General features: G+C 71.9%; 54 protein-coding genes (1 of these 54 running past the window's edge). 26 read left to right on the plus strand and 28 right to left on the minus strand.

Annotated features, from left to right (window positions below; genetic code table 11):
- Window positions 1-382 carry the end of an acetyl/propionyl/methylcrotonyl-CoA carboxylase subunit alpha gene (locus tag IE244_RS07060; RefSeq protein WP_191871751.1) on the plus strand. It extends 1,391 nt beyond the left edge of the window, so 382 of the gene's 1,773 nt are visible here — the last part of the coding sequence; the start codon falls outside the window, past its left edge; the stop codon is at window positions 380-382.
- Between the two features lie 245 nt (window positions 383-627).
- Here the strand turns inward: IE244_RS07060 and IE244_RS07065 are convergent, their stop codons facing one another.
- On the minus strand, window positions 628-1,557 hold the full coding sequence (locus IE244_RS07065; RefSeq protein ID WP_078963558.1) for a DeoR/GlpR family DNA-binding transcription regulator: 930 nt from the start codon (window positions 1,555-1,557) through the stop codon (window positions 628-630).
- Window positions 1,558-1,723: 166 nt separating this feature from the next.
- Window positions 1,724-3,172: an NAD(P)H-quinone dehydrogenase gene (locus tag IE244_RS07070; protein ID WP_191871752.1), complete on the minus strand. Its 1,449-nt coding sequence runs from the start codon at window positions 3,170-3,172 to the stop codon at window positions 1,724-1,726.
- Between the two features lie 96 nt (window positions 3,173-3,268).
- On the opposite strand from IE244_RS07070, the gene IE244_RS07075 reads away from it, so the two are divergent.
- The 4 genes from IE244_RS07075 to IE244_RS07090 all read left to right on the plus strand — a co-directional run bounded on the left by IE244_RS07075 (window position 3,269) and on the right by IE244_RS07090 (window position 6,732).
- Complete coding sequence (locus IE244_RS07075) at window positions 3,269-3,706, plus strand: gamma-glutamylcyclotransferase (RefSeq protein ID WP_031163999.1); 438 nt, start codon at window positions 3,269-3,271, stop codon at window positions 3,704-3,706.
- Window positions 3,707-3,756: 50 nt separating this feature from the next.
- Entirely contained in the window at window positions 3,757-4,035 is a 279-nt protein-coding gene (locus tag IE244_RS07080) for a type II toxin-antitoxin system RelE family toxin (protein ID WP_191871753.1), read from the plus strand.
- A gap of 120 nt (window positions 4,036-4,155) precedes the next feature.
- Window positions 4,156-4,980: a purine-nucleoside phosphorylase gene (locus IE244_RS07085; protein WP_191871754.1), complete on the plus strand. Its 825-nt coding sequence runs from the start codon at window positions 4,156-4,158 to the stop codon at window positions 4,978-4,980.
- Between the two features lie 120 nt (window positions 4,981-5,100).
- The gene (locus IE244_RS07090; protein ID WP_191871755.1) at window positions 5,101-6,732 is read left to right on the plus strand and encodes a phospho-sugar mutase; all 1,632 of its coding nucleotides are present in this window, start codon (window positions 5,101-5,103) and stop codon (window positions 6,730-6,732) included.
- 112 nt (window positions 6,733-6,844) lie between these two features.
- Here IE244_RS07090 and IE244_RS07095 read toward each other — a convergent pair whose 3' ends face one another.
- The gene (locus IE244_RS07095; RefSeq protein ID WP_191871756.1) at window positions 6,845-7,537 is read right to left on the minus strand and encodes a PH domain-containing protein; all 693 of its coding nucleotides are present in this window, start codon (window positions 7,535-7,537) and stop codon (window positions 6,845-6,847) included.
- A gap of 147 nt (window positions 7,538-7,684) precedes the next feature.
- On the opposite strand from IE244_RS07095, the gene deoC reads away from it, so the two are divergent.
- Genes deoC through IE244_RS07110 form a run of 3 tightly spaced genes read left to right on the plus strand, consistent with a single transcriptional unit; the run spans window position 7,685 to window position 10,963 of the window.
- Window positions 7,685-8,644, plus strand: coding sequence for a deoxyribose-phosphate aldolase (gene deoC / locus IE244_RS07100; RefSeq protein ID WP_191872138.1), 960 nt, complete (start codon window positions 7,685-7,687; stop codon window positions 8,642-8,644).
- A gap of 5 nt (window positions 8,645-8,649) precedes the next feature.
- Entirely contained in the window at window positions 8,650-10,086 is a 1,437-nt protein-coding gene (locus tag IE244_RS07105) for an aldehyde dehydrogenase family protein (protein ID WP_191871757.1), read from the plus strand.
- Window positions 10,079-10,963 (plus strand): aldehyde dehydrogenase family protein, encoded by an 885-nt coding sequence (locus tag IE244_RS07110; RefSeq protein ID WP_191871758.1) that lies wholly within the window; start codon window positions 10,079-10,081, stop codon window positions 10,961-10,963. The genes IE244_RS07105 and IE244_RS07110 overlap by 8 nt, the downstream gene beginning before the upstream one ends.
- Before the next feature lie 126 nt (window positions 10,964-11,089).
- Here the strand turns inward: IE244_RS07110 and IE244_RS07115 are convergent, their stop codons facing one another.
- Window positions 11,090-11,473 (minus strand): hypothetical protein, encoded by a 384-nt coding sequence (locus IE244_RS07115; RefSeq protein ID WP_191871759.1) that lies wholly within the window; start codon window positions 11,471-11,473, stop codon window positions 11,090-11,092.
- Between the two features lie 159 nt (window positions 11,474-11,632).
- Here IE244_RS07115 and IE244_RS07120 point away from each other — a divergent pair, with 159 nt between their 5' ends.
- Window positions 11,633-12,232, plus strand: coding sequence for a uridine kinase family protein (locus IE244_RS07120; protein ID WP_191872140.1), 600 nt, complete (start codon window positions 11,633-11,635; stop codon window positions 12,230-12,232).
- 162 nt (window positions 12,233-12,394) lie between these two features.
- Here IE244_RS07120 and IE244_RS07125 read toward each other — a convergent pair whose 3' ends face one another.
- A complete protein-coding gene (locus IE244_RS07125; RefSeq protein WP_191871760.1) occupies window positions 12,395-13,159 on the minus strand; it encodes a SigE family RNA polymerase sigma factor in 765 nt (254 codons plus the stop codon).
- Between the two features lie 239 nt (window positions 13,160-13,398).
- Between IE244_RS07125 and afsQ1 the strand changes: the two genes are divergently transcribed.
- The 5 genes from afsQ1 to IE244_RS07150 all read left to right on the plus strand — a co-directional run bounded on the left by afsQ1 (window position 13,399) and on the right by IE244_RS07150 (window position 17,228).
- Window positions 13,399-14,076 carry a two-component system response regulator AfsQ1 gene (afsQ1, locus tag IE244_RS07130; RefSeq protein ID WP_181925159.1) on the plus strand — a complete coding sequence of 226 codons (678 nt, stop codon included), beginning with the start codon at window positions 13,399-13,401 and terminating at the stop codon, window positions 14,074-14,076.
- A complete protein-coding gene (locus IE244_RS07135) occupies window positions 14,073-15,665 on the plus strand; it encodes an ATP-binding protein (protein WP_229853989.1) in 1,593 nt (530 codons plus the stop codon). Before afsQ1 ends, IE244_RS07135 begins: the two co-directional genes overlap by 4 nt.
- A complete protein-coding gene (locus IE244_RS07140) occupies window positions 15,662-16,276 on the plus strand; it encodes a hypothetical protein (RefSeq protein WP_191871761.1) in 615 nt (204 codons plus the stop codon). Before IE244_RS07135 ends, IE244_RS07140 begins: the two co-directional genes overlap by 4 nt.
- Before the next feature lie 101 nt (window positions 16,277-16,377).
- Window positions 16,378-16,938, plus strand: coding sequence for a VanZ family protein (locus tag IE244_RS07145; protein ID WP_191871762.1), 561 nt, complete (start codon window positions 16,378-16,380; stop codon window positions 16,936-16,938).
- A gap of 89 nt (window positions 16,939-17,027) precedes the next feature.
- Window positions 17,028-17,228, plus strand: coding sequence for a PspC domain-containing protein (locus tag IE244_RS07150; RefSeq protein WP_031164028.1), 201 nt, complete (start codon window positions 17,028-17,030; stop codon window positions 17,226-17,228).
- 106 nt (window positions 17,229-17,334) lie between these two features.
- Here IE244_RS07150 and IE244_RS07155 read toward each other — a convergent pair whose 3' ends face one another.
- Both IE244_RS07155 and IE244_RS07160 read right to left on the minus strand, forming a co-directional pair.
- The gene (locus IE244_RS07155) at window positions 17,335-17,688 is read right to left on the minus strand and encodes an ATP-binding protein (RefSeq protein WP_191871763.1); all 354 of its coding nucleotides are present in this window, start codon (window positions 17,686-17,688) and stop codon (window positions 17,335-17,337) included.
- A gap of 146 nt (window positions 17,689-17,834) precedes the next feature.
- Window positions 17,835-19,022: an adenosine deaminase gene (locus IE244_RS07160; protein WP_191871764.1), complete on the minus strand. Its 1,188-nt coding sequence runs from the start codon at window positions 19,020-19,022 to the stop codon at window positions 17,835-17,837.
- Window positions 19,023-19,167: 145 nt separating this feature from the next.
- Here IE244_RS07160 and IE244_RS07165 point away from each other — a divergent pair, with 145 nt between their 5' ends.
- Window positions 19,168-19,929 (plus strand): alpha/beta hydrolase family protein, encoded by a 762-nt coding sequence (locus IE244_RS07165; protein ID WP_191871765.1) that lies wholly within the window; start codon window positions 19,168-19,170, stop codon window positions 19,927-19,929.
- 9 nt (window positions 19,930-19,938) lie between these two features.
- On the opposite strand, the gene IE244_RS07170 is transcribed toward IE244_RS07165, so the two are convergent.
- Window positions 19,939-20,901, minus strand: a complete 963-nt coding sequence (locus tag IE244_RS07170) for a LysR family transcriptional regulator (RefSeq protein WP_191871766.1) — start codon at window positions 20,899-20,901, stop codon at window positions 19,939-19,941.
- A gap of 62 nt (window positions 20,902-20,963) precedes the next feature.
- On the opposite strand from IE244_RS07170, the gene IE244_RS07175 reads away from it, so the two are divergent.
- Window positions 20,964-22,259: an MFS transporter gene (locus IE244_RS07175; RefSeq protein ID WP_191871767.1), complete on the plus strand. Its 1,296-nt coding sequence runs from the start codon at window positions 20,964-20,966 to the stop codon at window positions 22,257-22,259.
- A gap of 201 nt (window positions 22,260-22,460) precedes the next feature.
- On the plus strand, window positions 22,461-23,474 hold the full coding sequence (locus IE244_RS07180) for a sigma-70 family RNA polymerase sigma factor (protein ID WP_191871768.1): 1,014 nt from the start codon (window positions 22,461-22,463) through the stop codon (window positions 23,472-23,474).
- Here the strand turns inward: IE244_RS07180 and IE244_RS07185 are convergent.
- Window positions 23,358-23,744 carry an STAS domain-containing protein gene (locus tag IE244_RS07185; RefSeq protein ID WP_191871769.1) on the minus strand — a complete coding sequence of 129 codons (387 nt, stop codon included), beginning with the start codon at window positions 23,742-23,744 and terminating at the stop codon, window positions 23,358-23,360. The two genes, IE244_RS07180 and IE244_RS07185, sit on opposite strands and share 117 nt — an antisense overlap.
- Before the next feature lie 63 nt (window positions 23,745-23,807).
- On the opposite strand from IE244_RS07185, the gene IE244_RS07190 reads away from it, so the two are divergent.
- Complete coding sequence (locus IE244_RS07190; protein WP_191871770.1) at window positions 23,808-24,728, plus strand: AEC family transporter; 921 nt, start codon at window positions 23,808-23,810, stop codon at window positions 24,726-24,728.
- Between the two features lie 131 nt (window positions 24,729-24,859).
- Here the strand turns inward: IE244_RS07190 and IE244_RS07195 are convergent, their stop codons facing one another.
- The 7 genes from IE244_RS07195 to IE244_RS07225 all read right to left on the minus strand — a co-directional run bounded on the left by IE244_RS07195 (window position 24,860) and on the right by IE244_RS07225 (window position 33,442).
- Window positions 24,860-26,137 (minus strand): thymidine phosphorylase, encoded by a 1,278-nt coding sequence (locus IE244_RS07195; protein WP_191872144.1) that lies wholly within the window; start codon window positions 26,135-26,137, stop codon window positions 24,860-24,862.
- Between the two features lie 83 nt (window positions 26,138-26,220).
- The gene (locus tag IE244_RS07200) at window positions 26,221-26,622 is read right to left on the minus strand and encodes a cytidine deaminase (RefSeq protein ID WP_191871771.1); all 402 of its coding nucleotides are present in this window, start codon (window positions 26,620-26,622) and stop codon (window positions 26,221-26,223) included.
- Window positions 26,619-27,905: an ABC transporter permease gene (locus IE244_RS07205; protein ID WP_191871772.1), complete on the minus strand. Its 1,287-nt coding sequence runs from the start codon at window positions 27,903-27,905 to the stop codon at window positions 26,619-26,621. The genes IE244_RS07200 and IE244_RS07205 overlap by 4 nt, the downstream gene beginning before the upstream one ends.
- Window positions 27,905-29,032, minus strand: coding sequence for an ABC transporter permease (locus IE244_RS07210; protein WP_031164051.1), 1,128 nt, complete (start codon window positions 29,030-29,032; stop codon window positions 27,905-27,907). Before IE244_RS07210 ends, IE244_RS07205 begins: the two co-directional genes overlap by 1 nt.
- On the minus strand, window positions 29,029-30,555 hold the full coding sequence (locus IE244_RS07215; protein ID WP_191872146.1) for an ABC transporter ATP-binding protein: 1,527 nt from the start codon (window positions 30,553-30,555) through the stop codon (window positions 29,029-29,031). The genes IE244_RS07210 and IE244_RS07215 overlap by 4 nt, the downstream gene beginning before the upstream one ends.
- A gap of 280 nt (window positions 30,556-30,835) precedes the next feature.
- Window positions 30,836-31,891, minus strand: a complete 1,056-nt coding sequence (locus IE244_RS07220; protein WP_191871773.1) for a BMP family lipoprotein — start codon at window positions 31,889-31,891, stop codon at window positions 30,836-30,838.
- 315 nt (window positions 31,892-32,206) lie between these two features.
- Window positions 32,207-33,442 (minus strand): M20 family metallopeptidase, encoded by a 1,236-nt coding sequence (locus IE244_RS07225; RefSeq protein ID WP_191871774.1) that lies wholly within the window; start codon window positions 33,440-33,442, stop codon window positions 32,207-32,209.
- A gap of 234 nt (window positions 33,443-33,676) precedes the next feature.
- On the opposite strand from IE244_RS07225, the gene IE244_RS07230 reads away from it, so the two are divergent.
- Both IE244_RS07230 and IE244_RS07235 read left to right on the plus strand, forming a co-directional pair.
- Window positions 33,677-34,330, plus strand: coding sequence for a class I SAM-dependent DNA methyltransferase (locus IE244_RS07230; protein ID WP_229853990.1), 654 nt, complete (start codon window positions 33,677-33,679; stop codon window positions 34,328-34,330).
- A 127-nt stretch (window positions 34,331-34,457) separates the two neighbouring features.
- Window positions 34,458-34,910 (plus strand): iron chaperone, encoded by a 453-nt coding sequence (locus IE244_RS07235; RefSeq protein ID WP_191871777.1) that lies wholly within the window; start codon window positions 34,458-34,460, stop codon window positions 34,908-34,910.
- A 56-nt stretch (window positions 34,911-34,966) separates the two neighbouring features.
- Here IE244_RS07235 and IE244_RS07240 read toward each other — a convergent pair whose 3' ends face one another.
- The 4 genes from IE244_RS07240 to IE244_RS07255 are packed head-to-tail and all read right to left on the minus strand — an operon-like array spanning window position 34,967 to window position 39,699.
- A complete protein-coding gene (locus tag IE244_RS07240; RefSeq protein WP_191871778.1) occupies window positions 34,967-36,139 on the minus strand; it encodes a hypothetical protein in 1,173 nt (390 codons plus the stop codon).
- A gap of 35 nt (window positions 36,140-36,174) precedes the next feature.
- Window positions 36,175-37,113 (minus strand): N-acetylneuraminate synthase family protein, encoded by a 939-nt coding sequence (locus tag IE244_RS07245; protein WP_191871779.1) that lies wholly within the window; start codon window positions 37,111-37,113, stop codon window positions 36,175-36,177.
- Window positions 37,114-37,126: 13 nt separating this feature from the next.
- The gene (locus IE244_RS07250) at window positions 37,127-38,356 is read right to left on the minus strand and encodes an N-acylneuraminate cytidylyltransferase (RefSeq protein ID WP_191871780.1); all 1,230 of its coding nucleotides are present in this window, start codon (window positions 38,354-38,356) and stop codon (window positions 37,127-37,129) included.
- 29 nt (window positions 38,357-38,385) lie between these two features.
- Window positions 38,386-39,699: a DUF6716 putative glycosyltransferase gene (locus IE244_RS07255; protein ID WP_191871781.1), complete on the minus strand. Its 1,314-nt coding sequence runs from the start codon at window positions 39,697-39,699 to the stop codon at window positions 38,386-38,388.
- Between the two features lie 198 nt (window positions 39,700-39,897).
- Here IE244_RS07255 and IE244_RS07260 point away from each other — a divergent pair, with 198 nt between their 5' ends.
- The 3 genes from IE244_RS07260 (at window position 39,898) to IE244_RS07270 (ending at window position 43,483) form a co-directional block, all read left to right on the plus strand.
- Window positions 39,898-40,875, plus strand: a complete 978-nt coding sequence (locus tag IE244_RS07260) for a glycosyltransferase family 2 protein (RefSeq protein WP_191872148.1) — start codon at window positions 39,898-39,900, stop codon at window positions 40,873-40,875.
- Entirely contained in the window at window positions 40,872-42,206 is a 1,335-nt protein-coding gene (locus tag IE244_RS07265) for an alpha-2,8-polysialyltransferase family protein (RefSeq protein ID WP_191871783.1), read from the plus strand. The genes IE244_RS07260 and IE244_RS07265 overlap by 4 nt, the downstream gene beginning before the upstream one ends.
- 146 nt (window positions 42,207-42,352) lie before the next feature.
- A complete protein-coding gene (locus tag IE244_RS07270; protein WP_191871784.1) occupies window positions 42,353-43,483 on the plus strand; it encodes an acyltransferase family protein in 1,131 nt (376 codons plus the stop codon).
- On the opposite strand, the gene IE244_RS07275 is transcribed toward IE244_RS07270, so the two are convergent.
- Window positions 43,476-44,126, minus strand: coding sequence for a TetR/AcrR family transcriptional regulator C-terminal domain-containing protein (locus tag IE244_RS07275; protein ID WP_191871785.1), 651 nt, complete (start codon window positions 44,124-44,126; stop codon window positions 43,476-43,478). The two genes, IE244_RS07270 and IE244_RS07275, sit on opposite strands and share 8 nt — an antisense overlap.
- Before the next feature lie 65 nt (window positions 44,127-44,191).
- On the opposite strand from IE244_RS07275, the gene IE244_RS07280 reads away from it, so the two are divergent.
- Window positions 44,192-45,568, plus strand: coding sequence for an FAD-dependent monooxygenase (locus IE244_RS07280; RefSeq protein WP_191872150.1), 1,377 nt, complete (start codon window positions 44,192-44,194; stop codon window positions 45,566-45,568).
- 35 nt (window positions 45,569-45,603) lie between these two features.
- On the opposite strand, the gene leuE is transcribed toward IE244_RS07280, so the two are convergent.
- On the minus strand, window positions 45,604-46,257 hold the full coding sequence (leuE, locus tag IE244_RS07285; protein ID WP_191871787.1) for a leucine efflux protein LeuE: 654 nt from the start codon (window positions 46,255-46,257) through the stop codon (window positions 45,604-45,606).
- A gap of 254 nt (window positions 46,258-46,511) precedes the next feature.
- On the opposite strand from leuE, the gene IE244_RS07290 reads away from it, so the two are divergent.
- Entirely contained in the window at window positions 46,512-49,385 is a 2,874-nt protein-coding gene (locus tag IE244_RS07290) for a COR domain-containing protein (RefSeq protein WP_191871788.1), read from the plus strand.
- A 15-nt stretch (window positions 49,386-49,400) separates the two neighbouring features.
- Here IE244_RS07290 and IE244_RS07295 read toward each other — a convergent pair whose 3' ends face one another.
- Window positions 49,401-50,981 (minus strand): acyl-CoA mutase large subunit family protein, encoded by a 1,581-nt coding sequence (locus tag IE244_RS07295; protein WP_191871789.1) that lies wholly within the window; start codon window positions 50,979-50,981, stop codon window positions 49,401-49,403.
- Between the two features lie 80 nt (window positions 50,982-51,061).
- On the opposite strand from IE244_RS07295, the gene IE244_RS07300 reads away from it, so the two are divergent.
- Window positions 51,062-51,949 (plus strand): L,D-transpeptidase family protein, encoded by an 888-nt coding sequence (locus IE244_RS07300; protein ID WP_191871790.1) that lies wholly within the window; start codon window positions 51,062-51,064, stop codon window positions 51,947-51,949.
- Window positions 51,950-52,154: 205 nt separating this feature from the next.
- Here the strand turns inward: IE244_RS07300 and IE244_RS07305 are convergent, their stop codons facing one another.
- The 5 genes from IE244_RS07305 to IE244_RS07325 form a co-directional block, all read right to left on the minus strand.
- Window positions 52,155-53,234 (minus strand): hypothetical protein, encoded by a 1,080-nt coding sequence (locus IE244_RS07305; RefSeq protein WP_191871791.1) that lies wholly within the window; start codon window positions 53,232-53,234, stop codon window positions 52,155-52,157.
- The gene (locus IE244_RS07310) at window positions 53,234-53,896 is read right to left on the minus strand and encodes an RNA polymerase sigma factor (protein WP_191871792.1); all 663 of its coding nucleotides are present in this window, start codon (window positions 53,894-53,896) and stop codon (window positions 53,234-53,236) included. Before IE244_RS07310 ends, IE244_RS07305 begins: the two co-directional genes overlap by 1 nt.
- A gap of 285 nt (window positions 53,897-54,181) precedes the next feature.
- Window positions 54,182-54,994 (minus strand): hypothetical protein, encoded by an 813-nt coding sequence (locus IE244_RS07315; protein ID WP_191871793.1) that lies wholly within the window; start codon window positions 54,992-54,994, stop codon window positions 54,182-54,184.
- Between the two features lie 82 nt (window positions 54,995-55,076).
- On the minus strand, window positions 55,077-55,739 hold the full coding sequence (locus tag IE244_RS07320; protein WP_191872152.1) for an RNA polymerase sigma factor: 663 nt from the start codon (window positions 55,737-55,739) through the stop codon (window positions 55,077-55,079).
- A 197-nt stretch (window positions 55,740-55,936) separates the two neighbouring features.
- Window positions 55,937-56,323 (minus strand): hypothetical protein, encoded by a 387-nt coding sequence (locus IE244_RS07325; protein ID WP_191871794.1) that lies wholly within the window; start codon window positions 56,321-56,323, stop codon window positions 55,937-55,939.
- Window positions 56,324-56,408: the final 85 nt, after the last annotated feature.

Here is a 56,408-nt window from a genome sequence, read left to right on the forward strand (position 1 = left end):
GGCGGAGGAGGAGACGGGCCGCGAGACGGTCGTCGTCGAGGTCGGCGGCAAGCGCCTTGAGGTCTCGCTGCCCTCGTCCCTCGGCATGTCCCTGGCCCGCACGGGCCTCGCGGCCGGTGCCAAGCCGAAGCGCCGCGCGGCCAAGAAGTCCGGCCCCGTCGCCTCCGGTGACACGCTCGCCTCCCCGATGCAGGGCACGATCGTGAAGGTCGCGGTCGAGGAGGGCCAGGAGGTCAAGGAGGGCGACCTGGTCGTCGTCCTGGAGGCCATGAAGATGGAACAGCCCCTGAACGCCCACAAGGCGGGCACGATCAAGGGCCTGAGCGCCGAGGTCGGCGCGTCCATCACGTCCGGCGCCGCGATCTGCGAGATCAAGGACTGACGGCAGACGGCACAGTGACGCCCGGTGGACCGACCCTTTCGGCCCACCGGGCGTCACTCTTTTTCCAAGGGCCTCAGGACGCCCTTCCGAGCCACCGGGGCCTTTCCGAGGCTCGGGGTGCGACCCGGCTCCCTGAGGGGCGGCCGGCCCGAAGGGGCGCGGGGAACCGCGGGACGAGCCCAGGCACACCCGCACCCACCCGACGACCTCAAGCCCGACGGCGACCAGGCACCCTCAGCGCACCCTCAGCGCCGCCGCAGATCAGCGACGCGCCCCCGCTCAGCTCCCGCCGGCTCCCCGTACCCCGCCCCCGAGCGGAGCGCCATGCCCCTGCGCGGCCCCGGCAGCGGGGCACGCCGCGCCGGGGCCTGCTCACCCCCCGGAGGGGCTCCGTTCGCGCCGGACACGGCGATCTGCACCCCCTGGTCGGCGAGGGCCTGCAACTCGGTGGCGGCGCGGTCGTCGTGCGCGGGCGGCTCGTCGGTGACCAGACGGGTGATGACGTCGGTCGGCACGGTCTGGAACATCGTGTCCGTACCGAGCTTGGTGTGGTCGGCGAGGACCACGACCTCCGCGGCGGCCTGCACCAGCGCCCGGTCGACGGACGCCGAGAGCATGTTGGACGTGGACAGGCCCCGCTCGGCGGTGAGCCCGCTTCCGGAGAGGAAGGCCTTGGACACGCGCAGCCCCTGCAGGGACTGCTCCGCGCCGGAGCCGACGAGGGCGTAGTTGGAGCCGCGCAGGGTGCCGCCGGTCATCACGACCTCCACCCGGTTGGCATGGGCCAACGCCTGGGCGACCAGGAGGGAGTTGGTGACGACCGTCAGGCCGGGCACCCGCGCGAGCCGGCGGGCCAGCTCCTGCGTGGTGGTACCCGCCCCGACCACGATGGCCTCGCCTTCTTCGACGAGGCCGGCGGCGAGGTCGGCGATGGCCGTCTTCTCGGCGGTCGCGAGATGGGACTTCTGCGGGAAGCCCGACTCGCGCGTGAACCCGCCCGGCAGTACCGCACCGCCGTGGCGACGGTCGAGGAGTCCTTCTGCCTCCAGTGCCCGCACGTCCCGCCGTACGGTCACTTCGGAGGTCTGGACGACGCGGGCGAGCTCACGGAGCGACACGGCACCGTTCGCTCGCACCATTTCGAGGATCAGTTGGCGACGTTCAGCAGCGAACACGAAACTGACAGTAACCCCAGCGACCGTCTGGTTTCAGCAGTTTGCGCCGAATAACAGAAGTTGTTCGTACGGCAGGGGCGGAAGTGGTATAGGACCCAGCCGCCCCGACTATGCCGTACGCACTCGCGGCAACTCCCCGTGACCAGCGGGAAGTTGATTTCGGCCGTCAGGCCTCCGCGCCGGCCTTGCGGGTGTGCAGCTGCCGGGCCACCTCGGCGATCGACCCCGAAAGGGAGGGGTACACCGTGAACGCGTTCGCGATCTGTTCGACGGTCAGATTGTTGTCGACGGCGATCGAGATGGGGTGGATGAGTTCCGAGGCGCGGGGCGCGACGACCACACCGCCGACGACGATGCCCGTACCCGGACGGCAGAAGATCTTCACGAAGCCGTCCCGGATGCCCTGCATCTTGGCGCGCGGGTTGCGCAGCAGGGGCAGCTTGACGACCCGGGCGTCGATCTTGCCCGCGTCCACGTCCGCCTGCGTGTAGCCGACCGTCGCGATCTCGGGGTCGGTGAAGACGTTGGAGGAGACGGTCTTCAGGTTGAGCGGGGTCACCGCGTCGCCGAGGAAGTGGTACATGGCGATACGTCCCTGCATGGCGGCGACGGACGCGAGGGCGAAGATCCCGGTCACGTCACCGGCCGCGTAGACGCCCGGAGCGGTCGTGCGCGACACCTTGTCGGTCCAGATGTGCCCCGAGTCGCGCAGCTTGACGCCGGCCTCCTCCAGGCCGAGCCCCGCGCTGTTCGGGATGGCGCCGACGGCCATGAGGCAGTGCGAGCCGCTGATGACCCGGCCGTCGGCCAGCGTCACCTCGACCCGGTCGCCGACGCGCTTGGCGGACTGGGCGCGGGAGCGGGCCATGACGTTCATGCCACGGCGGCGGAAGACGTCCTCCAGGACGGCGGCGGCGTCCGGGTCCTCGCCGGGCAGCACGCGGTCACGGGACGACACGAGGGTGACCTTGGAGCCGAGGGCCTGGTAGGCACCGGCGAACTCGGCACCGGTGACACCCGACCCGACCACGATCAGCTCGTCCGGCAGCTCGGTGAGGTCGTAGACCTGGGTCCAGTTCAGGATGCGCTCGCCGTCGGGCTGGGCGTCGGGCAGCTCGCGGGGGTGACCGCCGGTGGCGATGAGGACGGCGTCGGCGGTGAGGGTCTCCTCGGTGCCGTCGGCGGCGGTGACGACGACCTTGCGGGACCCGTCGAGGGCCTGCATGCCCTCCAGCCGGCCCCGGCCGCGCATGACCCGGGCGCCAGCCCGGGTGACGGAGGCGGTGATGTCGTGGGACTGGGCGAGGGCCAGCCGCTTCACCCGGCGGTTGACCTTGCCCAGGTCCACCCCGACCACCCGGGCGGCCTGCTCCAGCGGCGGCGTGTCGTCGGCGACGATGATGCCCAGCTCTTCGTACGACGAGTCGAAGGTGGTCATCACCTCGGCCGTGGCGATGAGCGTCTTCGACGGCACGCAGTCGGTCAGCACCGACGCTCCGCCCAGACCGTCGCAGTCGACGACGGTCACCTCCGCACCGAGCTGGGCGGCCACCAGGGCCGCCTCGTATCCGCCGGGTCCGCCACCGATGATCACGATCCGAGTCACGTACTCCATTGTCCCGCACCCTTCAAGGTGCTACTGCCCCGGGGCACGCGGAAGCTTCGGCTGGGACAGGAGTGACCCGCGTTTCCCCTGCCGTACCCTCTCCCCATGTCGCTCTATGCCGCCTACGCCGGCAACCTCGACGCGGGCCTGATGTCCTTCCGTGCCCCGCACTCCCCGCTGCGCGCCACGGGCTGGCTGAACGGCTGGCGGCTGACGTTCGGCGGCGAGCAGCTGGGCTGGGAGGGCGCGCTGGCGACGATCGTCGAGGACCCGCTCGCGCAGGTCTTCGTCGGCCTGTACGACATCGCACCGATGGACGAGGAGTCCCTCGACCGGTGGGAGGGCGTGGGCCTCGACGTCTACCGCCGGGTACGGGTGCGGGTGCACACGCTGGACGGCGAGGAGGCGGCCTGGACGTACGTCCTGAACGGCTACGAGGGCGGCCTGCCCTCGGCGCGCTACCTGGGCGAGATCGCGGACGCGGCGGAGTCGGCGGGGGCGCCCCACGATTACGTGATGGAGCTGCGGAAGAGGCCGTGCTGACGGACAGCGGATCCTAGACTCGGAACACCGGCGCACCCACGGGAGATCGCATGGCCCCCGCCACGTATGACGTCTACTACACGGTGCAGGCCGCAGAGGCCCGCGACCGGCTCGACGACCGGCAGCGCAGCGCCTTCGACAAGGGCATCGCCCTGCTGGCCCGCGACCCGTTCCTGTCGGTGTCGCGGCCCATAGGCTCCACGGGCGACGACCGCACCATCCGTCTCACCCAGAACATCCTGGTGGAGTACACGGTCAGCCGGGGCCGGCTGCTGATCTTCATCGTCGAGGTCTTCAACGACAAGGACGTCCTCATCACCGACGAGTGACCGCCGGGTGACGGCCGGACCGCTCTCGGCATCCCTTGTGGAAAACGACAAGACAACGATCCCAATCCCGTGACGTCTCTCATCTACGCGCGTAGGCGAAGAGCGGCTACCCTCGTCCACGTGAACGCATCTCTCCTTCCGGACGACATCCAGGGCGACCCGTACGCCGCCGCCGACGCCGCCGCCGCTCGCCTGCGCGAACTGACCGGCGCCGAGACCCACGACGTCGCCCTCGTGATGGGCTCCGGCTGGGCTCCGGCCGTCGACGCCCTGGGCGCACCCGACGCCGAGTTCCAGGTCACCGAGCTGCCCGGCTTCCCGCCGCCGGCCGTCGAGGGGCACGGCGGCAAGATCCGCTCGTACTCCTTCGGTGACAAGCGCGCTCTGGTCTTCCTGGGCCGCACGCACTACTACGAGGGCCGTGGCGTCGCCGCCGTCGCCCACGGCGTCCGTACGGCCGTGGCCGCCGGCTGCAAGACGATCGTCCTGACCAACGGTTGCGGCGGTCTGCGCGAGGGCATGCGCCCCGGCCAGCCGGTGCTGATCAGCGACCACATCAACCTGACGGCGACCTCGCCGATCGTCGGCGCCAACTTCGTCGACCTGACCGACCTGTACTCCCCGCGCCTGCGCGCCCTGTGCAAGGAGATCGACCCCTCCCTGGAGGAGGGCGTCTACGCGCAGTTCCCCGGCCCGCACTACGAGACCCCGGCCGAGATCCGCATGGCCCGTGTCATCGGCGCGGACCTGGTCGGCATGTCCACGGTCCTGGAGGCCATCGCCGCGCGCGAGGCGGGCGCCGAGGTGCTGGGCATCTCCCTGGTCACCAACCTGGCGGCCGGCATGACCGGCGAGCCCCTCAACCACGAGGAGGTCCTCCAGGCGGGCCGCGACTCGGCCGCGCGGATGGGCCAGCTGCTGGGCCAGGTGCTGGGCAAGCTGTAAGCGCCGCCGAACCCATCCGCTCGCCTCTGGGCCGACCGTTTCCGGTGGGCGGGTGGGAAACGGGGGTACGGGGGCACGGCCCCCGGTGGACCAGGCAAACACGGAGAGGTTGATCCCAAGGTGCACGACGATCTCATCGCCCGGGCCAAGGCTTGGCTCGCCGAGGATCCCGACCAGGAGACGCGCGACGAACTGGCCAAGCTGATCGAGGCCGGTGACACAGCGGAGCTGTCCGCCCGTTTCAGCGGCACGCTGCAGTTCGGCACCGCCGGCCTGCGGGGCGAGCTGGGCGCCGGCCCGATGCACATGAACCGCTCGGTCGTCATCCGCGCCGCAGCGGGCCTCGCCGCGTACCTGAAGAACAAGGGCCAGACCGACGGGGTCGTCGTCATCGGCTACGACGCCCGCCACAAGTCCGCCGACTTCGCCCGGGACACCGCCGCCGTGATGACCGGCGCCGGCCTGCGCGCGGCCGTCCTGCCGCGCCCGCTGCCCACCCCGGTCCTGGCCTTCGCCATAAGGCACCTCGGCGCGGTGGCCGGCGTGGAGGTCACCGCCAGCCACAACCCGCCCCGCGACAACGGCTACAAGGTCTACCTCGGCGACGGCTCCCAGATCGTGCCGCCCGCCGACGCCGAGATCGCCGCCGAGATCGACGCGATCGTCTCCCTGAACGACGTACCCCGCCCGGACTCCGGCTGGCAGACCCTGGACGAGTCGGTCCTGGAGGCCTACCTGGCCCGTACGGACGCGGTCCTGGCGGCCGGCTCCCCCCGCACCGCCCGCACCGTCTACACGGCGATGCACGGCGTCGGCAAGGACGTCCTGCTCGCCGCCTTCGCCCGCGCCGGCTTCCCCGAGCCGGTGCTGGTCGCCGAGCAGGCCGACCCGGACCCCGACTTCCCGACGGTGGCGTTCCCCAACCCGGAGGAGCCGGGCGCGATGGACCTGGCGTTCGCCCAGGCCCGCGCCACGGACCCCGACCTGGTCATCGCCAACGACCCCGACGCCGACCGCTGCGCGGTGGCCGTCAAGGGCGGCGACGGCTGGCGGATGCTGCGCGGTGACGAGGTCGGCGCGCTGCTCGCCGCCCACCTGGTCCGGCGCGGGGCGCAGGGCACCTTCGCCGAGTCGATCGTCTCCTCCTCCCTCCTCGGCCGGATCGCCGCGAAGGCGGGGCTGCCGTACGAGGAGACCCTGACCGGCTTCAAGTGGATCGCCCGGGTGGACGGCCTGCGCTACGGCTACGAGGAGGCCCTCGGCTACTGCGTGGACCCCGACGGTGTGCGCGACAAGGACGGCATCACCGCCGCCCTCCTGATCACCGAGCTGGCCTCGGAGCTGAAGGAGGAGGGCCGTACGCTGCTCGACCTGCTCGACGACCTCGCGGTCGAACACGGCCTGCACGCCACCGACCAGCTCTCGGTGCGCGTCCAGGACCTCTCCCTCATCGCGGACGCGATGCGCCGCCTGCGCGAGCAGCCGCCGACCGAGCTGGCGGGCCTGGCCATCACGCGGGCCGAGGACCTCACCCGGGGCACGGAGAGCCTGCCGCCCACCGACGGCCTGCGCTACACCCTGGAGGGCGCCCGCGTGATCGTCCGCCCGAGCGGCACCGAGCCGAAGCTGAAGTGCTACCTGGAGGTCGTCGTACCGGTCCCGGACCACGCCGCCCTGCCGACGGCCCACGCCCGCGCGACAGACCTCCTGACGGCCATCAAGCAGGACCTCTCGGCCGCGGCCGGCATCTAGTCCCATCCCGGGAAGGGGCGCCCCACCCGGGGCCCCTTCTCCGTCGGGGCGTCCCTCGGGGCGTCCCCGGGAGCATCCCCGGGGGCGTCCCCACCCGCCGCCGCGGCGTCGCTCAGCCCGTGGCCAGCAGGATCGCGAACAGGACCGCGCCCGCGAGCGCCGGTGCGACCACCTCGTACGCCCACCGCACGGTGACCTCTCCCTGCGCGGACTCCTCCTCGCCGCGCCGGTCCAGCAGCTCCCGCAGTTCGTCCATGACCTGGTCGGTCTCCGCGCGGGTCGGTCCGCTCTGGTCGCCGGCCCCCGCGCCGGCGCCGAAGGCGCCCAGGCCACCGAACCCCCGCCGCGCCGGACCCCCGCCGTGCGCCGCGTCCGAAGCCGCCCGCGCCTTGCGCGCCTCCGCCTTCTTGCGGGCCCGCAGCGAGACGGGAACGGACCACAGCTGGTACTTGGCGCCGGACTTGGCGACGACCTCGTTGGAGTAGCCGGAGCGCAGCGAGGCGACCTCGCCCCAGGGCAGGCTGACCACCCGGAACGGGTTACGGATCCGCAGCCGGTCCTCGCCCGCGAAGACCGCCGGGCGCAGCGTGAAGGCGACCACCAGCGGCACCGCCAGGATCATCCCGGCGAGCGCCAGCCACGGGGCGCGGCCGTGGCCCTGGAACAGCGCGTCGAAGCCGAGCCAGCCGACGACGAGGAGCAGCAGCACGCCGCCCGCGAGGGCCATGGGCGAACGGTAGATCCGGTCCTGGGCGGTGGGCACCGGAGGCTGTGGCGCGGGTGACTGGTGGTCCGGGGTCGTCATGGTCCCGATTCTGCATGACGGGGCCGCCGGTGCCGCCACGCGGCCCGGCACCGGCGCTCATCCGTGATCTTGGAGTGAGATATGAGCACCGGGTGCGCCCCGGGGCTATACATTCGCTACGCGCGTAGATATGCTCGTCGGGTGACCATGCCCACTACCGCACCCACAGCTCACGCTCTCTCGGATGTCACCGCGTCCGACAGCACGCTGCGCCGCTTCCTGCACGGGCTGCCCGGCGTCGACGCGGTCGGCCTGGAGGCGCGCGCCGCCTCCCTCGGCACCCGTTCCATCAAGACCACCGCGAAGGCGTACGCCATCGACCTCGCCATCTCGATGGTCGACCTGACGACGCTGGAAGGCGCGGACACCCCGGGCAAGGTCCGGGCGCTCGGCGCCAAGGCGGTCCACCCCGACCCGACGGACCGGACGACCCCGACCACGGCGGCCGTCTGCGTCTACCCCGACATGGTGGCCGTCGCCAAGGAAGCCGTCGCCGGCTCCGGCGTGAAGGTCGCCTCGGTCGCCACCGCCTTCCCGGCCGGCCGTGCCGCCCTCGAAGTGAAGCTGGCGGACGTCCGTGACGCCGTCACCGCGGGCGCCGACGAGATCGACATGGTCATCGACCGGGGCGCGTTCCTCGCCGGCAGGTACCTCAAGGTGTACGACGAGATCGTCGCCGTGCGGGAGGCCTGCGGTGACAGCGCCCGCCTGAAGGTCATCTTCGAGACCGGTGAGCTGTCGACGTACGACAACATCCGCCGCGCGTCCTGGCTCGGCATGCTCGCCGGGGCGGACTTCATCAAGACCTCGACCGGCAAGGTCGCGGTGAACGCGACCCCCGCGAACACGCTCCTCATGCTGGAGGCGGTGCGCGACTTCCGCGCCCAGACCGGCATCCAGGTCGGCGTGAAGCCCGCGGGCGGCATCCGTACCACCAAGGACGCGATCAAGTTCCTGGTCCTGGTCAACGAGACCGCGGGCGAGGACTGGCTGGACAACCACTGGTTCCGCTTCGGCGCCTCCTCGCTGCTGAACGACCTGCTGATGCAGCGTCAGAAGCTGGCCACCGGCCGCTACTCCGGCCCCGACTACGTGACGGTGGACTGATCACCATGGCTTCCGTATTCGAATACGCACCGGCGCCCGAGTCCCGCTCGGTCGTCGACATCGCCCCCTCCTACGGCCTGTTCATCGACGGCGAGTTCGCCGAGGCGGCCGACGGCAAGGTCTTCAAGACCGTCTCGCCGTCGACCGAGGAGGTCCTCTCCGAGGTCGCCCAGGCCGGCGAGGCGGACGTCGAGCGCGCGGTGAAGGCCGCCCGCAAGGCGTTCGAGAAGTGGTCCGCGCTGCCGGGCTCCGAGCGCGCGAAGTACCTGTTCCGCATCGCCCGGATCATCCAGGAGCGCAGCCGTGAGCTGGCCGTCCTGGAGACGCTGGACAACGGCAAGCCGATCAAGGAGACGAGGGACGCCGACCTGCCCCTCGTGGCCGCGCACTTCTTCTACTACGCGGGCTGGGCCGACAAGCTCGACCACGCCGGTTTCGGCGCGAACCCCAGGCCACTGGGCGTGGCCGGCCAGGTCATCCCGTGGAACTTCCCCCTGCTGATGCTGGCGTGGAAGATCGCCCCGGCCCTCGCGACCGGCAACACGGTCGTCCTGAAGCCGGCCGAGACCACTCCCCTGTCCGCCCTCTTCTTCGCGGACATCTGCCGCCAGGCCGGCCTGCCCAGGGGTGTCGTCAACATCCTTCCGGGCTACGGCGACGCGGGCGCCGCGCTCGTCGCGCACCCCGACGTGAACAAGGTCGCCTTCACCGGCTCCACGGCCGTCGGCAAGGAGATCGCGCGGACCGTCGCGGGCACCCGCAAGAAGCTCACCCTGGAACTGGGCGGCAAGGGCGCCAACATCGTCTTCGACGACGCCCCCATCGACCAGGCCGTCGAGGGCATCGTGACCGGCATCTTCTTCAACCAGGGCCAGGTCTGCTGCGCGGGCAGCCGCCTGCTGGTGCAGGAGTCGGTCCAGGACGAGCTGCTGGACTCCCTCAAGCGCCGCCTGTCCACGCTGCGCCTCGGCGACCCGCTGGACAAGAACACCGACATCGGCGCGATCAACTCCGCCGAGCAGCTGGCCCGGATCACCGCGCTGACCGAGCGGGGCGAGGCGGAGGGCGCCGAGCGCTGGTCCCCGGCCTGCGAACTGCCGTCCTCCGGCTACTGGTTCGCCCCGACGCTCTTCACGAACGTGACCCAGGCGCACACCATCGCCCGTGACGAGATCTTCGGCCCGGTGCTGTCCGTCCTGACCTTCCGTACGCCGGACGAGGCGGTCGCCAAGGCGAACAACACGCAGTACGGGCTGTCGGCGGGCATCTGGACCGAGAAGGGCTCGCGGATCCTGGCGGTGGCGAGCAAGCTCCGCGCGGGCGTGATCTGGTCCAACACGTTCAACAAGTTCGACCCGACCTCGCCGTTCGGTGGCTACAAGGAGTCGGGCTTCGGCCGCGAGGGCGGCCGCCACGGCCTGGAGGCGTACCTCGATGTCTGACCGACTGTCTGTCTTCAAGACCTACAAGCTGTACGTCGGCGGGAAGTTCCCGCGTTCCGAGAGCGGCCGGGTGTACGAGGTGTCGGACTCGAAGGACAACTGGCTGGCCAACGCTCCGCAGTCCTCCCGCAAGGACGCCCGTGACGCGGTCGTGGCCGCACGCAAGGCGTTCGGCGGCTGGTCCGGCGCGACCGCCTACAACCGCGGTCAGATCCTGTACCGGGTCGCGGAGATGCTGGAGGGCCGCCGCGAACAGTTCGTGCGCGAGGTGGCCGACGCGGAGGGCCTGTCCAAGTCGAAGGCCGCCGCGGTCGTGGACGCGACGATCGACCGCTGGGTCTGGTACGCCGGCTGGACCGACAAGATCGCCCAGGTGATCGGCGGCGCCAACCCGGTCGCCGGCCCCTTCTTCAACCTCTCCTCCCCGGAGCCGACCGGTGTGGTCGCCGTCCTGGCCCCGCAACAGTCGTCCTTCCTCGGCCTGGTGTCGGTCGTGGCCCCCGTCATCGCCACCGGCAACACGGCGGTCGTGGTCGCGAGCGAGAAGGCCCCGCTGCCGGCCCTCTCGCTCGGCGAGGTGCTGGCCACCTCCGACGTGCCGGGCGGTGTGGTCAACATCCTGTCCGGCCGTACGGCGGAGATCGCGGCGCCGCTGGCCGCGCACCAGGACGTCAACGCGATCGACCTGGCGGGCGCCGGCGAGGAGCTGGCGAAGGAGCTGGAGATCGCGGCGGCCGACAACCTGAAGCGCGTGCTGCGTCCACAGCCTGTGGATTACTTCGAGACGCCGGGCACCGACCGGATGACGGCGTTCCTGGAGACCAAGACGGTCTGGCACCCGACGGGTTCGCTGGGCGCCTCCGGCTCGTCGTACTGAGGTCGTACTGAGCGAGGGCGCGTACCGGGCGGGCCGCCCGTGGCGCCGACGGGTCCCCACGGCCGAGAGCCGCGTCTTCCCCCCGTCCGGGGAAGACGCGGCTCTCTCGTGCGCCGCCGGTCCGGTTCAGGCCGCGCCGCCGCCCAGCAGGCCCCCCACGGTCCGCTCCAGCGTCGGCACGGCGCCGACCGTCCCGGTCTCGACGAGCGGGCCGGTGAAGTCCGAGACGTCGCCGCCGTCGTCCCTGCGGCTGGTGACGCCGGCGACCGGGGTGTACCGGAGGGCCTGGACGGGGACGGTGGCGTACTGCAGCCCGCTGGTCGCGCCCTGCAGGGCGGCCTGCGGGGCCGTCGCCCCGAAGGAGGTGGGGGGCCGCCAGGGGACATCCGCGAGGCGGGCGGTGTCCGCGGACGCCGTCGCCGCGCCCACCCCCAGCGCCGCCGAGGCGGTCGCGAGGACGATCAGGGCGCGCTGCGCGGTGTGGTTCGGGGGGAACACGTGTCGTGCCATCCAGGGGCCGCCTTCTGCTGCGGGGGGTAACAGAGTCGACACGAAGAGTAGTTGAGGTGGGAGTCACGCTCAAAAGCCGACCCGCGGGGTCGGCAGGCGGCTCCCCATGCGTCAAACTGGTGTTCCGTGAGCCTTCATCTCCCGTCCCCCGCCCGTGTCGTGCTGCTGTGCGGCCCCTCGGGCTCGGGCAAGTCCCTCGTCGCCGCCCGCTCCGGGCTCCCTGTGCTGCGCCTCGACGACTTCTACAAGGAGGCCGGGGATCCGACTCTGCCGCTGGTGGCGGGGAGTTCGGACATCGACTGGGACCACCCCGGATCATGGGACGCGGACGTCGCCGTCGAGGCCATAGCCCGGCTGTGCACCACCGGGTCCACGCCGGTGCCGGTGTACGACATCGCGCGCAGTGCCCGTACGGGCGAGGAGACGCTGCACATCGGCCGCACCCCGCTGTTCATCGCCGAGGGCATCTTCGCCGCGGAGATCGTCGAGCGCTGCCGGGAACGCGGTCTGCTGGCGGACGCGCTGTGCCTGACCCGGGGTCCCGTCACCACCTTCCGCCGCCGCTTCCTGCGCGACCTGCAGGAAGGGCGCAAGTCGGTGCCGTTCCTGCTGCGCCGCGGCTGGCGGCTGATGCGCGCGGAGCGGACGATCATCGCCCGCCAGGTGTCCCTGGGCGCGCATCCGTGCGGCCGGGACGAGGCCCTCGGCCGGCTCGCCGCGGCGGCCGCGGGGCGGCAGGTGCGCCAGACGGTGGCGTGAGCGGCGTACGGCAGCAGAACGGGACTGGTTGGACCCCCCGGCCCACCAGTCCCGTCCCCTTGCTCCCCCGTTTTCCCGCGTCCCCCGCGAACCCACCCCCCGGTGGTCCCCCGTGATTCCCCCGTGTCCCCCCTCGGGTCACCCCCCAGTGACCCCTGACCTTCAGGCGACGAGCTCGCCGAAGGCGTCCTCCTCGTCACGGCCGAAGCTGAGGACCTCGTCCTCGCGCAGCCGGCGGAGCGACCGCCAGATGCTGGACTTCACCGTGCCGACACTGATGTCGAGGATCTCCGCGATCTCCGGGTCCGTGCGGCCCTCGTAGTAGCGCAGGACCAGCATGGTGCGCTGGAGTTCGGGCAGCCGGGCCAGCGCCTGCCACAGGACCGCGCGCAGCTCGGTGCCGCGCATCGCGTCCGTGTCGGAGGGCGTCTCCGGCAGTTCCTCGGTCGGGTACTCGTTGAGCTTGCGGCGCCGCCAGGCGCTGATGTGCAGGTTGGTCATGGTGCGGCGGAGGTAGCCGCCGACCGCCGCCTTGTCACTGATCCGGTCCCACGCCTTGTACGTCGAGAACAGCGCGCTCTGCAGCAGGTCCTCGGCCTCGAAGCGGTCACCGGTCAGGTGGTAGGCGGTGGCGTACAGGGAGGCGCGGCGCTCCTGGACGTAGGCGGTGAACTCCGCCTCGCTCAGCGAGCGGCGCCGCTCCCCCGAGTCCTCCCTGTACGCGCTTCCCCCGTGCGTCTCCCCCGTGGGCGCGTCAACCACCGTCATGTAGGGCTGAAGCCCCTGCTGCGCATACGCGGTGTGCTGACGCCCGGTGCCGCGAGCGCACCCCCGCCCGCTCACGGCACCGGACTTCTCGGAACCCCGGTGCACGTCGTGCAGGCGCGTGACTACGGCGCTGGTGCTGATGCTGTGCAGCGTGTTCATCTCGCGCTCCCCGTCGTGGACTTGCGGTGGTTCGGTCGTGCCCGGGCCGGTCGGACTGCCGCCCTGCCCGTGACCAAAAGACTGCCGGGGTCACTTCATGGACGTGTCCGCCGACTGTCACAGACCTGTCACAGGGCTTCGGCCCAGGGTCGTCACAGCATGTGCACAGCCGATGGCCGTAGGGAGAGGCCGGTGCGCGCAGGTCGTACGACACCCCGTCCATGGGCCAGAATGAGCCCGTGCCTTCCCTGTTGCTGATCGAGGACGACGACGCCATCCGTACGGCCCTGGAGCTCTCCCTGACGCGCCAGGGCCACCGGGTGGCGACCGCTGCCAGCGGTGAGGACGGACTGAAGCTGCTGCGCGAGCAGCGGCCCGACCTGATCGTGCTGGACGTGATGCTGCCCGGCATCGACGGCTTCGAGGTGTGCCGCCGCATCCGGCGCACCGACCAGCTGCCGATCATCCTGCTGACCGCGCGCAACGACGACATCGACGTCGTGGTCGGGCTGGAGTCCGGCGCCGACGACTATGTCGTCAAGCCGGTCCAGGGCCGGGTGCTGGACGCCCGGATCCGGGCCGTGCTGCGGCGCGGGGAACGCGAGTCCAGCGACTCGGCGACCTTCGGCGGCCTCGTCATCGACCGCTCGGCGATGACCGTGACGAAGAACGGCGAGGACCTGCAGCTGACCCCGACCGAGCTGCGACTGCTGCTCGAACTGAGCCGGCGGCCCGGTCAGGCGCTGTCCCGGCAGCAGCTGCTGCGGCTGGTGTGGGAGCACGACTATCTGGGCGACTCCCGCCTGGTGGACGCGTGTGTGCAGCGGCTGCGCGCCAAGGTGGAGGACGTGCCCTCGTCCCCGACCCTGATCCGTACCGTCCGTGGTGTCGGCTACCGCCTGGACGCGCCTCAGTGACCGATACGCAAGGAGGGCTGCGCGGCTGGGCCGCGGGGCGCGGGGGAAGTCTGTCGCGGCTCAGGTTCACCAGCCTCAGGCTGCGCCTGGTGGTGGTCTTCGCACTGGTCGCGCTCACCGCCGCGGTGTCGGCCTCCGGCATCGCCTACTGGCTGAACCGGGAAGCGGTGCTCACCCGTGCCCAGGACGCGGTGCTGCGCGACTTCCGGCAGGAGATGCAGAACCGCGCGGGCGCGCTGCCGGAGCACCCCACACAGGACCAGCTGCAGCGCGCGGCCGGCCAGATGGCGGCGAGCAGCCAGCACTTCAGCGTGCTCCTGGTCGCCCAGGACGCCGACGGCAAGACGGTGTACGGCAACTCGGGCGGCATCAACGGCTTCTCGCTGGAGGACGTGCCGGTCTCGCTGCGCGCGGCCGTGAACAAGCAGCAGAAGGTGACCGACACCAACAACGAGCCGTACCACCTGTACTGGCAGCGCGTGGTGGACCACGGCACGCCGTACCTGGTGGCCGGCACCCGGGTGATCGGCGGCGGTCCCACCGGCTACATGGCGAAGACCCTGGAGCCGGAGGCCAAGGACCTCAACTCGCTGGCCTGGTCGCTGGGCATCGCCACCGGGCTCGCGCTGATCGGTGCCGCGCTGCTCGCGCAGGCCGCCGCCACGACCGTGCTGAAGCCGGTGCACCGGCTCGGCGTGGCCGCCCGGCGGCTCGGCGAGGGCAGGCTGGACACCCGGCTCAGGGTGTCCGGCACCGATGAACTGGCGGACCTCTCGCGGACGTTCAACAACGCGGCCGAGGCGCTGGAGCAGCGGGTCGCGGAGATGGCCGCGCGGGACGAGGCCTCCCGGCGTTTCGTCGCCGACATGTCGCACGAGCTGCGGACGCCGCTGACCGCCATCACCGCCGTGACGGAGGTGCTGGAGGAGGAGCTGGAGTTCGAGTCGGGGAGCATCGACCCGATGATCGAGCCGGCGGTCCGGCTGGTGGTCAGCGAGACCCGGCGGCTGAACGACCTCGTCGAGAACCTGATGGAGGTCACCCGCTTCGACGCGGGCACCGCCCGGCTGGTCCTGGACGACGTCGACCTCGCCGACCAGATCACCGCCTGCATCGACGCCCGGGCCTGGCTGGACGCGGTCGAGCTGGACGCCGAGCGCGGTCTGCACGCCCGGCTCGATCCGCGCCGGCTGGACGTCATCCTCGCCAACCTGATCGGCAACGCGCTCAAACACGGCGGATCGCCGGTGCGGGTGTCGGTACGGGAGTCGGACGACTCGGTGCTGATCCAGGTCCGCGACCACGGTCCCGGCATCCCCGAGGACGTCCTGCCGCACGTCTTCGACCGCTTCTACAAGGCGAGCGCCTCCCGGCCCCGCTCCGAGGGCAGCGGCCTGGGACTCTCCATCGCGATGGAGAACGCCCACATCCACGGAGGCGAGATCACCGCCGCCAACTCACCCGAGGGTGGCGCGGTGTTCACGCTCACGCTGCCACGCGACGCCTCCCGGCTGACGGAGGAGACGGGCGAGAGCACACCGGACGACGAGCAGGGCGCGAACGACAGTTCAGGAAAGGAGGGGGCATGACCGCGCGGACCGTCAGACGCCGCCTGCTGGCGGTGCCCCTCCTGGGCCTGTTGCTCAGCGGCTGCGGCATCCGGGCCACCCAGGTGCCGACCGACTTCGGCGCGGCGCCCTCCCGGGTGCCGTGCACGCTGGCCGGACCGGATCTGTCCAAGCAGTCCGCGCAGGGCGTGCCCGTACAGGTCTTCCTGCTCTGCGGGGCGTCCCTGGTGGCCGTCGACCGGACGGTACGCGTCCCCGAGGGCACCCCGGACGCACAGCGCCGGGTGATCGTGGCACAGGGCCTGCTGGACCAGCTCGCCGCGTCGCCGTCGGCCGCGGAGCGCTCCGCGGGCTATGCGACGTACGTGCCGGGCGGTCTCAGCGTGCGCGGGCCCGGCCCGAAGGAGCCCGAGGACACGCTCCACCTGAGCACGGCACCCGCGCGCCTGACGTCCTACGCCCTGGCCCAGCTGGTGTGCACGCTGTCCGACTCGGCGGCGACGGAGGGCGACGGCTCGGTCATCCTGGGCGGCCCGCGCGACGGCACGCTGCGCCGCTACGAATGCACGGACGACGTCCGCGACCGTCCGGGCAGCATCCAGCCCCCGTCCAGTGGCATCGTCGGTCACTGAGCGGTCTCGCGCGCACCTGCGGGCGGTCGCGCCTCCCCGGTTCCGTGAGCGGAAAGTTGCGGGGTGGAACCGTTCGTACCCGGCCCTGCGTCTAGGGTGGCGTGCAGCGTCAAGGCTCCATCGGCGGCAGCGCCGCGATCCGTATCCGGGTGACAGGGGGTGTCCTCCTCGTCGCCCACCTGACCGTCGTGGCCTGGCTGATGCTGCGGCCCCTGGACGTGCCCTGGGTGACACCTCCCAACCTGCACCCGCTCGCCGGCATCCGGGCCGACCTGGCTCTGGGCTGGCCGCAGGCCGCGAGACCCATCGGCGAGGGACTGGCACTGCTCGCCCCGCTGGGGGTGCTGCTGCCGATGGCGCACGGCAGGCTCGCCGTCTCGCCGCTCGCCTCCCTGCTCCGCACGGCCGCCGCGGCCACCCTGCTCTCCCTCGGCATCGCCCTGCTGCAGACCGGCGTGCCCGGCAGGGTGGTGGACGTCGACTCGATGCTCCTCAACACCGCCGGCGTGATCCTGGCCCATCTGCTCGTGGTGCCCGCGGGCCGCGCCCGGCTGCGCCGACGGGAGACGCACGAGCACGCCGGTGCCGGCACCCTCACCGTCCAGGAGGAGCTCTCTCAGGGACGTACCCCGACGATTCCCAGGGTCGGCATAGCTCCGTAGAGTGACGCTTCGTCCCCTTCGTCTCCGTACCGTTGAAGACAGCTGAAGACACCTGACGACAGCGAACCGACGACCACGGAGGAGTCGACATGAGCGCCCTTGCCCGTCCCACCCACGGCCGCGTGATCGGCGGAGTGTGCGCAGCGCTGGCACGGCGCTTCGGCACCTCCGCCACGACGATGCGGGTGATCTTCCTGCTGTCCTGCCTGCTGCCCGGCCCGCAGTTCCTGCTCTACATAGCGCTGTGGATCCTGCTCCCGGCGGAGGACAAGACGCGCACCGCCTGGTGACCGTCGAGGCGGGGGCCCCGTAGCGGTCCCCGCCGTGCCCGGAACGCCGTCGGGGCGCTCCCGGATCTGACCGGGGCGCCCCGTCGGCGTCGTACGGCGGTCGGCGTCAGCCGAGCGACACCCCGTTCACGGGCAGGCCGTGCGTGGGCAGGTCCTGCACCGGCAGTCCGCCGAGACGGCTGTGCACCGGCCCGGTCGCTCCCTGCTTCAGCGCGTTCTCGACGGCCGGCTGCGCGGCCGCCACGCCGGCACCGAGGGCGTCCTGCCCCCGGGTGAGGGCGTCGGCGGCACCCGGCTGGGCCGCGCCGACGTTCTCGGCCGGCAGCGTCCTGGTGACGTTGTCCAGCGCCGGGGCGGTGTCCGGCAGGGCCGGGGCCGCGTGGGCCGCGCCCGCGCCGATGGCGGCGAAGGCGGCACCGAGAGCGGCGACACCGAGGGTCCTGGCAGCAGAGTGCTTCATGGGAAATGCGTCCTTGCCATGAGGGGACGGAACAAAAACGATGAACGGTCCTCGACCGTAAACACGCCCGCTCGCCCGCCGCAAACACCGAAATGCGGACGGCTTGTGAACCCCTGTTCACAAGCCGCGCCCCATGCGAGCCGCCTTTATCCCGCCGAACCGGAAGAACCGCTGGTGGAGGCCGTTTGCTGAAACAGCCATTCGGACTTCAGCTCCGCATATCCGGGCTTGACGACGTCATTGATCATCGCAAGCCGTTCATCGAAAGGAATGAACGCCGATTTCATCGCATTGACCGAGAACCACTGCAGATCGTCGAGCGTGTAACCGAACGCCTCGACGAGCCGCTCGAATTCCTGACTCATACTCGTGTGCGACATCAGCCGGTTGTCGGTGTTTACGGTGGCCCGGAAGTGCAGCCGGCGCAGCAGCCCGATCGGATGCTCGGCGTAGGAGGGCGCCGCCCCGGTCTGCAGATTCGAGCTGGGGCACAGCTCCAGCGGGATGCGCTTGTCGCGGACGTACGACGCCAGTCGGCCGAGCCGCACCGACCCGTCCTCGCGGACCTCGATGTCGTCGATGATCCGCACGCCGTGCCCGAGCCGGTCGGCGCCGCACCACTGCAGCGCCTGCCAGATGGAGGGCAGCCCGAAGGCCTCCCCGGCGTGGATGGTGAAGTGGTTGTTCTCGCGCTTGAGGTACTCGAACGCGTCGAGGTGCCGGGTGGGCGGATAGCCGGCCTCGGCACCGGCGATGTCGAAGCCGACCACGCCCGAGTCGCGGTAGCGGTTGGCGAGTTCGGCGATCTCCAGGGAGCGGGCCGCGTGCCGCATGGCGGTCAGCAGCGCGCCGACCCGGATGCGCCGGCCGTCCTCGCGGGCGAGCCGCTCGCCCTGCCGGAACCCCTCGTTGACGGCCTCGACCACTTCCTCCAGGGCCAGCCCGCCGTCCAGGTGCTGCTCGGGGGCGTACCGGACCTCGGCGTAGACGACCCCGTCCTCGGCGAGGTCCTCGGCGCACTCGCGGGCGACCCGGACGAGCGCCTCCCGGGTCTGCATCACCCCGACGGTGTGCTGGAAGGTCTCCAGGTACCGTTCCAGCGAGCCGGAGTCGGCGGCCTCGCGGAACCAGATGCCCAGCTTGTCCGGGTCGGCCTCGGGAAGGTGCGAGTAGCCCGTCGCCTGGGCGAGTTCGACGACGGTGCCCGGGCGGAGCCCGCCGTCGAGGTGATCGTGCAGCAGAACCTTGGGCGCCCGGCGGATCTGGTCCGGCGTCGGAACGTGCGCCGGGACACTCACCGGAACGGTTCCGGTCGGTGCAGTCTGGCTCGTCATTTCCGCACTGTAACTCCTACGCGCGTAGAGGGCCCGGTGAACGCGACGGCTCTTTCACAGCACTTTTCCGGCGCTTTCCCGTCGATACGCAACGGTGACCGCGCGTACGGGTTTCGTCCACCGACCCTTCTGACACTGTTCTGTCATGGGACAGCGAGCGACACCGGTCCGAACGGCCGGGCTGGGAAAGGCGGTCGGCCCGGTGCCGACGGCGGTGAGCGGAGCGGTCCTGCTGCTCCCCGGCGGGGAGGAGGTCTCCGCCCGCAGGCCGTCCCCCGTGCGTGCGACGGTCGCGCTGCGCTCACTGGGCCGGCGTATCGCGCGCGCGGGCCGGGCCGAGGGGCTGGCCGTGCACACCGTGCGGTACCGCTACCGGGGCTGGAACGGAAGCGAGGCACACCTGGCGATGGACGCCGAGTGGGCCGCCGACGAGGTCGTACGGCGGTACGGGGACGTTCCCGTGTGCCTGGCCGGGGTGGACATGGGCGGACGGGCGGCACTGCGGGCCGGCGGGCACGAGGCCGTCAACTCCGTGATCGCGCTGGCCCCTTGGCTGCCGGAGGAGGACGTGGCCGCGCCTGCCGAGCCGGTGAAGCAGCTCGTGGGCCGGCGGGTGCTGATCGTGCACGGCACGAACGACGAACGCACCGACCCCGAGCTGTCGTTCCGGTTCGCGGCGCGGGCGAAGAAGGCGAACCGGGAGGTGTGCCGGTTCGAAGTGCACTCCGACGGGCACGGGTTGCACGGCCATCGGGACGAGGTCGCCTGGCTGACGGTCGACTTCACGATGGGGGCGCTGTTCGGGCACTCCGTGTCCCGCCCCGTCGAGGACGCGCTCGCCGCTCCGCCGCCGATCGGTCTGCGGATGCCGCTGGCCGCGGGGTTCGGCCGGTCGTTGAGACGGTAGAGCCGTCCCTCACGTGGGCAGCAGGTTGCCCCTTCGCGACAGCAGGAACCTCTTGAAGGCGGCCACCGGCGGGGTGTCCGGGCGGTCGGCCAGCCAGGCGACACCGATCTCGCGGACCGCCCTCGGGGCCGTCACCGCCAGTTCGGCCACGCCCGGCCTCGGGACCGTCGGCGGTGGCAGCAGAGCCACCCCCAGCCCGGCCGCCACCAGGCCCCGCAGGGTCTCCGCCTCCTCGCCCTCGAAGGCGACCCTCGGCCGGAAGCCGGCCTCCCCGCACAGCGCGTCGAAGATGCGGCGCAGGCCGTAGCCGGGTTCCAGGGTGACGAAGGTTTCCTCGGCCGCCTCGGCGAGGCGGACGCGGCGGCGGGTGGCCAGGCGGTGGTCTGCGGGGACGACCAGGCGGAGCTTCTGCTCGTCCAGGCGGCGGGCGACCAGGTCGGGGGCGTCGGGGACGGGTGAGGTGAGGCAGAGGTCCAGCTCTCCGGCGCGCAGGCCTTCCAGCATGGCCTCGCCGTAGTTCTGGACCAGGCTGAAGCGGACGCGCGGGTGGTCGGCGCGGAAGGCCTGCAGCAGCCCGGGCACGGTCTCCGCACCCATGGTGTGCAGGAAGCCGAAGGCGACCTTGCCGGTGGCCGGGTCGGCGTCGGCGCGCACCTCCTCGGCGGCCCGCTCGATCTCGGCGAGGGCGCGTTCGACGGAGGAGAGGAAGGTGCGGCCGGCGGGGGTCAGGGACACCGTGCGGCCATGGCGGGCGAACAGGTCGACGCCGAGGTCCTGCTCCAGGCGGACCATCGCGCGGGAGAGGGTGGACTGGGGGACGTTCATCTCGTGCGCGGCCCGGGTGACGTGCTCGGTGCGGGCCACGCCGGCGAAGTACGCGAGGCGCGGGGCGAGCACCCGCGACATCTCAGACGTGTCTTCTGTGTCACCGGACGGTGACAGGCGGGCCTGTGAGCTCTGCTGATGCGCCATGGGAACGATTATGGCGAATTCATGCATTGGACGGATGAGACAGGCCCTCCTACGGTCGAGGCATGTCTCCCGCCAGTACCGGGGCGTCCACCACCATGGACGCCGCCACGCACGTCCCTTCCGTCGACTCCACCGACTCCGACACCCGTATGAGCCCGGGCGGCCCCGGCTACCGCCGGATGAGCCTCGCCCTCTTCCTCGCCGGAGTCGCGACGTTCGCCCTCCTCTACTCCACGCAGGCCCTGCTGCCGCTGATCTCCGGCGAGTTCGGGGTCGAGGCGAGCGAGGCGAGCTGGACCGTGGCGGCCGCGACCGGCGGACTGGCGCTGTGCGTGCTGCCCATGAGCGCCCTGTCGGAGCGTTTCGGGCGCCGTGCGGTGATGACGGCCTCGCTGGCCGTCGCGGTCACGGTCGGCATGCTGGTGCCGTTCGCCCCGTCGATCGGCGTGCTGGTGGCGCTGCGGGCGCTGCAGGGCGCGGCCCTGGCCGGTCTGCCGGCCTCGGCGCAGGCCTATCTGGCCGAGGAGGTCCGGCCGAAGGCGCTGGTCACGGCGATCGGCCTGTTCGTCGCGGGCAACAGCGTCGGCGGCATGAGCGGCCGGGTGATCACCGGCTGGGTGGCCCAGGAGTGGGGCTGGCGGGTCTCGGTCGGCGTGATCGGCGTGATCGCGGTGGCGTGCGCCGTGGCGTTCCGGCTGCTGTTGCCGGCCCCGAAGCACTTCAGGGCGGGCTCGCTGCGGCCCCGCGTCCTGCTCGGCACGGTCCGTGACCACCTCGCCGACCCGCTGCTGCGGCGCCTCTACGCGATCGGCGCGCTGTTCATGACGGTGTTCGGCGGTGTGTACACGGTGATCGGCTACCGGCTGACGGGCGCGCCGTTCGGGCTGCCGCAGGGCATCATCGGCTCGATCTTCCTGGTCTACCTGGTGGGCACGGTGTCCGCGTCCACGGTCGGGCGTCTGGTGGGCCGGCTCGGCCGCCGGGGCGCGCTGTACCTGGCGGGCGGTACGACGGCGGCGGGCCTGCTGCTCTCGGTGGCGCCCTCGCTGCCGCTGGTCCTGCTGGGCCTGGTCCTGATCACGGCGGGCTTCTTCGCGGGCCACGCGGTGGCCTCCTCGGCGGTCAGCAAGACGGCCGCCCACGGCCGCGCCCAGGCCTCGGCGCTGTACCAGTCGGCTTACTACATCGGCTCCAGCGTCGGCAGCACGGTCGGCGCGACGGCGTTCCGCGCGGACGGCTGGGGCGGCACGGTGGCGGTGGGCCTGCTCGCGGTGGCCGGCGTGGTCACCATCACGGTGCTGGGCACACGTGCGGCCCGGGTGGCGGCCCAGCGCTCACTCGTGGCCAACGCGCACTGAAACGCCCCGTCAGGGGCGCGCGGAACCGCGCGAACCACCACCACGCCGCCGCCGCACCCGCGTCGAGCCGCACCCCGAGTTCTTGGGCACCCGTCCGACCTGCGCGTCTTCCCATCCAGGGGGCCGTTGTCAGTCCCCTGCGGTAGCTTCCGAATGGGCGCGAAGCAGCGCCTGAGGCACAGCCGCAGGGGTGGGTGGACGATGGGCGACAGCACAGCGACGGCGGACCTCGACGTCGCACTGGAGAAGCACCGGACCGAGCTGACCGGGTACTGCTACCGGATGCTCGGTTCCTCCTTCGAGGCCGAGGACGCGGTGCAGGACACCCTGGTGCGGGCCTGGCGGAGCTACGACAAGTTCGAGGGCCGCTCCAGCCTGCGCTCGTGGCTGTACCGGATCGCGACGAACGTGTGCCTGGACATGCTGACGGCGGGCAACAAGCGGGCGCGGCCGATGGACCTCACCGAGTCGACGCCGCTCGCCCAGGCGGCCCTGGCCCCCCGCCCGGACCACACCTGGCTGGAGCCGGTGCCGGACGCGCGGGTGCTCCCGACGGCCGGCGACCCGGCGGAGGCCGCCGTCGCGAAGGAGTCGATCCGGCTGGCCTTCATGGCGGCCCTGCAGCAGCTGCCGGCCAAGCAGCGGGCGGTGCTGATCCTGCGCGAGGTGCTGGCCTGGAAGGCGAGCGAGGTCGCCGAGCTGCTGGACACCACCGTCGCCTCGGTCAACAGCGCGCTGCAGCGGGCGCGGGCCACGCTCGCCGAGCGCGCGGACGCGAGCCCCGAGGGTGCGGTCTCGGACCCGCTCGACGAGGAGCAGCGAAAGCTCCTGGAGCGCTATGTGAAGGCCTTCGAGGGGTACGACATGACGGCGCTGACGGCGCTGCTCCACGAGGACGCCGTCATGACGATGCCACCGTTCGACCTGTGGCTGCGCGGCCCGGCCGACATCACGGGTTTCATGGCCACCCTCGGCGCCTCCTGCGCCGGCTCCCGTCTGCTGCCGGTGCAGGTCAACGGCCTGCCGGGCTTCGCGCACTACAAGCCGGACCCGGAGAACGGCGGGTTCGCGCCCTGGGCGGTTCAGGCGCTGGAGCTGTCAGACGGCCGGATCACCGGTTTCCACTGCTTCCTCGACACCAAGCGCTGGTTCCCGCTCTTCGGCCTGCCCCTCCATCTGGAAGCGGAGGCCGACGAGGTCGAGCAGGGCGGGTAGCGCGGGATCGGGGTCCCGCAGCCGGATCCGCCCGCCGGCCCGGCGGGCGGTCAGCGCCAGCCGGGCCAGCAGGTCCACGACGGCCAGTCCCGGGGGCCCCAGCCCGCCCAGATCGCATACGACGACGCGGGCGCCACCGCCCGCCAGCAACTCCCGCACCTGGGCGCACAGCCCCGCCACCTCGTCACGGGTGACGGGGCCGGGCAGCACGAGCACGGCGGGTTCCTTGGCTTCCACGTGCGGTAGACCAGTGGGCCGGGCGTAACTCATCGGGCCCGGGCCGGACGGAGATCACATTGACCACCCGCTGCCCGGCGCCGGAGGGTGGGCCCCGTGACGGGGGTGCTGAGCGGGTTCGCGGTGATCGCGGTCGTCATCGGGGTGGGCTATGTGCTCGGGCGACGCGGGACGCTCGGCACCCAGGGCGCCGAGGTGCTGACCCGGCTGGCCTTCACGGTGGCCGGACCCGCCCTGCTGTTCACGACCCTCGCCCGCGCCGACCTCTCGGTCCTCTTCTCCGCGCGGCTGCTGGTGACGGCGCTCAGCACGGCCGCCGTGTCCGGGGTCTTCGTGGCGGTCGGCGTGCTGCGACGCTGGGGTGTGGGCCGTACGACCATCGGCGCCCTGTGCTCCGGTTACGTCAACTCGGGCAACCTCGGCATCCCGATCGCGGCGTACGTCCTGGGTGACGCGTCCCTGGTGGCGCCGGTGCTGCTGTTCCAGGTGGTCCTGGTGACCCCGGTCGCGCTGACCGTGCTGGACCTGTCCGGCACGGGCGAGAAGGGCACGGTGTGGCGTCGTCTGCTGACGCCGTTGCGGAATCCGATAGCGGTGGGCTCGCTGTCGGGGGTGGTGGTGTCGGCGGCGGGCGGGCACGTCCCCGGTCCCCTGCTGAGCCCCCTGACCCTGATCGGCAACATGTCCGTCCCGGCGGCGCTGCTGGCCTTCGGCATGTCCCTGCACGGCAGTTCGGTACCGGGCCGGGGCAGGGACCGCAAGCCGGTCCTGCTGTCGGTGGCGTTGAAGTCGCTGGGGCAGCCCGCCGTGGCGTGGGCCCTGGCGAGGTGCGTCTTCGGCCTGCACGGCGCGCCCCTGCTGGCCGTGGTGGTGACCTCGGCCCTCCCGGCCGCCCAGAACCTGTTCACCTACGCCAGCCGCTACCGGGTGGCCGAGGCCCTGGCCCGCGAGTCGATCCTGCTGTCGACGGCCGTGTCGGTACCGGTGCTGGTGGGGGTGGCGGCGGTGCTGGGCTGACGCCGGGCCCGTCGACGGGAAGCCCGCCGGTGCCGACCGCCGGGCCGAACGGCCCGCGAGCTCCCCGGGATCGCCGAACGGGACCGGTGGTGGTCCACCGATCCCGTTCAGCCGGACGATGAATCCCCTGGTCAGGCGATGCGTTCCAGCACCACCGGCGTCGCCGTGAAGTCCGTGCCCGCCGCCGCGATGTCGTACGAACCCGCCACCGCCTGCAGCGCGTACTCGAAGCGCTCCGGGGTGTCGGTGTGCAGGGTCAGCAGCGGCTGGCCCGCCGTCACCATGTCGCCCGGCTTGGCGTGCATCTCCACGCCCGCGCCCGCCTGCACCGGGTCCTCCTTGCGGGCGCGGCCGGCGCCCAGGCGCCAGGCGGCGACACCGATGTCGTAGGCGTCCAGGCGGGTCAGGACTCCGGAGGACGGGGCCTTGATCACGTGCTGCTCCCTGGACGTGGGCAGCTGCGCGTCCGGGTCGCCGCCCTGCGCCGCGATCATCCGGCGCCACACGTCCATCGCCGAGCCGTCGGCCAGAGCCTTCGCCGGGTCGGCGTCCTTGACGCCCGCCGCGTCGAGCATCTCGCGGGCCAGCGCGACGGTCAGCTCCACGACGTCCGCCGGGCCGCCGCCCGCCAGGACCTCGACCGACTCACGGACCTCCAGCGCGTTGCCCGCCGTCAGACCGAGCGGCGTGGACATGTCCGTCAGGAGCGCGACCGTCTTCACGCCGTGGTCGGTGCCCAGGCCGACCATCGTCGAAGCGAGCTCACGGGCGTCCTCGATCGTCTTCATGAAGGCGCCCGTGCCCACCTTCACGTCCAGCACGAGCGAACCCGTACCCTCCGCGATCTTCTTCGACATGATCGAGGAGGCGATCAGAGGGATGGCCTCGACGGTGCCGGTGACGTCACGCAGCGCGTACAGCTTCTTGTCCGCCGGGGCCAGGCCGTCGCCCGCCGCGCAGATCACCGCGCCCGTCGTGTCCAGGACGTGCAGCATCTCCTCGTTGGAGAGCAGAGCGCGCCAGCCGGGGATCGACTCCAGCTTGTCCAGGGTGCCGCCGGTGTGGCCGAGGCCCCGGCCGGAGAGCTGGGGGACAGCGGCGCCGCAGGCCGCCACGAGGGGCGCCAGGGGCAGGGTGATCTTGTCGCCGACGCCGCCGGTGGAGTGCTTGTCGGCCGTCGGGCGGGACAGCGCCGAGAAGTCCATGCGCTCGCCGGAGGCGATCATGGCGGCCGTCCAGCGGGCGATCTCGCGGCGGTTCATGCCGTTGAGCAGGATCGCCATGGCGAGCGCGGACATCTGCTCGTCGGCGACCTCGCCGCGGGTGTACGCGTCGATGACCCAGTCGATCTGCGCGTCGGTCAGCTCGCCGCGGTCCCGCTTGGTGCGGATGACGGAGATGGCGTCCATGGCCATGGCTGATGGCTTCCTTCCGGGAGGTGCGAAGGTGACGGCCCCCCTGCGCGGGTGCGAGGCAGGGGGGCCGTACGGCGTTACTTGGTGAGGTTCTCCGGGCCGAAGGCCTGGGGCAGCATCTCGGACAGCGTCAGGACGCCCGCGGGGGTGTCCAGGAGGAGCTCCGGGCCGCCGAACTCGTACAGCAGCTGGCGGCAGCGGCCGCAGGGGACCAGCAGGGCGCCCTTGCCGTCCACACAGCTGAAGTGGGTCAGCCGGCCGCCGCCGGTGCGCTGCAGGTCCGAGACCAGACCGCACTCGGCGCACAGGCCGAGGCCGTAGGAGGCGTTCTCCACGTTGCAGCCGGTGACCGTGCGGCCGTCGTCGACCCGGGCCGCCACGCCGACCGGGAAGCCGGAGTAGGGGGCGTACGCGTGGGTCATCGCCTCCCGCGCCACCTCCCGCAGTGCCTCCCAGTCGAACTCGGCGTGCCGGGTCACTTGCCCTGGCCCTTCCGGTAGCGCATGCCGTCCGCCTTCGGCATCCGCAGGCGCTGCGCGGACAGCGACAGCACGAGCAGGGTGACGACGTACGGGGTGGCGCCCACGAAGTCGCTCGGGACCGTGTCGGTGAACAGGTACCAGACCAGCACCAGCGCGGCCACGACGAGGCTGATCCCGCCCTGCCACAGCGAGGTGCGGTACAGCTTCCAGCCTGCCATGAGGACGAGCAGCACGACCAGCACGAGCAGCAGCGCGTGGACGGTGGTGCCGCCGTTGCGCAGCTGGAGCGCGTCGGAGTAGCCGAACAGGCCCGCGCCCATCGCCAGGCCGCCCGGACGCCAGTTGCCGAAGATCATCGCCGCGAGACCGATGTAGCCGCGGCCGCCGGTCTGGCCCTCCAGGTAGGTGTGCGAGGTGACCAGGGCCAGGAAGGCACCGCCGAGGCCGGCGAGGCCGCCGGAGACGGCGACGGCCGCGTACTTGTACGAGTAGACGTTGACGCCGAGCGACTCCGCGGCGGTCGGGTTCTCACCGCAGGAGCGCAGCCGCAGGCCGAACGGGGTGCGCCACAGGATCCACCAGCTGCCGACGAACAGCACCGCGGCCAGGACCGTCACCACGGACAGGTGGGTGACCAGGCCGCCGATGATGCCGGCGAGGTCGGAGACCAGGAACCAGTGGTGGTTCTCGATCGAGTGCAGGCCGTCGGAGAGGCCGGGCACGGTGACGTCCGGCAGGGCCGCGACCGGCGGGGACTGCTTGGGGTTGCCACCCGCGTCGGCCGCGGCGCCGCCGGCGAAGAACAGCTTGGCGAGGTACTGGGTGGCGCCGAGCGCGAGCAGGTTGATCGCGACACCGGAGACGATGTGGTCGACGCCGAAGGTGACGGTGGCGACGGCGTGCAGCAGGCCGCCGAGGACACCGAAGCCGATGCCGGCCAGCAGGCCGAGCCAGGGGCTGGACTGCCAGCCGACCCAGCCCGCGCCGAAGGTGCCGAGGATCATCATGCCCTCAAGGCCGATGTTGACCACGCCGGCGCGCTCGGACCACAGGCCGGCGAGACCGGCGAGACCGATCGGCACGGCGAGGCCGACGGCGGCACTGACCTGTCCGGCGGAGTCGAGGTCCTGCGAGCCGGTGATCATGCGGATCGCGGCCAGGAGCAGCAGCGCACCCGCGATGAGCAGGAGAACCTGGCCCCAGGAGCGGCCGGAGCGCTGCGGCGCGCCCGCCGCCTTGGGCGCCGCGGGCGGCGGCGCGTCGGTCATCGTGGCAGTCATCACGCCACCTCCTGCTTCTTCGTCGTGGCGGCGGCCTGGGCGGCGAGTTCGGCGCCGACCTTCTGCTGCTGGCGCTTGAGGCCGTAGCGGCGTACGACCTCGTAGGCGATGACGACGCAGAGCACGATGACGCCCTGGATGACGCCGAGGATTTCCTTGTCGTAGCCCTGGAACTCCAGGTGGTTGGTGGTGCGCTCCAGGAAGCCCCACAGCAGGGCGCCGAGCGCGATACCGACCGGGTTGTTGCGGCCGAGCAGCGCGATGGCGATGCCGGTGAAGCCGATACCGGCCGGGAAGTCGCTGCTGAACTGGTAGCTGTCGTTGAGCAGGGTCGGCATGCCGATCAGGCCGGCCACCGCACCCGAGATGATCATGCTGGTGACGATCATCTTCTTCACCGACACACCGCTCGCGGTGGCCGCGCTCTCGGACTGGCCGACGGTGCGCAGGTCGTAGCCGAACCGGGTGCGGCCGAGCACGAACCAGTACGCGATGCCGACGATCACGGCGACGAAGATGAAGCCCCACAGGTCACCGGCCGGGCCGGTGTTGATCGTGAAGAAGTGCGCGGCCGACGGCAGCGGCTTGGTGGCGACGACCGTGCCACCCTGCTGGAGCTGGGCCAGCTTCCCGGGCTGCAGCAGGTAGGCGATGATCGCGGTGGCGATCGAGTTCAGCATGATCGTCGAGATGACCTCGCTGACGCCGCGGGTCACCTTGAGCACACCGGCGATGGCCGCCCACAGGGCGCCGGTCGCCATCGCGCAGATGAGGATCAGCAGGACGGAGAGCCAGCCGGGCAGGGTCAGCGCACCGCCGAGGACGGCGGCGAAGAACGCGGCGAGCCGGTACTGGCCGTCGACGCCGATGTTGAACAGGTTCATCCGGAAGCCGATGGCCACCGAGACGCCCGCGAGGTAGTACGTGGTCGCCTTGTTCAGGATGTAGACCTGGCTGTCGCTGGCGAAGCCGTAGGTCAGCATGTCGTTGAAGGCGGGACCGGGGTTCTTGCCGGTCGCGAGGATCACCAGGGCGGTGACGACGAGCGCGGCGACGATCGCCAGCACCGGCGCGGCGATGCCGAGGAACAGCCGCTCCTTGTCGATCCGTGAGGTCAGCTTGTTCATCGCTCGTCGTCCTCTGTGTGCTCCAGGTGGCCGGTGGCCGCACCCGTCATGGCGGAGCCCAGCTCTTCGGGGGTGATGGTGGCGGGGTCGGCGTCGGCGACCAGGCGGCCGCGGTACATCACCCGCAGGGTGTCGGAGAGGCCGATCAGCTCGTCCAGGTCGGCGGAGATCAGCAGCACGGCCAGGCCCTCGCGGCGGGCCTCGCGGATGTAGTCCCAGATGGCCGCCTGGGCGCCGACGTCCACACCGCGGGTGGGGTGGGCGGCGATGAGCAGCTTGGGGTTGTGGCTCATCTCGCGGCCGACGATCAGCTTCTGCTGGTTGCCGCCGGACAGCGACGCCGCGGTCACGTCGATGCCGGGGGTGCGGACGTCGTACTCCTGGACGATCCGCTCGGTGTCGGCGCGGGCCGCCTTGATGTCGATCAGTCCGCCGCGCGAGTTGGGCTTCTCGGTGACGTGGCCGAGGATGCGGTTCTCCCACAGCGGGGCCTCAAGGAGCAGGCCGTGGCGGTGGCGGTCCTCGGGGATGTAGCCGATGCCGGCCTCGCGGCGGCGGCGGGTGGCGGCGTGGGAGATGTCGGCGGCGTCGAGGGTGATCACGCCGGCGTCGGGGTGGCGCATGCCCATGATCGCCTCGACCAGTTCGGACTGGCCGTTGCCCTCCACGCCGGCGATGCCGAGGACCTCGCCCTTGTGGATGGTGAAGGAGATCTCGTCCAGGATGATCCGCTCGATGCCGTCCAGGTCGGTCTGCGCCAGGTGCAGGCCCTCGACCTTGAGCATCGGGACGTCCGTGACGGTGGACTCCGCGGTCTCCGGGGTGGGCAGTTCGCTGCCGACCATCATCTCGGCGAGCTGCTTGGGCGTGGTGCGGGACGGCTCGGCGGTGCCGACCGTCGTACCGCGCCGGATGACGGTGATCTCGTCGGCGACGGAGAGCACCTCGCCCAGCTTGTGGGAGATGAAGATGACGGTGAGGCCCTCGGCCTTCAGCTCGCGCAGGTTGTCGAAGAGGGCGTCGACCTCCTGCGGTACGAGCACGGCCGTCGGCTCGTCCAGGATGAGGGTCTTGGCGCCGCGGTAGAGGACCTTGAGGATCTCCACTCGCTGGCGGTCGGCGACGCCCAGCTCCTCCACGAGGACGTCGGGGCGGACGTTCAGGTGGTACGCGTCGGAGATCTCCTTGATCTTCGCGCGGGCCTTGCCGCCGATGCCGTACAGCTTCTCCGCGCCGAGGACGACGTTCTCCAGCACGGTGAGGTTGTCGGCGAGCATGAAGTGCTGGTGCACCATGCCGATGCCGCGGGCGATGGCGTCGCCGGGGTTGTGGAAGACGACCTGCTCGCCGTTGACGGTGATCGTGCCCTCGTCCGGCTGCTGCATGCCGTAGAGGATCTTCATCAGGGTGGACTTGCCGGCGCCGTTCTCACCGCACAGGGCGTGGACGGTGCCCGTGTGGACCGTGATGTCGATGTCGCGGTTGGCGACGACGCCGGGGAAACGCTTGGTGATGCCGCGCAGTTCGACGGCAGCGGGAGGGCTGGACGCGTTGATGGCGCACTCTCCTCGGGGAAAGGGGCTGCATAGGGGAGGTGGCAGGCGTCGGCGACGCTAGCGCGGCAACTCCGCGCTACACGCGTAGAGTTGACACATTGTTATGGCTCGGCGAGGGCCGTTGGGACGGTGTTCCCTCGCCGAGCCGAGGTCCGACGGGCCGGTCGGTTCCGTTGGCCGGAGCCGACCGGGTCCGTCAACCGGGACCGATCGGATCCGGCCGGCCGGGCCGACCGGATCCGTCAGGTCACGGGTGGGTCTTGACCTTGATCTGGCCGTCGACGATCTTCTTCTTCGCGGCGTCCAGCTTGGGCTGGATGTCGTTGATGAAGCCGCCGCTCGTGGCGAGCGAGACACCGCCCTTGGCGAGCGAGTAGACGTTGTTGCCGGTGAGCGGCTTACCGTCCTTGACGGACTTGATGAAGTCGTACACGCCGACGTCGACGTTCTTGACCATGGAGGTCAGGAACGAGTTCTTGTACTGGGCCAGACCCGGGATGTTGTACTGGTCCGAGTCCACGCCGATGCCCCAGGCGCCCTTGACGCCGTGCACGGCCTCGATCGCGCCGTTGCCGGAGGAGCCCGCCGCCGTGTAGATCACGTCAGCGCCCTTGTCCAGCATGCCCTGCGCGGCCTGCTGGCCCTTGTCCGGGCTGGAGAAGCCGGAGAAGTCCTGGCCGTGGGACAGGTACTGGACGTCGACCTTGACCTTGGGCTTGGTGTCGTGCACGCCCTGGACGTAGCCCGCCTCGAACTTCTGGATCAGCGGGTTGTCGACACCGCCGATGAAGCCGACGTGGTCCTTCTTGGTCTTCAGCGCGGCGGCGACACCGGCCAGGTAGGAGCCCTGCTCCTCGGTGAACGTGATGCTGTTGACGTTCTTGCCGTCCACGACCGAGTCGACGATGCCGAAGCTGGTCTTCGGGTACTTCGCGGCGATCTTGGTCACGGCGGGGGCGTAGGAGAAGCCGACGGCGACGATCGGGTTGTAGCCCGCGTCCGCCAGGTCCGACAGACGCTGCTCGCGGTCGGCCTCGGTGTCCGAGGTCTTCGCGGTGAGCTCCTTGACGGAACCGTCGAAGTCCTTCACGGCCTTGTCGGCACCGCGCGCGGCGGAGTCGTTGAAGGAACGGTCACCACGGCCGCCGACGTCGTAGGCGAGACCGATCTTGACACCCTTGCCGCCGCCGGAGGGGGACGAGCCGGTGTTGTTGTCGGAGGAGGTGCTGCCACAGGCTGTGGCAGTCACGGCGAGAGCTGCGGTCGCGATACACGCAGCGGAAAGCTTGGCTACCCGGCGCACGGGAAGGCTCCTTCACCTGACCTGAGCGCCGCGTAGGCGCTTGATGTGAGCACCATGCCAGTGCTCGGGCCGGAACGCCCCGTCGGCGTCGGCTTCGCGGCATCGTAACGCGCGTAGATGTCGCAAAAAACCCCCTCTCGAAGCCGTTATCGATTCGAGGCAAACAGCATCTGAACTCGGGCTCTCAGCCCTCTCATGCCGTTGTCGCGCACCGTGTGCGAATGGCTTGCGAGCGTGTTGCGCCGCCCAGGGGAACGGCCCCCGGGATCCGCCTCCGGGGGCCGCACGCTCAGCCCTTTACCCCGTTCGGCCCGCTCAGCCCTGTACCCCGTTCGGCTCCAGGAAGGCCGCCGCCGTGAACATCTCCACGCCGACCGTGATCGCGTGCTCGTCGGCGTCGAAGTCGCCCTGGTGGAGATCGCGCACCGTGCGCTCGCCGGGGCGGCGCACCCCGAGACGGGCCATGGCGCCGGGCACGTGCTCCAGGTACCAGGAGAAGTCCTCGCCACCGAGGCTCTGCTCGGTGCTCTCCACGGCGTCCCGGCCGCGCCGCGCGACCATGGCCCGGCGCAGCAGTTCGGTGGACTCGCGGTCGTTGACGACCGGCGGTACGCCGCGCACATAGGTGATCTCGGACTTGGCCCGGTGCAGGGTGGCGACCTCGTCGATGGCCGCGTGCACGAGGTCGGGGGCGTCTCGCCAGGCCTCCAGGTCCAGGCAGCGCACGGTTCCGGACAGCTCGGCGTGCTGCGGGATCACGTTCGGCGCGTGGCCGGACTCGATACGGCCCCAGGTGAGGGCGAGGCCCGCCCGGGTGTCGACGCGGCGGGCGATCAGCGCGGGCACGTCGACGGCGACGCGGGCGGCGGCCGTGACGAGATCGGTGGTCAGATGCGGCCGGGCGGTGTGGCCGCCGGCCCCGTCCAGGGCGATCTCCAGCCGGTCGCAGGCGCTGGTGATCGCGCCGTGCCGCAGACCGATCTTCCCGGCGTCCACCCGGGGGTCGCAGTGCACGGCGAGGATCCGCCCGACCCCCTTCAGCACACCCTCCTCGATGGCGTCCAGGGCGCCTCCGGGCAGCACCTCCTCGGCGGGCTGGAAGACCAGCCGCACCGGCCGGGGCAGCAGCCCCTTGGCGTGCAGGTCGGCGAGGACCAGGCCCGTGCCGAGTACGACGGTCGTATGCACGTCATGGCCACAGGCGTGCGCCCGGTCGGGCACGGTCGACCGGTACGGGCAGTCGCTCTTCGTGTCCGGGATGGGCAGGGCGTCGATGTCCGCGCGCAGCGCGAGCACCGGTACGGCCGACCGCTCACCCTCCGCGAGGCCGATGTCACACACGAGTCCGGTCCCCTTGGCGAGCACCCGGGGCCGAAGCCCCGCCTGCTCCAGCCGCTCCTTGATCGCAGCGGTCGTACGGAACTCCTGATTGCCCAGCTCAGGGTGCATGTGCAAGTCGCGACGGAAGGCGACGAGCTCGGCGTGCAGGGCTTCGCTCAGCACGCCGGGGAGCACATCCCCCGCGAGGCCGGCCTCGGACTCTAGGGACATCAATTGCTTCACCCTCTGAAGGGTAGGACGCCCGGACGGTCAACTACCCCTCGATCAACAAAAGTTCAGCCCGTTAGGGGAAGAAAATCTGACCGGCGGACGCATGGCGGCGGACTCTGAGGGGTAAAACCCTTGTTTCCTCCTTCCACGGATACCATGCCTCGGCGCAGTCACGCTCGCCATGTCCACGAACCGGACCCCAGCGCGGGCCGCGTCCCGCTAGGGTCCGCACACGTGACCGACGCGACCGAGCGCTTCCTCCAGACGACCCGCTCCTCCTACGACACGATCGCCAAGGACTACGCGGCCCAGTTCCCGGCCGGTGACTGGCATCCGCTGGACCGCACCCTGATCAGCACCTTCGCCGAGCTGGTCGGGCGAGCCGGTACGGCGCCGGTCGCCGACCTGGGCAGCGGACCCGGCCACGTCACCGCGCTCCTGGACGAGCTGGGGGTCCCGGCCTTCGGCGTCGACCTCTCCCCCGCCATGGTGACGCTGGCCCGCGACACCTACCCCCGGCTGCGCTTCCACATCGGCTCCATGACGGCCCTGGACCTGCCGGACGCCACCCTGGGCGGCATCCTCGCCCTGTACTCGACGATCCACGTCCCCGACGACCACCTGCCGGCGGTCTTCGCGGAATTCCACCGCACCCTGCTCCCCGGCGGCCACGCCCTCCTCGCGTTCCAGACCACCCCGGAACCCGGCCACCTGCACCTGCCGGAACGGTTCGGTTACGCGATCGACCTCGACTACTACTGGCGCACGCCGGACCAGGTCACCGGTCTGCTCACCGAGGCGGGCCTGGAGCTGGTGGCGACGGTACGCCGGGAGACGTCCGGGGAGGAGAAGTGGCCCCGGGCGTTCGTGCTGGTCCGGAAGCCGTAGCCGGAGGGCCGGAAGAAGGCGGTGGCGGACTGCTTCATTCCTCCTGCCGTGGTCGATGGCCCCGGCTAGAGTCCGATTCCAAGATCCGTGCAGCGACGATCGAGCGAGATCCAAGGGGGAATCCGCCATGGCCGGTGCCGACAGCGGTGCGTACGAGGGATTCACGGCCGAGGAGCGGGCCGCGATGAAGGAGCACGCCCGGGGGCTGAAGACGGCGGCCCGCCGCAGCTCGCCCGCGGAGAAGGCGGCGCAGGCGGAGCAGGACGTGCTCGCGAAGATCGCCGAGATGCAGGAGTCGGACCGGATCATGGCCGAGCGCGTCCACGCCGTGATCACCTCGACGGCCCCGGATCTCGCGCCGAAGCTCTGGTACGGGATGCCCGCGTACGCGCTGGGCGGCAAGGTCGTCTGCTTCTTCCAGAGCGCGGAGAAGTTCAAGTCGCGCTACGCCACGCTCGGCTTCAGCGACCAGGCGAAGCTGGACGAGGGCACGATGTGGGCGGCCGGTTTCGCCCTGACCGAGGTGACGCCCGAGGCGGAGGAGCGGATCGCGGCACTGGTGAAGCGCGCGGTGAGCTGAGCCACGCACCGGCCCCCGCCCGCCCACATGGCCGTCCGTAGGGGCGGCCGGGTCGGCTAGGCCGGGCTTGTCATGGTCGTCAGGCGGTGGATGTCGCGGGCCGTGCCCGTCACCCCGGACAGGAAGCCCTGGGCGCGTGGGGAGGCCTTCTCCGTGAGCCAGGTGGGGTCGATGTCGCAGACGGCCACGCGGACGCCGGTGCCGGTCAGGGCCAGCGGCAGGGTGTGCACGACCGTCGACGGGAAGCTGAGGATCGTGCGGCCGATCGGGCCCCTGCGGGCGATCAGCTCCAGGGGCAGGTCCGGGCGCACTATCTCCAGGCCCGTCTCGGCGGCCAGGCGGTGGAGTTTGTCCGTGCTCTCGCGGCGGTGGGCGAAGTAGCGGGTCGCGCCGTGGGCCTTGGCCAGGTTGCGGACGGCGTCCAGGTAGCGGTCGCCGTCCACCACCCCTGTCTCGACGAGGGACGTGCCGACCATGTCCGCGCCCTTGGTGATGCGCGGCGGCCCGAAGCGGGCGCGGGTCCAGGAGAAGTCGTTGGCCGTGACCCGCACTCCTTCCGGCGTCTCCGTCACCGGCATGGAGGAGAAGACCTCGACCCGGCGGCGGGCGTTCGGCGTCAGACGGCGGCGGGCCGAGGAGGACACCGGGGCGAAGAGCAGGTCGCGCGCCCCGGGACGGCCGCCCTTGCGGTGCCAGCGGACCAGCCGTTCACCCCGGGCCAGTTGGGCGACGAACTCCATCGTCGCCGTGCCGTCGTCCACCACGACCAGGTCATGGGCCCGGGTGATGGTCAGCAGCAGTTGGACATAGCGGGAGAACGGGTCTCCCATGACGATGCGGTCCGCACGCCGCAGAGCGCCGGCGAGGCCGCCGATCGTCTGGAAGGGGGCCGCCGGGCCGCCCCGCGCCTCCTGCCAGCGCACCCGGTACCCCTCGTCCCGGGCCAGGTCCGCCATGCGGCGCAGCTGGCCCCGGGTCATGGGGTCGGTCGGGGCCAGGACGACGACCGTGAGTTCCGCGCCGGCCGGTGACGGGTCGTCGCCGGCCACCGTCCGCCGTACCTGCGCCGGCACGGACGGAAGCGGGTCCGTGCCGGGCAACGGGTCCGGGTCCGTGCCCCGCAGCCCCTGCTGATGCGCCCACTCCAGCACGTTCAGCAGCTGGACCGGGCTCTCCACGAAGGCGAGCGTGCGGGGAGGGTGGCCGGCGTGACCGGCGCGGGGGCTCATCGGCGTACGACCGTCCCGTCGTAAGTGACCTGGATTCACACCGAGACCGGCTCGCCCGCCGCCGCGGCGATCTCCGCCTCGGCGACGACGCCGGCGACGCGGCGCAGCTTCTTCATCGGGCCGAGCTCGGAGTCGTAGACCTTCTTGACGCCGTCGCCGAGGGAGGCCTCGATGGTGCGGATGTCGCGGACCAGACGCGTGAGGCCCTGCGGCTCGACGGAGGCGGCCTGGTCGGAGCCCCACATGGCGCGGTCGAGGGTGATGTGGCGCTCGACGAAGGTCGCCCCGAGCGCGACCGCGGCGAGGGTGGTCTGCAGGCCCGTCTCGTGGCCGGAGTAGCCGATCGGGACGTTCGGGTACTCCTTCTCCAGCGTGTTGATCACGCGGAGGTTCAGCTCGTCGGCCTTCGCCGGGTAGGTGGAGGTGGCGTGGCACATGAGGATGTTGTCCGAGCCCAGGACCTCGACCGCGTGGCGGATCTGCTTCGGGGTGGACATGCCGGTGGAGAGGATGACCGAGCGGCCCGTGGCGCGCAGGGCGCGCAGCAGCTCGTCGTCGGTCAGGGACGCGGAGGCCACCTTGTGGGCGGGGACGCCGAACTTCTCCAGGAAGGCGACGGCCTCGGTGTCCCACGGGGAGGCGAACCAGTCGATCCCCTTCTCCTTGCAGTACTCGTCGATCTGGCGGTACTCGTCCTCACCGAACTCCACGCGGTGGCGGTAGTCGATGTAGGTCATCCGGCCCCAGGGGGTGTCGCGCTCGATGTCCCACTGGTCGCGCGGGGTGCAGATCTCCGGAGTGCGCTTCTGGAACTTGACCGCGTCGCAGCCGGCCTCGGCGGCCACGTCGATCAGCTTGAAGGCGTTCTCCAGCTCACCGTTGTGGTTGATGCCGATCTCGCCGCAGATGTAGACGGGACGGCCGGGGCCGACCTCGCGCGAACCGAACGTACGGATGCGGGAGTTGCTGCTCATGGGGGAGATTTCCTTACTTGGGGAGGGAATCGAGAGAGGGGCCGAGGATCCAGCTGGCGATCTCTCGGATCGCGCCGTCACCGCCGGGGACCGTGGTGACCGCGCGTGCGGCGCCGCGTACGACGTCGTGGGCGCTCGCGACCGCCACCGGCCAGCCCACGAGGGCGAAGCAGGGGAGGTCGTTGACGTCGTTGCCGACGTAGAGCACGCGCTCCGGCGCGATGCCCTGCTCCTCGCACCACTGCTTGAGCGCGAGGTCCTTGCGGTCGATGCCGTGCAGCACGGGAAGCTTCAGCTTCCGGGCGCGGGCGGCGACCACAGGGTTCTGTTCCGTGGACAGGATCAGCATCTTCAGGCCGCTCCTGCGGAGGGCCGCGATGCCGAGGCCGTCGCCGCGGTGCACGGAGACGAACTCCCGTCCGTCGGAGTCGATCAGCACCCGGTCGTCGGTCTGGGTGCCGTCGAAGTCCAGTACGACCGCGTCGATGTCGTCGGCGGTCGGCAGCGCGCCGGGGCGGTCCGCGTCGAAGAGCGGCGCCAGCGCGCGGGCGCGCGCCAGGTCGTGCGGGTCGTCGATCTCCAGGACCCGGGCGGGGTCGGTGCGGACGAGTTCCGTACGGCCGAAGAAGCGGTGCTGGTGCTTGCGGAAGCCCGTCGCGTCCATCGCGTAGGCGGCGCCGGTCTCCAGGAAGTCCTGGGGGCGGTCCTGGCGGCGGGGGCGGAAGGACTTGTCGTGGTTGACGCCCAGCCCGCCCTCGGCCTCGGCGTCGGCCTCGCGCCAGACGAAGCCGTGGAAGGGGGCCACGGTCACCGCCGTGTCCGCGCCGTTCTCCACGACCGCGCCCGCCACCCCGTCGATGTCCTCGCGGACGATGAAGGGGCTGGTGCACTGCACGAGCAAGACCGCGTCGACCGCCGCGCCGTGCAGCGCCTCGTGGGCGTCCATGGCGTGCAGGACCGCGGCCTCGGAGGTGGCCGTGTCTCCGGCGATGGCGGCGGGGCGCAGCACGACCTCGGCGCCGGCCTCCCGGGCGGCGGCGGCGATGGCCTGGTCGTCGGTGGAGACGACGACGTCGGTCACCAGCCGGGTCGCCCGGCACTCGCGCACCGCGCGCGCCACCAGCGGGACACCGCCGACGGGCGCGAGGTTCTTCGCGGGCACGCCCTTGGAGCCGCCGCGGGCGGGGATCACCGCGAGCACCCGGCGCACCGCAGCGCCTGGGCCCGCTTCCGGGTTGGACATGGGGTCTCCTTGGATGGTCCCTTGGAAGGTCACAGCTCGCCCATCCGCCGGATCACCGGGGCGACCCGCTGCACGCCGTGGCGGTAGGCGCCACGCGCCGCGCGGCGCACGATCTGGCGGACCGGTCCGGGCTCCTTGTCGGCGGCGGGCGCGCCGGGCAGCGGCACGCCGTCGGGGCCGAGGTGGTGCCGGGCGAGGATGCCGGGCAGATAGCCGGGCGCGGTCTCGGGGGTGTAGTAGGGGGTCAGGGGCGGCAGGCCGCCGGGGCGGTCCAGCAGCTTGGCGATGCGCTCGCGGGCGGTGTCGAACGCGGTCTCGTAGGTGCCGTCGGCGGCCACGCCCTGCCGGGCCACCCACTCCTCGTCGGCCACCGGCCGGTGCCCGGCATCCAGCTGGTCCCAGGAGGCGAGGCAGCCGGAGCCGGTGAAGTGGTGGTTGCCGAGCACCTCGCGTACGCCCAGGTCGGTCAGGACCACCGTGGGGATGCGGCGGTGCAGGGCCTCCAGGGCGGCCGTGGAGCTGACGGTGACGAGGAGGTCGGTACGGTCCAGGACCTCACCCATGTGGCCGTAGACCAGGCGGAAGTTGGCGGGCAGGTGCCTGCCCTGCGCCAGCTTCTGGTACGGCAGCTCCTCGATGTGGGTGGTGTGCTCGCCCGGCTTGGAGCGCAGCTTCAGCAGGACCTCGCGCTCGGGGTGCCTGCGGGCGTGCTCGATGAGCCGGTCGAGCAGGTACGTACGGTCCTTGCGGCTGTCCGGGACGGACGGCTGGGCGGCGAACACCACGGTGTACGGCTCGTGTTCACCGGCGTACGGCGCCCCGCCGAGGAAGGGCAGCGCGACCTCGGTGACCGCGGAGGCGTCGGCGCCCACACCCTCGTACACGGCGCGGAAACGGTCCGCGTCATGGCGGGAGTTGGCGAGCACGAGGTCCGCGCCGTGCCGCAGCAGCAGCCCGTCGGCGAGCTTCTCGTAGACGACCCCGACGTAGCCGGTGACGACGACGGGACGCCTGCCGGCGCCCGCCCGGACGGCGCGCAGCCCGTGCAGCATCGCCTGGACCCCGCCGCCGACCAGCGCCAGGACGAGGACGTCGTACGACGCCTCGTCCATGGCGCGCAGGAACTCGACGCCGGTGACCTCACGCAGGGAGTCCGCCCGGACGCCGACCTCCGTGAGCTGGCGGGCGGTGGGGGTGGCGCGTCCCCGCAGGAGGTAGCCGTCGAGCCGGACCTCGGCCTCGGCGGGGGCGAGGCGCTGCGCGGTGAGCGCGCCCCACTTCCACCGGGTGTCGGAATCGGCGAGGACGGCGACCCGCAGGGACTTCGTAGCACTTGCTGGCACGCCGAAGACGCTAGGAAGCCATTCCGAGGTTCCGCCCAACCCGAATGCAACAAACGGTTAACAGCACATCGCCGAATGGCGAATCAGGGCGCGAAGGCGCGCGGAAAAAGCCCGGTTCACAGCTTCGCCACGTGCCGTTCACCCAGCATCAAGCAGACGGTCAAGACGAATGACGGGCTTCGCCCTAACGTCCCTGACGTGGTCAAGCTCTCCGTCATCGTGCCGTTCTACAACGTGCAGCAATACGCGCCCGACACGCTCAGGAGCCTGAAGGCGAACGCGTGTGAGGACTTCGAATTCATTCTCGTCGACGACTGCTCCCGCGACGAGACACCAGAGATTCTCGCGCGCGCGGAGCGCGAGCTGCCCGGGGCCGTCTACGTCCGGCACGAGCAGAACGGAGGGCTGGCGACCGCCCGCAACACCGGTATCGACCGGGCGCGCGGCACGTACCTGACCTTCCTGGACGGCGACGACTGGCTCGCCCCCGGCTACTTCGCGCAAGCGGTTGCGGCCATGGAGGAGCTGGGCTGCGACTTCATCCGCACCGACCATGTGCAGTGCACCGCGCGGTCGCGTTCGGTGAACCGGGTGCCGGTCGGCCGGCGCAACGTGGTGATGGACCCGCGGGAGGCGATCCTGCCCGCCGACCGGTCGACGTCCGTGGACTACGCGTACGCGTGGGCGGGTCTCTACCACCGCCGGCTGGTGGACAAGGGGCTTCTGCACTTCACCGACGGGCTGCGCACCGCCGAGGACCGGCCGTGGATCTGGAAGCTGCACCGGGAGGCGGAATCCTTCGCCGCGGTGAGTCTGCTCGGCGTGTTCTACCGGCGCGGGGTCGCCTCCTCGCTCACCCAGATCGGTGACGTCCGGCAGCTCGATTTCATTCGCGCGTTCGATCAGGTCGTCGCGGAAACCGCCCAGGACCGGGACGCCGACCAGCTGTTGCCGAAGGCCGTCCGTACCTATTGCGCCATCATTTCCCATCATCTGGGATCCATCGAAAGGTTCGAGCCCGCGGTGGCGAAGAAACTGAAATCCATGAGTGCCGCCGCCCTGCGGCGCATGCCGCAGGACGTGCTGGACGAGGCGCTGGACTCCATGGACCTCCAGCGCGCCACCAAGCTGCGCCGGCTGCGCCGCCGTCCCGCCGCCGCGGGGGCCGCCGCGTGACCACGCAGATCTTCCAGGCGTCGACGCTGTACGGCACGGCCACGCTGGCCGCCGCACTGGACTCCGGCTGCTTCCGCCCGGCCGACCGGCGGATCCTGCTGGTCTGCAACAACGCGGCCACGCCCGAGACCACGCCCCCGCTGGACGAGGCGCCCGGCTTCGAGAAGCTGCGCGACCGCTTCGACGACGTGATCTCGTACAACGAGACGATCTTCCCGTTCCATCCGGGTGGCTGGGCGCCCCGCGGGGACGATCTGCCGCTCTGGGAGCGTTTCCTGCGCCACGAGTGGCGGCTGGGCCACGACGACGTGGCGTTGGCGGTCGAGTCGATCCAGGTCAACCCGTCCCTGGCGCTCGCGCAGATCTTCACCGGCGCCCCGGTGACGGTCTACGCCGACGGCCTGATGAGCTACGGCCCCACCCGTAACAAGATCGACCCGCTGGTCGGCACCCGCGTGGACCGGGTGCTGCACCTGGACCTGGTGCCCGGCCTGAAGCCGCTGCTGCTCACCGAGTTCGGCGTGCCCGGCGAGATCGTGCCGACGGCCGCCTTCACCAAGGTGCTCGCCGAACTCGCCCCCAGCGGAGACGGGTTGCCTCGGATCGAGGAGCCCGCGCTGCTGCTCGGCCAGTACCTGTCGGCACTGGACATCCTCACCGCCGAGCAGGAGGAGAACCTGCATGTGCGGATGCTGAGGGGCGCGGCGGCGCTCGGCCACACCCAGGTGGTGTTCAAGCCGCACCCCTCCGCGCCGGCCCGCTTCACCCGCCTGCTGGAGCGGGAGGCGGAGCAGCTGAAGGTCGAGCTGACGGTGCTCGACACGCCGGTCCTCGCCGAGGTGCTGTACCAGCGGATGCGTCCCGCGCTGGTCGTCGGCTGCTTCTCCACCGCCCTGCTCACGGCGCGGGCGCTGTACGGCCTGCCGGTCGCCCGGATCGGCACCGAGGCGCTGCTGGAGCGGCTGACGCCGTACGAGAACAGCAACCGGGTGCCGGTGACCATCGCGGACGCGCTGCTGCCCGACCTCGGCGACCGTGCCGCGGTCACCGGGCAGCGCTCCGGCATGGACGTCGAGGCGCTCGGCGCGCTGATCCGCGCGGTGGGCTTCGCGATGCAGCCGAAGATCTACCCGCGGCTTCGCCCGCAGGCCGAGAGCTGGCTCGCACGGCACCTGAACCCGCACACCATGCGCTACTTCAAGCGCCGGCGACTGTCCTCACTGGCCCTGCCCGGCGGGGTGCCCGCCCAGCTGGCGTTCATCCCGCGCAACGCGACGGTCCGCCGGGTGGCCCGCAAGGCGCGCAGCCTGCGCAACTCCGTACGCCGGTGAGGACACGACGGTGAGGAGGGGTGGGCCCGGCGCGGGCCCACCCCCTCCCGTTCACCCGGATGTCAGCTCAACTACCCGCCCATGACGGCTACTTTCACACAAAATGATGAGGTGATCTATTTTCGTTCGGGTAGGCGCTGAACACCATGGCCGCTTCCTCCCCCGCCCTCGCCTCCGTTCCCGCACCCTCCGCCGCCGGAACGACCCCCGCCTCCAGACCTCGAAGCCGTCTGCTCGCCCTGGACGGCCTGCGGCTCGTCGCCGCCCTGATGGTCTGCCTGTACCACTACACCGGTCGCGGTGGCCCGGTCTCCGCGTCCTGGCACGGCAGCCCGGACCACCTCTTCCCGGCCCTGTCCCGGGCGGCCGTCTACGGCAATTTCGGTGTGCAGTTCTTCTTCGTCATCAGCGGTTTCGTGATCTGCATGAGCAGCTGGGGCCGCACCCTCGGTGACTTCTTCCGCTCCCGGGTCGCCCGCCTGTATCCCGCGTACTGGGTCGCGCTCGTCCTCGTCACCGGGGCGTCCCTGGCGCTGCCGGTGGTCGTCCACGCGGTCCGGCTGGACGAGTTCCTCGTCAACCTGACGATGCTGCAGCAGCCGATGGGCGCGACCCGGGTCCTGGGCGTGTGCTGGACGCTCTGGGTAGAGGTCCGCTTCTACGTGCTGTTCGCGCTGCTGGTGGTCCTGCCCGGGGTGACCTACCGCCGGGTGGTGCTGTTCGCCTGCGTGTGGACGGCGGCGGCCGTGCTGTGCTCCTCGTCGCGCGACGACCTGCTGAACCAGGTGGTCATGCCCGACTACGCGCCCTTCTTCGTCGGCGGTCTGGCGCTGTACCTGATCCACCGCTTCGGCAGCGACCTGCTCGCGTGGGGCATCGTCGCGATGTCCTGGCTGCTGGCCCAGAGCGAGGCCACCCGCGGGCTGTGGGGCCCGCACCCGCACCGGGACCCCTATGTCGTCATCCTGATCGTCACCGCCGCCTACGGGGCCGTCGCCGCCGTGGCCCTGGGCTGGACGCGGTGGGCGTCCTGGCCCTGGCTGGTCACGGCCGGCGCGCTGACCTACCCGTTCTACCTGGTCCACGAGCACCTCGGCTGGTTCGTCATCCGGGTGCTGCACCGGGGGCTCGGCCTGCCCGCGTGGGCGACGCTCGTGACCACCGTGCTCGGCATGCTCGTGCTGGCCTGGCTGATCCACCGGTTCGTGGAGAGGCCGCTCGGGCCGCGGCTGAAGCGGGCCCTGAAGAAGACCCGCGGGCTCCCCGCCGTCAGCTGATCCCGTACCGCGCCCCGACGCCCGCGACCACCAGCGCCAGCCCCTCCTCGAACTGCTCGTCGTAGCCGTCGAAGAGCAGCGGTCCGGCCTGCGCGGCGAGCGGGTACCCGGCCATCCGCCGGGCGCGTTCCCCGACGTCGTACCCCTCCCGCCGCTCGCCCGGGAGGGGCTCGACGCCCTGCTCCTCGGTGACGAAGCCGATGGTGTACGCGCTGGCGGTACGGCCCGCGTGGACCGCCTGGGCGAGGGTGAAGCCGGCGTCCGTGAGCAGGCGCAGGTTCGCTTCCAGCTCGCCGGCGTGGTCCGTGCCCGTGAAGCGTGAACCGCTGAACACCTTCGCCCCGTCCCGGTAGCCGAGCAGCGCGGCCCGCAGCGCGCGGTTCGTCTTCAGCAACCGCTGCTGCCAGGTGTCGGCGGGATCGAGCGCGAGACCGGCGGCCATCCGCCGGTACATCTCGGTCGCCATCTCGTCCAGCAGCGCCTGCTTGTCCTTGAAGTGCCAGTACAGCGCGGGCGCCTTGACGTCCAGCTCCCTGGCGATGGCACGCAGGGTCAGGCCGTCCAGGCCGACCTCGTTCAGCAGGCGCAACGCGGTGTCGGCGACACGGCGGCGGTCCAGGGGCGTGCGTTTCTCGGGGCTCACACTTGACAGCTTAACAGCGTTAAGGGCACGCTCAGGGGCGTCGGCACTTAACGATGTTAAGGAGAATCGTGATGGATGTCCTGATCGTGGGCGCGGGTCCGACCGGTCTGACCCTCGGCATAGACCTCGCCCGGCGCGGGGTGGACGCACTGGTGGTGGAGCGGGCCGAGGGCCTGTTCCCCGGCTCGCGCGGCAAGGGGATCCAGCCGCGCACCCAGGAGGTCTTCGACGACCTGGGCGTGCGGGAGGCGATCCGGGCGGCGGGCGGCCCGTACCCGGCGCGGATGATCTGGAAGGACGGCGAGCGGATCGGCGAACAGCCCATGTTCGACGCCATCGAGGCGGACGAGGGCACCCCGTACACCGACCCGCTGATGGTCGCGCAGTGGCGCACCCAGGAGGTGCTGTACGCGCGGCTCGCCGAGCTCGGCGGCAAGGTGGCCTTCGGACGCGAGGTGACCGGCCTCGAACAGGACGCGGACGGCGTGACCGTGCGGTGCGCCGACGGTACGACCACCCGCGCCCGGTACGTCGTCGCGGCCGACGGCGGCCGGTCGGCCGTGCGGCGCGCGCTGGGCGTCGGCATGGCCGGGGAGGCGGTCGACCCCGCGCCGTTCCTGGTGGCGGACGTACGGCTGACGGGCCTGGACCGCGACCACTGGCACACCTTCCCGCGCGCCGACGGCACCGGCGTGGGGCTGTGCCCGCTCGCCGGCACGGACGACTTCCAGGTACAGGCGCGCCTCGCGGAGGGCACCACGCCCGACCTGTCCCTGGACGGCATCCGGGCGCTGGTGGCCGCGTACACGCACCTGGACGCCGGGGACGTCACGGAGCTGCGCTGGGCCTCCGACTTCCGGCCGCGCACCGGCCTCGCGGACCGGTTCCGGGCGGACCGGGTCTTCCTCGCGGGCGACGCGGCGCACGTGCACTCCCCGGCCGGCGGGCAGGGCCTGAACACCAGCGTCCAGGACGCCTACAACCTGGGCTGGAAGCTGGGCGCGGTACTGCGCGGCGGGGCGCCAAAGGCGTTGCTGGACACCTACGAGGAGGAGCGCCGGGCGAACGCGGCGGCCATGCTGGACCTGTCGACGGGCGTGCACCGCGGCGAGGTCCGGCGCGGGAGGTCGACCCTGCAGCTGGGGCTGGACTACCGGGAGTCGTCCCTCAGCGTGGAGACGCGTGAGAACCCGTCCGGCGTCCGGGCGGGCGACCGCGCCCCCGACGGCACGGTGTCCGGCGTCCGCCTCTTCGACGCGTTCCGGGGCCCCCACTGGACCCTGCTGGGCGCGCAGGCCCCTGCCCCCGGCGTGCGCGCGCTGCCGACGGCCCCGCGGTCATACGGACCGGGCGTCTTCCTGATCCGCCCGGACGGATACGTGGGCTGGGCGGGCGCCTCGTCCGAGGGGGTCGAGGCCTACCTGGCCGGGGTCGGCGTCTGACCCCGCCCTACGCGCCGGGCACGGTGCGGCGGGCGCTACGCACTGGCCAGCGTCAGCTTCACGGCGAACCCCAGGAACAACGCCCCGGCCGCCGAGGTGGCCGTGGCCGACAGCCTCTTGCGCCGCCGGAACGCGGCGGCGAGCCGCGTCCCGCCGAATATCAGCGCGCTCAGATACAGGAAGCTGGCCAGCTGGGCGAACGCGCCGAGCACGACGAAGGACAGGGCCGGCCAGGCGTAGTGGGGGTCGACGAACTGGACGAAGAAGGCGACGAAGAACAGGATCGCCTTCGGGTTGAAGAGGCTCACGACGAGCGCGCGCCGCAAGGGCCGCTCATCGGTGACCGCGGCGGCCCCGGCGGAGTCCTCCACGGCCCTCTCCCGCCGCGTCCGCCACATCTGCCAGGCGGCCCGCAGCATGCCGATGGCGAGCCAGGTCAGATATCCGGCACCGGCGTACTTCACGATCCCGAACAGCACGGCGTTGGCCTTCAGCAGCGAGGCGACCCCCGCGGCGGACAGCGTCATCAGCACGGTGTCACCGCACCACACCCCGGCGGCGGCGGTGTACCCGGCCCGCACACCGCGCCGGGCGGCCACGGAGAGCACGTACAGCGAATTGGGACCGGGCAGCAGCACGATCAGGATCAGGCCCGCGAGATAGGTGGGGAGGTCGATGACACCGAACATGCACAGGAGTGTCGCACGGACGGACGAGGGGGCACGGATTCCCGGAATGTCCTGACCGCCGGGTGACGCGATCCCTACGCTGTTCCTCAGGGGGCCGAGGGAGTCCCCCTGGTCAAGTACAGGGCGGGGCACGGGAATTGGCTTCTGCGGACAACGGCATCGACGAGGCACGTGCACGGATCACGGAGTGCCTAAGCAGGGGGAGCACGACACTCGACCTCTCCGGGCTCGGACTGACAGCGGTGCCGGAGGAGGTGCGCGAGCTGACTCGCCTGATCCAGCTCGAAGTGCAGTCGAACAGGCTCCACGCGCTGCCCGAGTGGATCGGTGACCTCACCCGACTCGAGTTCCTCTCGGCGGACCACAACGCGCTCGTCGCCGTGCCCGAGTCGATCGGCAGGCTCACCGAGCTCCGTGCGCTGGGTCTGGACTTCAACAAGCTGGTCGCGGTTCCGGACAGCCTCGGCAACCTGACCCGGCTGAAGGATCTGCGGCTCTACGGCAACCGCCTCTCCCACCTGCCCGAGACGCTCCGCAACCTCACCGAGCTCACCGTCCTCGCACTCGGCGAGAACCAGCTCGAATCCCTGCCGGCCTGGTTCACGGACCTCACCAGCCTCGAGACGGTCTGGCTGAGCGTCAACTTTCTGACCGCCCTCCCCGAAGACATCGGCCGCCTTGTCAGGCTCCGGCGCCTGGAACTGAGCGCGAACAGCCTCAGCGAACTTCCCAGGAGTCTGGGCGCCCTCCGGGAACTGACCGTTCTGGGACTCCACGACAACCCCTTGACGAGCCCACCCCCCGAGGTGGTCGCCGCCGGTACCCAGGCAGTCGTCACCTTCCTCGCCGAGACCCAGGCCGACCCCGTCCGTCAGTGGTCGTCCAAGGTCGTCGTCGTCGGCGAGGGCCGCGTGGGCAAGACCTCGCTCCTGCGTGCCCTGCGCAACGAGGCCCACAACCCGAACGAGGACAGCACCCACGGGCTCACCGTCGGCACCCTGGACATGCCGCATCCGCATCCCCCCGCCGGGGAGGACGTGACCATGCGGCTGAGCACCTGGGACTTCGGCGGCCAGGAGATCTACCACGCCACCCACCAGTTCTTCCTCACCGACCGCTCGCTCTTCCTGCTGCTGTGGGACGCGCAGATCGGCTGGGAGGGCAGCAAGCTGCACTACTGGCTCGACATGATCAAGGCCAGGGCGCCGCAGGCCCCCGTGGTGCTGGTCGCCACGCATCTCGGTCCCCGGCCCCCGGACCTGCCCCTGGACGAGCTGCAGGAGACGTATCCGGGGCTGATCGTGGAGAGCCTCAGCGCGGACAGCGCGAGCGGTGTCGGTGTCGAGCAGGTGCGTGAGGTGATCCGCCAGCAGGTCGCCTGCCTCCCCCTGATGGGCGTGACCTGGCCGCGCACCTGGCTGCGGGCGGCGGACGCCGTACGGGCGTCCGTGAACAAGCACATCACACCGGAAGGCCTGAACGAGCTGCTCGCGACGGCCGGGGTGCGCGAGCCCTCGCACCAGGCCTCGCTCACCGCCGCGCTGCACAGCCTCGGCGATCTCCTCTACTACCCGGACGACGAGGAACTGTGCGACCTCGTCGTCCTGCGCCCCCAGTGGCTGACGGCGTACATCAGCCGGGTGCTCGACTCCGAGGACGTCCTCAACGAGGGAGGCGTGTTCCACCACTCCTTCGGCGCCACGCTCTGGCAGGACGTCGAGCGGTCCATGCGGCGCCACCTGATCCGCATGATGGAGAACTTCGACCTCTCGTACCGGACCGAGGACCAGACCGCGAGCCTCGTGGTGGAACTGCTGCCCTGGAACCCGCCTCCGTACCAGGACGAGTGGAACTCCCCGGAGCGCCTCGGCCAGCGGGAGCTGCGGCTCCGGTACCGGCTGCACACGGTGCCCCCGGGCATCCCCACCTGGTTCATCGCCCGCGAGCACCGGTTCTCCACCCCCGTGCGCTGGCGTTCCGGGGCCCTGCTCAAGCATCCGGACGGGGTGCACGCCGCGCTGGTGACGGTGGACCGCCATGCGAAGACGGCGGAGTTGCGGGTGCGGGGCTCGTATCCGCACGACTTCTTCGCCGTGCTCAAGGACGGATTCGAGCAGACCCTCCAGCGCTACCCCGGCCTGGACATCACCCGCCTCGTGCCCTGCCCGTACCGGTACCCGGACGGCCGCGCGTGCGCGCACGAGTTCCGGCACGAGCAGCTGCGGGCCCGGCTCGACCGCCGTCCTCCGCTGGAGACGATCGAGTGTCCGGAGCACCTGGAGAACGTCGAGGTCGCGTTCCTGCTGCAGGGCATCGAGCGGCCGGCCGCCGACCGGTCCGAACAGATGACGCGCCAGGTCCTGGAGCGGCTCGACCGGATGGAGATCATCGGGCAGCGCCGGCACGCCGAGGTGCGGGACGGGATCGAGCAGGCCCGGGCCGAGGTGTCGGCGATGGTGGCCGAGCAGCAGCGGGGCTTCCTCGCGCTGCTGCGCCGCGAACAGAGCCAGCAGGAGGCGATCTGCCCCAGTGTGGTCTGGGTGCGCCGGGTGTCGCGCCGTGCGGCGGGACACCGGTTGCGCCCCGGGGACGTCTTCCAGCTGCACCTGTGCTGCGAGGCGCCCGGCGAGTGGCATCTGCTGGAGGGAGCCGAGCCGTACGAGCTGCCCGCGAACTCGAAGTTCACCAAGGTCGTGCTGCCGTACGTGCACCAGTCGCTCAAGGTGCTCAAGTACGTCGTCCCCGTCTTCGGCGCGGCCGTCGGAGCGGTGTCCGAGGATCTGAGCAAGGTGATGAAGGACGACCTGGAGCTGATGAAGGCGCTGCTCGACGCTCTTCCCGACGAGACCCGCCGGCAGCTGAGCGACCGGGAGTCACGCTCCACCGTGCTGGCGACGGACCATGCCGAGTTCCGGCAGATGTACGCCCTGCTCAAGCAGCTCGATCCGGAGGAGCGCTGGGCCGGCCTGAACAAGGTCGTCACTCCCGAGGGCCCGACCTACTGGCTGTGCCGGGAACACGCGCGCTTCTACCAGCAGGGCGTACTGGGCGCGGGCACCGGGCACGAAGCCGTCAGGCTGCCGTCCCAGCCGGGCGGTCCCGGCGCCCTGTCCCGGCAGCAGACCTGAGGCGGGGGGGGAGGCTCAGAACGCGTCCGAGGGCACATGGCTGCCCCACACCTCGCGCAGCGCGTTGCACACCTCCCCCACCGTCGCCCGGGCGCGCAGCGCCTCCTTCATCGGGTACAGCACGTTGTTCTCGCCCTCCGCCGCCTTCGCCAGTGCGGCGAGGGCCGAGTCCACCGCCCGCCGGTCCCGTTCCGCCCGCAGTTTCTCCAGGCGTTCCGCCTGCCGGGCCTCGATGGCCGGGTCGACGCGGAGCGGCGCGTACGGCTCCTCCTCGTCCAGCCGGAAGCGGTTCACGCCCACGACCACCCGCTCCCCGGAGTCGGTCTCCTGGGCGATCCGGTACGCGTTCTGCTCGATCTCGGCCTTCTGGAAACCGCGCTCGATCGCCGCCACCGCCCCGCCCAGGTCCTCGACCCTGCGCATCAGGTCGACGGCCGCCTCCTCCACGTCGTCCGTCATCCGCTCCACCGCGTAGGAGCCCGCGAAGGGGTCGACGGTCGCCGTCACGTCACTCTCGTGCGCCAGCACCTGCTGGGTCCGCAGCGCCAGCCGCGCGCTCTTGTCCGTCGGCAGCGCGATCGCCTCGTCGAAGGAGTTGGTGTGCAGGGACTGCGTACCGCCGAGCACCGCCGCCAGGGCCTGGACGGCGACCCGGACCAGGTTCACCTCCGGCTGCTGGGCCGTCAGCTGCACGCCGGCCGTCTGGGTGTGGAAGCGGAGCATCAGGGACTTCGGGTCCCGGGCGCCGAACTCGTCCCGCATCACCCGCGCCCAGATCCTGCGCGCCGCGCGGAACTTGGCGACCTCCTCCAGCAGCGTCGTACGGGCCACGAAGAAGAAGGACAGGCGCGGGGCGAAGCCGTCGACGTCCATGCCCGCAGCCACCGCCGTACGGACGTACTCGATGCCGTCCGCCAGGGTGAACGCGATCTCCTGTACGGGCGACGCCCCCGCCTCGGCCATGTGGTAGCCGGAGATCGAGATCGTGTTCCACTTCGGGATCTCGGCGGTGCAGTACTTGAAGATGTCGGCGGTCAGGCGCAGGGAGGGCTTGGGCGGGAAGATGTACGTCCCACGGGCGATGTACTCCTTCAGCACGTCGTTCTGGATCGTGCCCGTCAGCTGCTCGGGCCGTACGCCCTGCTCCTCGGCCACCAGCTGGTACAGGAGCAGCAGCAGGGCCGCCGGGGCGTTGATCGTCATCGACGTCGAGACCTGGCCGAGCGGGATGCCGTCGAAGAGCACCCGCATGTCCTCGATCGAGTCGATGGCCACGCCCACCTTGCCGACCTCGCCGTGCGCGAGGGGCGCGTCGGAGTCGTGGCCCATCTGGGTGGGCAGGTCGAAGGCGACCGAGAGTCCGGTGGTGCCGTGGGCGATCAGCTGCCGGTAGCGGGCGTTCGACTCGGCGGCCGTGCCGAAACCGGCGTACTGGCGCATGGTCCAGGGACGGCCGGTGTACATGGTCGGGTAGACCCCGCGGGTGAACGGGTACGCGCCCGGTTCGCCCAGTTTCCCGGCCGGGTCCCAGCCCTTGAGGGCCTCCGGCCCGTAGACCGGTTCGACCGGCAGTCCCGACTCCGACTCACGCGCCATGGATGCCTCCGCAGTACGTCCTGTCACCCCTCACCATGCCCCGTCGTTGGACGGCGGTCACGCGGGGAAGCATCCCCGGCATGAGGATCTCGCGAAGACCCGCCGCCGTACTCGCCTCGGCCGTCTCCCTCACCGCGCTCGCCGCGCTGTGCGGCTGCACCGTGCAGCCCTCCACGGACGCGGACGGCAAAGCCCGGGCACCGGTGCACGTCCGGCTTCCGGAGCAGACACCCGGGCAGGTGTCCGGGCAGGTGTCCGGCCTCCCGCCGGTGAGCGGCCCGGCTGTTCCCACCCCAACGGCCCAGCACCCGTCGATCGCACCGGCCGCGCCCCCTCCCCGGGTGTTGTGGTCGCGCGGCGACAGCGGGCCGGGCGTGCGGGAGCTGCAGGCGCGGCTGCGCCAGCTTCAGTGGCTGTTCGACGGGCCGACGGGGTCGTACGACGATCTGACCGAGCAGGCCGTCAGGGGCTTCCAGGGCAAGCGCGGGCTGCCGCAGACCGGGCGGGCGGACTCCGTCACCTGGCAGCGGCTGGTGTCGATGACGCACCCGCCCGGCACCTGGGAGCTGTATCTGATGGGCGGCCAGCCGGCCGGGGCGCCCGACCCGCGCTGCCTGACCGGACGTGTCCTGTGCATCGACAAGACGACGCGGACGCTGCGCTGGATGGTCGACGGGCGGACGCTGTCCACGACCGCGGTGCGGTTCGGGGCGCAGTACACGCCGACCCGGGAGGGTGTCTTCCACGTCTACTGGAAGGCGCGGCACTGGGTGTCCACGCTCTACCACTCGCCGATGCCGTACGCGATGTTCTTCAGCGGCGGCCAGGCCGTGCACTACTCGTACGACTTCGCGGCGCGCGGATACGCGGGCGGCTCGCACGGGTGCGTGAACGTCCGGGACGAGACCGCGATCGCCCAGTTGTTCGCGCAGGTGCGGATGGGCGACAAGGTCGTCGTCTACTGGTGACGACGGCGGTGGTGTGGGATGCGGGGCGCGGGCGGGACCGGGGGAACGTGTCCCGCCCGCGCCAGGTGCACGAGCCGTGGGTACGGGGGGAACCCCGGCTCAGTGCGACGGCCGATGACCAGTCGGCTCACTCATTACTGCGTGCCGGGCTCCGAAAACGTCACACCTCGCGGGAAGAAATTTTCGCGGACCATGAAAGCGCAGGTCAGACAGGGTGCGTCGGAGTGAGGGCGGAGGGAACGGGCGCGGCGGCGGCGCCGTGCCGGACGGGGCCGCGGCCATGGCCACGGCCCTTGCCGGGGTGACCGTGGCGCCCCCGCCCGGGGCCGTCGTCGTCCCCCTTGCCCTTGTCCTTGCCGTTGTCCTCGTCCTTGCCCTGGCTCTTTCCGCCGCCGCCCGTGCCCTTGGCCGTTCCGCTGTCGCCGCTCCTGCCGCCGCTCGCCGCCCCGCCGGCCAGGTCGGCGGCGGACAGCACGACCTTGCAGTACCGGCTCACGCGTGCGCTGCCGCCCGCCAGGTTCTCCAGCGCGCGCCGGCGACCGGCCTCCAGTTCCCGGCCGTCGCGGATGTCCCGGCAGGCCGCGACGGCGTCCTTCCAGCGGCCGCGGGGGCTTCCGGAGGGCTCACCGGTACCCGGGGCGTCGCTGCCGCCCGCGTGGTCGTCCGGTCCGGCGGCCTCGCCGGGGGCGTGCCCGCCCCGCCCGCCCGGGCCGCCGCTCGGCGCGCCCGGATCCACGGTCGCGCCCGAGGTGCCCTCGGGCGGGACCGGGGCGAAGGGGACCGCGGACGTCTCGTCGGGGGAGGCGGAGGCGGAGGCGGAGGGGCCGGGCTTCTCGGGCGCGAACGGCGTGTGCAGCATCCCGCTCCCGGCGGCCATGGCGACCCCGCCGACCGTGCCCACGGCCATCGCGGCGGCGAGTGCCAGGCGTACCGGGCGGCCCCAGCGGGGGCGGCGGGCCGGGGTTCCGGTACGGCCCGGGGCACCGATGCGGACCAGGCCCGCGTCGGCACCGGGCACGGACCGGCCGGTGCCGCCGCCGGCGGGGGCAGCGGCGGTCCGTTCGGTTTCGGTGGCCTCGCGGGCCTTGCGGAACGCGGCCAGGGCGGCCTGTTCGCCAGGGAGCTCACCGGTGGCGGGAGCCGCCTCCGCGGAGAGCGCGCCGAGCGCACGGGAGAGGCGTTCGGCCTGGTCACGGGCAGAGGCGTCGACGGCTTCCAGTGACTCACCGCGCAGCAGGCGTTCCGCCGTCTCCCGGTTCAGCCACTTGTCCTGCTCGTCGGCCATCACATGTCCTTCTGCGTCCGCGCACGCGTATCCGTCACAGTTGCGGACGACACCGCGCCACGGCGCGGTTCTCGCTGGGGTGGGAGCGCGTCGAGCGCGCCCGCCGATTCCGGATCGTCGCCGAGCAGCTCCGCGAGCCGCTTCAGACCGCGGTGCGCGGCGGTGCGGACGGCGCCGGCGCGTTTGCCGAGGGTCTCGGCGGCGCTCTTGGCGTCGAGGCCGACGACGACGCGCAGGACGACCGCCTCGGCCTGGTCCTGCGGGAGCCGCGCGATGAGGGAGAGGGTGCTGTCGGTGGCCAGGGCCTCGATGGCCTCGCCGGCCGTGTCGGACTCGGCGGCCCGGCCGGTCAGCTCCGTCTCGTCGCCGCCTATGGCGGGACGGCGGCCGCGCATGCGTATGTGGTCCAGGGCGCGGTTGCGGGCGATCCGGGCGGCCCAGCCGCGGAAGCGGTCGGCGTCCCCGCTGAACCGGTCCAGGTCGCGGGCGATCTGCAGCCAGGCCTCGGACGCGACGTCCTCGGCGTCCGGATCGCCGACCAGTGTCCGCACGTATCCGAGCAGCCGTGGATGCACGGAGCGGTACACCGTACGGAAGGCGGTCTCGTCTCCGTCCTGTGCCGCACGCACCGCGGCGGTCAGCTCCGCGTCGTCCCCCAGCACCGCACTCCCTTTACGCCTGTTTCCCGGTCGGCGCGAAAGGCACGTTACGGCGTGAAACCGTTGCCCGTCCATGTCCGCAGGGGGTCCGTAGAAGATGCAACTAACTCGTGACCGGGTGCGGATGTGCGCAGGGTGAGGGCCGACCGGCTCGGGGTGTGACAGAAAACGCACTCCCGGCGCTGTAGGAAGTACGGGTCGCGCGCGGCCCGTCCGCGCGACGGCCGGGGCCTCTCCTGTGGGGGGTGGCGGCCCCGGCCGTTCGCTTGCGTGGGGCCGGCGGGGCCGCTACTTCTTCTTGCTCCCGGCCCCCGCGGGCTTCTTCTTCGCGCCGGTCGGACCGACGCCGGACGGCTTGGTGTCGGCCGGCTTCGCGTCGGCCGGCTTCGCACTCGCCGCCGGCCGCCCCGCGTCCTCGCCCTGCTTGCCCCCATGGCCGCCCTCCGGCCCCTGGGAGCGCTCCAGCCGGGCGCAGTAGGCCGCGACCCCGTCCTCGCCGCCCGCCGCCGTGACGAGCCGCTGCCAGGCCGTCGAGTCCAGGGCACCGCCCCGTTCCCCGGCCCGCTCGTAGGTACGGCAGTGGGCCACGGTGTCCCGGGCGGTGGCGGGGTGGTCCGGGCGGGCGGACGGGCCCGGGGACCGGGAGCCGGCCGGTCCGTCGGACGGGCCGGGTACGGCCGGCCCGTGCGAGGTGCTCGTCGAGGAGTACGCCGGCCGCGGGGTGTGCGGGCGGGCGGACGGACCCGACCGGGCGGAGCCGATCGCCGCGACGGCGACGCCGCCCAGCGCGAGGCTCGCGAGCGCCACCGAGAGCGTGGCCCTCAGCGAGAGCCGGCCGCGGCGCGGCGCCGCGGGCCGCCAGTCGTCCCGGCGCCGGGTGCGCGGGAGGGGCGCTCCCGTGGCGCGGGCGGCACGGAAGGCGGCCACGGCCCGGCGCTCGCCGTCGGCGTCCGTGCCGTCGGCGCGCAGGGCCGCGGCGAGCCGCGCCTCGAACCCCGGGCCGCCGAGGTCCGCCTCGTCGCGCCGGGATGCGGAGAGGATGCCGCCGGGGTGCGCGCGCCGGCGCCCCAGGGGAGCGTCGCCGCTGTGCCGTTCACCCATGCCCGTTCCCGTCCTCGTCCGGCGCGCCGGAGTCCCGCGCCGGTACCTCTCCCATATCCGTACGGCTCGCGATCGGCGCCGTTCATGTCGACTCACCCAGCGTCCGGGGGCCGCCATCCGTCACACCCTCGTCCGCCGCACCTCCGTCCGCCCCGACTTCGTCAGCCGCGTCCCGGGCGCCCAGGTGCCGGGCGAGGCGTTTCAGCCCCCGGTGCGCGGCCGTGCGGACGGCGCCGGGGCGCTTGTCGAGGACGCGCGCGGCGGACGGGCCGTCCAGGCCGACGACCACCCGCAGCAGCACCGCCTCGGCCTGGTCGCGCGGCAGGCTGCGCACCAGTTCCAGCGCCCGGTGCGTGGACAGCGACTCCAGGGCCTCGTCGTCGGTGCTGTGCCGGCCGGGCAGTTCCAGGGCGTCCTGCTCCAGCGGCGCGGCCCGGGGCCGTACCCGGCGGCGGCGCAACTGGTCCAGGGCGCGGTGCCGGGCGATGGTCGCGGTCCAGCCGCGGAAGCCGGCGCCGTCGCCCTTGAACCGGCCGAGGTCGCGGGCGATCTCCAGCCAGGCGTCGGCGGCCACGTCCTCCGCGTCCTCGCCGACGAGGCCGCGCAGATAGCCGAGCAGGCCGGGCTGCACGATCCGGTAGGCCACCGCGAAGGCGGTCTCGTCGCCCTCCTGGGCGCGCGCGACGGCCGCGCCCAGTTCCCCGTCCCGCGGCTGCGGGCGCCGGGGTACCCCTCCCTGGCCCAAGACGTCCTCGTTCGTGCCGAGCTCATGGCCACGGCGTGGCTCGTCCCTCACGGTCCGACACGCTGCGGCCGTGTCTCCGCCCTCCACGGTGATCAGCGCCGGGCCGCACAGAAGTGTCACAGGGTCCGTGGGGCGCGGCGCTGTCACCCGGTCGGCGGTCGCGCCCCGCCCGTCGGCGTACAGGTCGCCGCGCCCGGTCAACGGGAGCCGGTCGCGTCCCGGCACAGCAGGCGCAGCGAGCCGTGACCGGCGAAGCAGCGCCGGGCCTCCTCGACGGGGTCCCAGAGCCGGCCGTCGGGGGTGCGCACCCAGTGGTCGCCGCCGGCCGCCCACCACTCGGCACCGGTCTGGCGGACGATGACCTCACCGGCGTAGGCGCCGAAGCCGCGCAGCACGCTCTCCACGGCGGCGGGCGGCGGCGCCTCGCGCCGGATCTCCTCGATCATCCGGTCGACCCGCCACAGGCTCTGTGCCGAGTAGTCGAGCCGCACCCGGGCGCCCTCGCGCATGGTCGCCACGGTGTCCGCGGCCCACCGTACGGGCTTCGCCGCGGCGTGCGGCCTGGTCTCCTGCTGTGCTGTCACGTCCTGGGCTGTCACATAGGGAAGAGCGAGCGGCGCGGCGCGGCCGTCACGCCTTTCCGAACCGCTGTGCCGACTCCCGCAGAAC

This window comes from Streptomyces filipinensis, from assembly GCF_014649495.1.
Lineage (GTDB): Bacteria > Actinomycetota > Actinomycetes > Streptomycetales > Streptomycetaceae > Streptomyces > Streptomyces filipinensis.

Bases quoted from the DNA above. Each gene is read 5' to 3' on its own strand.
- IE244_RS07070 (WP_191871752.1), bottom strand. From the start codon at position 3,172: ATGGAGTACGTGACTCGGATCGTGATCATCGGTGGCGGACCCGGCGGA.
- IE244_RS07075 (WP_031163999.1), top strand. From the start codon at position 3,269: ATGTCGCTCTATGCCGCCTACGCCGGCAACCTCGACGCGGGCCTGATG.
- IE244_RS07080 (WP_191871753.1), top strand. From the start codon at position 3,757: ATGGCCCCCGCCACGTATGACGTCTACTACACGGTGCAGGCCGCAGAG.
- IE244_RS07095 (WP_191871756.1), bottom strand. From the start codon at position 7,537: ATGACGACCCCGGACCACCAGTCACCCGCGCCACAGCCTCCGGTGCCC.
- deoC (WP_191872138.1), top strand. From the start codon at position 7,685: ATGCCCACTACCGCACCCACAGCTCACGCTCTCTCGGATGTCACCGCG.
- IE244_RS07105 (WP_191871757.1), top strand. From the start codon at position 8,650: ATGGCTTCCGTATTCGAATACGCACCGGCGCCCGAGTCCCGCTCGGTC.
- IE244_RS07110 (WP_191871758.1), top strand. From the start codon at position 10,079: ATGTCTGACCGACTGTCTGTCTTCAAGACCTACAAGCTGTACGTCGGC.
- IE244_RS07115 (WP_191871759.1), bottom strand. From the start codon at position 11,473: ATGGCACGACACGTGTTCCCCCCGAACCACACCGCGCAGCGCGCCCTG.
- IE244_RS07125 (WP_191871760.1), bottom strand. From the start codon at position 13,159: ATGAACACGCTGCACAGCATCAGCACCAGCGCCGTAGTCACGCGCCTG.
- IE244_RS07140 (WP_191871761.1), top strand. From the start codon at position 15,662: ATGACCGCGCGGACCGTCAGACGCCGCCTGCTGGCGGTGCCCCTCCTG.
- IE244_RS07150 (WP_031164028.1), top strand. From the start codon at position 17,028: ATGAGCGCCCTTGCCCGTCCCACCCACGGCCGCGTGATCGGCGGAGTG.
- IE244_RS07155 (WP_191871763.1), bottom strand. From the start codon at position 17,688: ATGAAGCACTCTGCTGCCAGGACCCTCGGTGTCGCCGCTCTCGGTGCC.
- IE244_RS07160 (WP_191871764.1), bottom strand. From the start codon at position 19,022: ATGACGAGCCAGACTGCACCGACCGGAACCGTTCCGGTGAGTGTCCCG.
- IE244_RS07165 (WP_191871765.1), top strand. From the start codon at position 19,168: ATGGGACAGCGAGCGACACCGGTCCGAACGGCCGGGCTGGGAAAGGCG.
- IE244_RS07170 (WP_191871766.1), bottom strand. From the start codon at position 20,901: ATGGCGCATCAGCAGAGCTCACAGGCCCGCCTGTCACCGTCCGGTGAC.
- IE244_RS07175 (WP_191871767.1), top strand. From the start codon at position 20,964: ATGTCTCCCGCCAGTACCGGGGCGTCCACCACCATGGACGCCGCCACG.
- IE244_RS07180 (WP_191871768.1), top strand. From the start codon at position 22,461: ATGGGCGACAGCACAGCGACGGCGGACCTCGACGTCGCACTGGAGAAG.
- IE244_RS07185 (WP_191871769.1), bottom strand. From the start codon at position 23,744: ATGAGTTACGCCCGGCCCACTGGTCTACCGCACGTGGAAGCCAAGGAA.
- IE244_RS07195 (WP_191872144.1), bottom strand. From the start codon at position 26,137: ATGGACGCCATCTCCGTCATCCGCACCAAGCGGGACCGCGGCGAGCTG.
- IE244_RS07205 (WP_191871772.1), bottom strand. From the start codon at position 27,905: ATGACTGCCACGATGACCGACGCGCCGCCGCCCGCGGCGCCCAAGGCG.
- IE244_RS07210 (WP_031164051.1), bottom strand. From the start codon at position 29,032: ATGAACAAGCTGACCTCACGGATCGACAAGGAGCGGCTGTTCCTCGGC.
- IE244_RS07225 (WP_191871774.1), bottom strand. From the start codon at position 33,442: ATGTCCCTAGAGTCCGAGGCCGGCCTCGCGGGGGATGTGCTCCCCGGC.
- IE244_RS07235 (WP_191871777.1), top strand. From the start codon at position 34,458: ATGGCCGGTGCCGACAGCGGTGCGTACGAGGGATTCACGGCCGAGGAG.
- IE244_RS07240 (WP_191871778.1), bottom strand. From the start codon at position 36,139: ATGAGCCCCCGCGCCGGTCACGCCGGCCACCCTCCCCGCACGCTCGCC.
- IE244_RS07245 (WP_191871779.1), bottom strand. From the start codon at position 37,113: ATGAGCAGCAACTCCCGCATCCGTACGTTCGGTTCGCGCGAGGTCGGC.
- IE244_RS07250 (WP_191871780.1), bottom strand. From the start codon at position 38,356: ATGTCCAACCCGGAAGCGGGCCCAGGCGCTGCGGTGCGCCGGGTGCTC.
- IE244_RS07270 (WP_191871784.1), top strand. From the start codon at position 42,353: ATGGCCGCTTCCTCCCCCGCCCTCGCCTCCGTTCCCGCACCCTCCGCC.
- leuE (WP_191871787.1), bottom strand. From the start codon at position 46,257: ATGTTCGGTGTCATCGACCTCCCCACCTATCTCGCGGGCCTGATCCTG.
- IE244_RS07295 (WP_191871789.1), bottom strand. From the start codon at position 50,981: ATGGCGCGTGAGTCGGAGTCGGGACTGCCGGTCGAACCGGTCTACGGG.
- IE244_RS07300 (WP_191871790.1), top strand. From the start codon at position 51,062: ATGAGGATCTCGCGAAGACCCGCCGCCGTACTCGCCTCGGCCGTCTCC.
- IE244_RS07305 (WP_191871791.1), bottom strand. From the start codon at position 53,234: ATGGCCGACGAGCAGGACAAGTGGCTGAACCGGGAGACGGCGGAACGC.
- IE244_RS07315 (WP_191871793.1), bottom strand. From the start codon at position 54,994: ATGGGTGAACGGCACAGCGGCGACGCTCCCCTGGGGCGCCGGCGCGCG.